Source organism: Geobacillus zalihae NBRC 101842 (genome assembly GCF_001544135.1).
Lineage (GTDB): Bacteria > Bacillota > Bacilli > Bacillales > Anoxybacillaceae > Geobacillus > Geobacillus zalihae.
In genome coordinates, this window is sequence record NZ_BCPV01000002.1 from 56,012 (window position 1) to 111,464 (window position 55,453).

Annotated in this window: 59 protein-coding genes, 1 other RNA gene and 3 pseudogenes (2 of these 63 cut by a window edge); 16 read left to right on the plus strand and 47 right to left on the minus strand. The window is 53.7% G+C overall.

Features of this window, described 5'->3' with window-relative positions; translation table 11 throughout:
- From GZ1_RS02005 to GZ1_RS02035, 7 genes are all read right to left on the minus strand, one after another.
- Positions 1 to 1,718, minus strand: partial view of an ABC transporter ATP-binding protein gene (locus GZ1_RS02005; RefSeq protein ID WP_060787784.1) — the 5' portion only. It extends 19 nt beyond the left edge of the window; the window shows 1,718 of its 1,737 coding nt (coding positions 1-1,718); the start codon lies at positions 1,716 to 1,718; its stop codon lies off the left edge, out of view.
- A 406-nt stretch (positions 1,719 to 2,124) separates the two neighbouring features.
- The gene (locus GZ1_RS02010) at positions 2,125 to 2,550 is read right to left on the minus strand and encodes an STAS domain-containing protein (RefSeq protein ID WP_011231124.1); all 426 of its coding nucleotides are present in this window, start codon (positions 2,548 to 2,550) and stop codon (positions 2,125 to 2,127) included.
- Between the two features lie 93 nt (positions 2,551 to 2,643).
- The gene (locus GZ1_RS02015; protein ID WP_011231123.1) at positions 2,644 to 3,066 is read right to left on the minus strand and encodes an ATP-binding protein; all 423 of its coding nucleotides are present in this window, start codon (positions 3,064 to 3,066) and stop codon (positions 2,644 to 2,646) included.
- A 15-nt stretch (positions 3,067 to 3,081) separates the two neighbouring features.
- A complete protein-coding gene (locus GZ1_RS02020; RefSeq protein ID WP_060787785.1) occupies positions 3,082 to 4,527 on the minus strand; it encodes a SpoIIE family protein phosphatase in 1,446 nt (481 codons plus the stop codon).
- Positions 4,528 to 4,755: 228 nt separating this feature from the next.
- Positions 4,756 to 5,859 carry a GerAB/ArcD/ProY family transporter gene (locus tag GZ1_RS02025; RefSeq protein ID WP_060787786.1) on the minus strand — a complete coding sequence of 368 codons (1,104 nt, stop codon included), beginning with the start codon at positions 5,857 to 5,859 and terminating at the stop codon, positions 4,756 to 4,758.
- A 55-nt stretch (positions 5,860 to 5,914) separates the two neighbouring features.
- Entirely contained in the window at positions 5,915 to 7,117 is a 1,203-nt protein-coding gene (locus GZ1_RS02030; protein ID WP_060787787.1) for a Ger(x)C family spore germination protein, read from the minus strand.
- A complete protein-coding gene (locus GZ1_RS02035; protein ID WP_060787788.1) occupies positions 7,114 to 8,739 on the minus strand; it encodes a spore germination protein in 1,626 nt (541 codons plus the stop codon). Before GZ1_RS02035 ends, GZ1_RS02030 begins: the two co-directional genes overlap by 4 nt.
- A 125-nt stretch (positions 8,740 to 8,864) precedes the next feature.
- On the opposite strand from GZ1_RS02035, the gene GZ1_RS02040 reads away from it, so the two are divergent.
- Positions 8,865 to 9,092 (plus strand): YczF family membrane protein, encoded by a 228-nt coding sequence (locus tag GZ1_RS02040; RefSeq protein WP_021322398.1) that lies wholly within the window; start codon positions 8,865 to 8,867, stop codon positions 9,090 to 9,092.
- 69 nt (positions 9,093 to 9,161) lie between these two features.
- On the opposite strand, the gene GZ1_RS02045 is transcribed toward GZ1_RS02040, so the two are convergent.
- The 4 genes from GZ1_RS02045 to GZ1_RS02060 all read right to left on the minus strand — a co-directional run bounded on the left by GZ1_RS02045 (position 9,162) and on the right by GZ1_RS02060 (position 12,515).
- Positions 9,162 to 10,868 (minus strand): ABC transporter permease, encoded by a 1,707-nt coding sequence (locus GZ1_RS02045; protein WP_060787789.1) that lies wholly within the window; start codon positions 10,866 to 10,868, stop codon positions 9,162 to 9,164.
- Complete coding sequence (locus tag GZ1_RS02050) at positions 10,843 to 11,742, minus strand: ABC transporter ATP-binding protein (protein WP_033005452.1); 900 nt, start codon at positions 11,740 to 11,742, stop codon at positions 10,843 to 10,845. The genes GZ1_RS02045 and GZ1_RS02050 overlap by 26 nt, the downstream gene beginning before the upstream one ends.
- The gene (locus GZ1_RS02055; protein ID WP_223810906.1) at positions 11,739 to 12,116 is read right to left on the minus strand and encodes a GntR family transcriptional regulator; all 378 of its coding nucleotides are present in this window, start codon (positions 12,114 to 12,116) and stop codon (positions 11,739 to 11,741) included. Before GZ1_RS02055 ends, GZ1_RS02050 begins: the two co-directional genes overlap by 4 nt.
- A 120-nt stretch (positions 12,117 to 12,236) precedes the next feature.
- Complete coding sequence (locus GZ1_RS02060; RefSeq protein ID WP_020754843.1) at positions 12,237 to 12,515, minus strand: YetF domain-containing protein; 279 nt, start codon at positions 12,513 to 12,515, stop codon at positions 12,237 to 12,239.
- A 169-nt stretch (positions 12,516 to 12,684) separates the two neighbouring features.
- Here GZ1_RS02060 and GZ1_RS02065 point away from each other — a divergent pair, with 169 nt between their 5' ends.
- From GZ1_RS02065 to GZ1_RS02085, 5 genes and pseudogenes are all read left to right on the plus strand, one after another.
- Positions 12,685 to 13,779, plus strand: a complete 1,095-nt coding sequence (locus tag GZ1_RS02065; RefSeq protein WP_060787790.1) for a GerAB/ArcD/ProY family transporter — start codon at positions 12,685 to 12,687, stop codon at positions 13,777 to 13,779.
- Complete coding sequence (locus GZ1_RS02070) at positions 13,776 to 15,308, plus strand: spore germination protein (protein ID WP_060787791.1); 1,533 nt, start codon at positions 13,776 to 13,778, stop codon at positions 15,306 to 15,308. Before GZ1_RS02065 ends, GZ1_RS02070 begins: the two co-directional genes overlap by 4 nt.
- Positions 15,305 to 16,453: a Ger(x)C family spore germination protein gene (locus tag GZ1_RS02075; protein WP_060787792.1), complete on the plus strand. Its 1,149-nt coding sequence runs from the start codon at positions 15,305 to 15,307 to the stop codon at positions 16,451 to 16,453. Before GZ1_RS02070 ends, GZ1_RS02075 begins: the two co-directional genes overlap by 4 nt.
- Positions 16,454 to 16,574: 121 nt before the next feature.
- Positions 16,575 to 16,711 (plus strand): annotated as a pseudogene (locus GZ1_RS19505) (MFS transporter); the annotation flags it as partial.
- Between the two features lie 148 nt (positions 16,712 to 16,859).
- Entirely contained in the window at positions 16,860 to 18,152 is a 1,293-nt protein-coding gene (locus tag GZ1_RS02085) for a sensor histidine kinase (RefSeq protein WP_060787793.1), read from the plus strand.
- Between the two features lie 56 nt (positions 18,153 to 18,208).
- On the opposite strand, the gene GZ1_RS02090 is transcribed toward GZ1_RS02085, so the two are convergent.
- The 15 genes from GZ1_RS02090 to GZ1_RS02155 form a co-directional block, all read right to left on the minus strand.
- The gene (locus tag GZ1_RS02090; protein ID WP_060787794.1) at positions 18,209 to 18,415 is read right to left on the minus strand and encodes a DUF6501 family protein; all 207 of its coding nucleotides are present in this window, start codon (positions 18,413 to 18,415) and stop codon (positions 18,209 to 18,211) included.
- 146 nt (positions 18,416 to 18,561) lie between these two features.
- Positions 18,562 to 18,756, minus strand: coding sequence for an NETI motif-containing protein (locus tag GZ1_RS02095; protein WP_033015194.1), 195 nt, complete (start codon positions 18,754 to 18,756; stop codon positions 18,562 to 18,564).
- 89 nt (positions 18,757 to 18,845) lie between these two features.
- Positions 18,846 to 18,995 (minus strand): DUF2639 domain-containing protein, encoded by a 150-nt coding sequence (locus tag GZ1_RS17930; RefSeq protein ID WP_079936670.1) that lies wholly within the window; start codon positions 18,993 to 18,995, stop codon positions 18,846 to 18,848.
- Between the two features lie 129 nt (positions 18,996 to 19,124).
- On the minus strand, positions 19,125 to 20,837 hold the full coding sequence (locus GZ1_RS02100) for a DHA2 family efflux MFS transporter permease subunit (protein WP_060787795.1): 1,713 nt from the start codon (positions 20,835 to 20,837) through the stop codon (positions 19,125 to 19,127).
- Positions 20,838 to 20,847: 10 nt separating this feature from the next.
- Positions 20,848 to 21,486: an HlyD family secretion protein gene (locus tag GZ1_RS02105; protein ID WP_033012202.1), complete on the minus strand. Its 639-nt coding sequence runs from the start codon at positions 21,484 to 21,486 to the stop codon at positions 20,848 to 20,850.
- A 3-nt stretch (positions 21,487 to 21,489) separates the two neighbouring features.
- Positions 21,490 to 21,930, minus strand: coding sequence for a MarR family winged helix-turn-helix transcriptional regulator (locus GZ1_RS02110; RefSeq protein ID WP_060787796.1), 441 nt, complete (start codon positions 21,928 to 21,930; stop codon positions 21,490 to 21,492).
- A gap of 200 nt (positions 21,931 to 22,130) precedes the next feature.
- A non-coding RNA gene (ssrS, locus tag GZ1_RS02115) (6S RNA) lies at positions 22,131 to 22,319 on the minus strand.
- A gap of 63 nt (positions 22,320 to 22,382) precedes the next feature.
- The gene (locus tag GZ1_RS02120; protein WP_060787797.1) at positions 22,383 to 23,936 is read right to left on the minus strand and encodes an acyl-CoA carboxylase subunit beta; all 1,554 of its coding nucleotides are present in this window, start codon (positions 23,934 to 23,936) and stop codon (positions 22,383 to 22,385) included.
- 169 nt (positions 23,937 to 24,105) lie between these two features.
- Positions 24,106 to 24,888: an enoyl-CoA hydratase gene (locus tag GZ1_RS02125; RefSeq protein ID WP_020755509.1), complete on the minus strand. Its 783-nt coding sequence runs from the start codon at positions 24,886 to 24,888 to the stop codon at positions 24,106 to 24,108.
- Between the two features lie 13 nt (positions 24,889 to 24,901).
- Entirely contained in the window at positions 24,902 to 25,801 is a 900-nt protein-coding gene (locus tag GZ1_RS02130) for a hydroxymethylglutaryl-CoA lyase (RefSeq protein WP_060787798.1), read from the minus strand.
- Between the two features lie 14 nt (positions 25,802 to 25,815).
- Positions 25,816 to 26,028 (minus strand): acetyl-CoA carboxylase biotin carboxyl carrier protein subunit, encoded by a 213-nt coding sequence (locus tag GZ1_RS02135; protein ID WP_060787799.1) that lies wholly within the window; start codon positions 26,026 to 26,028, stop codon positions 25,816 to 25,818.
- 22 nt (positions 26,029 to 26,050) lie between these two features.
- Positions 26,051 to 27,403: an acetyl-CoA carboxylase biotin carboxylase subunit gene (gene accC / locus GZ1_RS02140; RefSeq protein WP_020755510.1), complete on the minus strand. Its 1,353-nt coding sequence runs from the start codon at positions 27,401 to 27,403 to the stop codon at positions 26,051 to 26,053.
- 64 nt (positions 27,404 to 27,467) lie between these two features.
- On the minus strand, positions 27,468 to 29,102 hold the full coding sequence (locus tag GZ1_RS02145) for an AMP-binding protein (RefSeq protein ID WP_060787800.1): 1,635 nt from the start codon (positions 29,100 to 29,102) through the stop codon (positions 27,468 to 27,470).
- A gap of 59 nt (positions 29,103 to 29,161) precedes the next feature.
- Positions 29,162 to 30,304 (minus strand): acyl-CoA dehydrogenase, encoded by a 1,143-nt coding sequence (locus GZ1_RS02150; RefSeq protein ID WP_044743976.1) that lies wholly within the window; start codon positions 30,302 to 30,304, stop codon positions 29,162 to 29,164.
- 137 nt (positions 30,305 to 30,441) lie between these two features.
- A complete protein-coding gene (locus tag GZ1_RS02155) occupies positions 30,442 to 31,068 on the minus strand; it encodes a TetR/AcrR family transcriptional regulator (RefSeq protein WP_013145419.1) in 627 nt (208 codons plus the stop codon).
- A gap of 192 nt (positions 31,069 to 31,260) precedes the next feature.
- Here GZ1_RS02155 and GZ1_RS02160 point away from each other — a divergent pair, with 192 nt between their 5' ends.
- Both GZ1_RS02160 and GZ1_RS19510 read left to right on the plus strand, forming a co-directional pair.
- Positions 31,261 to 31,509, plus strand: a complete 249-nt coding sequence (locus GZ1_RS02160) for a hypothetical protein (RefSeq protein WP_013145420.1) — start codon at positions 31,261 to 31,263, stop codon at positions 31,507 to 31,509.
- Between the two features lie 6 nt (positions 31,510 to 31,515).
- Positions 31,516 to 31,650 (plus strand): hypothetical protein, encoded by a 135-nt coding sequence (locus GZ1_RS19510; protein WP_020755515.1) that lies wholly within the window; start codon positions 31,516 to 31,518, stop codon positions 31,648 to 31,650.
- A 49-nt stretch (positions 31,651 to 31,699) separates the two neighbouring features.
- Here GZ1_RS19510 and GZ1_RS02165 read toward each other — a convergent pair whose 3' ends face one another.
- Positions 31,700 to 32,488: a GNAT family N-acetyltransferase gene (locus GZ1_RS02165; protein ID WP_060787801.1), complete on the minus strand. Its 789-nt coding sequence runs from the start codon at positions 32,486 to 32,488 to the stop codon at positions 31,700 to 31,702.
- A gap of 373 nt (positions 32,489 to 32,861) precedes the next feature.
- Positions 32,862 to 34,070, minus strand: coding sequence for a threonine ammonia-lyase (ilvA, locus tag GZ1_RS02170; RefSeq protein WP_033006938.1), 1,209 nt, complete (start codon positions 34,068 to 34,070; stop codon positions 32,862 to 32,864).
- 412 nt (positions 34,071 to 34,482) lie between these two features.
- Between ilvA and GZ1_RS02175 the strand changes: the two genes are divergently transcribed.
- From GZ1_RS02175 to GZ1_RS02185, 3 genes are all read left to right on the plus strand, one after another.
- Entirely contained in the window at positions 34,483 to 35,652 is a 1,170-nt protein-coding gene (locus GZ1_RS02175) for an alanyl-tRNA editing protein (protein ID WP_020756909.1), read from the plus strand.
- 136 nt (positions 35,653 to 35,788) lie between these two features.
- Positions 35,789 to 37,051 (plus strand): two-component system sensor histidine kinase NtrB, encoded by a 1,263-nt coding sequence (locus GZ1_RS02180; RefSeq protein WP_020756910.1) that lies wholly within the window; start codon positions 35,789 to 35,791, stop codon positions 37,049 to 37,051.
- Between the two features lie 97 nt (positions 37,052 to 37,148).
- A complete protein-coding gene (locus tag GZ1_RS02185) occupies positions 37,149 to 38,516 on the plus strand; it encodes an MATE family efflux transporter (RefSeq protein WP_033006937.1) in 1,368 nt (455 codons plus the stop codon).
- A 98-nt stretch (positions 38,517 to 38,614) separates the two neighbouring features.
- Here the strand turns inward: GZ1_RS02185 and GZ1_RS02190 are convergent, their stop codons facing one another.
- The 7 genes from GZ1_RS02190 to GZ1_RS02205 form a co-directional block, all read right to left on the minus strand.
- Positions 38,615 to 39,508 carry a DUF1028 domain-containing protein gene (locus GZ1_RS02190; protein ID WP_060787802.1) on the minus strand — a complete coding sequence of 298 codons (894 nt, stop codon included), beginning with the start codon at positions 39,506 to 39,508 and terminating at the stop codon, positions 38,615 to 38,617.
- Positions 39,509 to 39,648: 140 nt separating this feature from the next.
- Positions 39,649 to 39,783, minus strand: coding sequence for a YjcZ family sporulation protein (locus GZ1_RS17935; protein WP_081212792.1), 135 nt, complete (start codon positions 39,781 to 39,783; stop codon positions 39,649 to 39,651).
- Between the two features lie 33 nt (positions 39,784 to 39,816).
- Entirely contained in the window at positions 39,817 to 39,915 is a 99-nt protein-coding gene (locus GZ1_RS17940) for a YjcZ family sporulation protein (protein ID WP_013145429.1), read from the minus strand.
- Positions 39,916 to 40,042: 127 nt separating this feature from the next.
- On the minus strand, positions 40,043 to 40,972 hold the full coding sequence (gene rarD, locus GZ1_RS02195) for an EamA family transporter RarD (RefSeq protein WP_060787803.1): 930 nt from the start codon (positions 40,970 to 40,972) through the stop codon (positions 40,043 to 40,045).
- Between the two features lie 187 nt (positions 40,973 to 41,159).
- Positions 41,160 to 41,264, minus strand: a complete 105-nt coding sequence (locus tag GZ1_RS17945; RefSeq protein WP_013145431.1) for a YjcZ family sporulation protein — start codon at positions 41,262 to 41,264, stop codon at positions 41,160 to 41,162.
- Between the two features lie 196 nt (positions 41,265 to 41,460).
- Positions 41,461 to 42,417 (minus strand): magnesium/cobalt transporter CorA, encoded by a 957-nt coding sequence (gene corA / locus GZ1_RS02200; RefSeq protein WP_013523676.1) that lies wholly within the window; start codon positions 42,415 to 42,417, stop codon positions 41,461 to 41,463.
- Between the two features lie 478 nt (positions 42,418 to 42,895).
- Positions 42,896 to 43,783 carry a cation diffusion facilitator family transporter gene (locus GZ1_RS02205; RefSeq protein ID WP_047753178.1) on the minus strand — a complete coding sequence of 296 codons (888 nt, stop codon included), beginning with the start codon at positions 43,781 to 43,783 and terminating at the stop codon, positions 42,896 to 42,898.
- A 167-nt stretch (positions 43,784 to 43,950) separates the two neighbouring features.
- Here GZ1_RS02205 and GZ1_RS02210 point away from each other — a divergent pair, with 167 nt between their 5' ends.
- On the plus strand, positions 43,951 to 44,649 hold the full coding sequence (locus tag GZ1_RS02210; RefSeq protein WP_060787804.1) for a class I SAM-dependent methyltransferase: 699 nt from the start codon (positions 43,951 to 43,953) through the stop codon (positions 44,647 to 44,649).
- A 38-nt stretch (positions 44,650 to 44,687) separates the two neighbouring features.
- Here GZ1_RS02210 and GZ1_RS02215 read toward each other — a convergent pair whose 3' ends face one another.
- From GZ1_RS02215 to GZ1_RS02225, 3 genes are all read right to left on the minus strand, one after another.
- Positions 44,688 to 45,509 carry a M15 family metallopeptidase gene (locus GZ1_RS02215; protein ID WP_033006791.1) on the minus strand — a complete coding sequence of 274 codons (822 nt, stop codon included), beginning with the start codon at positions 45,507 to 45,509 and terminating at the stop codon, positions 44,688 to 44,690.
- A gap of 49 nt (positions 45,510 to 45,558) precedes the next feature.
- The gene (gene deoD, locus GZ1_RS02220) at positions 45,559 to 46,269 is read right to left on the minus strand and encodes a purine-nucleoside phosphorylase (RefSeq protein ID WP_013145436.1); all 711 of its coding nucleotides are present in this window, start codon (positions 46,267 to 46,269) and stop codon (positions 45,559 to 45,561) included.
- 511 nt (positions 46,270 to 46,780) lie between these two features.
- Entirely contained in the window at positions 46,781 to 47,188 is a 408-nt protein-coding gene (locus GZ1_RS02225; protein WP_013145438.1) for a hypothetical protein, read from the minus strand.
- A 126-nt stretch (positions 47,189 to 47,314) separates the two neighbouring features.
- On the opposite strand from GZ1_RS02225, the gene yoyE reads away from it, so the two are divergent.
- Entirely contained in the window at positions 47,315 to 47,473 is a 159-nt protein-coding gene (yoyE, locus tag GZ1_RS19145; protein ID WP_008879283.1) for a protein YoyE, read from the plus strand.
- Between the two features lie 35 nt (positions 47,474 to 47,508).
- Here yoyE and GZ1_RS19150 read toward each other — a convergent pair whose 3' ends face one another.
- Together GZ1_RS19150 and GZ1_RS02230 are read right to left on the minus strand one after the other, a co-directional pair.
- On the minus strand, positions 47,509 to 47,673 hold the full coding sequence (locus GZ1_RS19150) for a hypothetical protein (RefSeq protein ID WP_015374739.1): 165 nt from the start codon (positions 47,671 to 47,673) through the stop codon (positions 47,509 to 47,511).
- A 105-nt stretch (positions 47,674 to 47,778) separates the two neighbouring features.
- The gene (locus GZ1_RS02230) at positions 47,779 to 48,096 is read right to left on the minus strand and encodes a YodL-like protein (RefSeq protein WP_015374738.1); all 318 of its coding nucleotides are present in this window, start codon (positions 48,094 to 48,096) and stop codon (positions 47,779 to 47,781) included.
- Between the two features lie 222 nt (positions 48,097 to 48,318).
- Here GZ1_RS02230 and GZ1_RS02235 point away from each other — a divergent pair, with 222 nt between their 5' ends.
- Positions 48,319 to 49,440: a DUF2515 domain-containing protein gene (locus GZ1_RS02235; protein ID WP_033006795.1), complete on the plus strand. Its 1,122-nt coding sequence runs from the start codon at positions 48,319 to 48,321 to the stop codon at positions 49,438 to 49,440.
- Between the two features lie 11 nt (positions 49,441 to 49,451).
- Here GZ1_RS02235 and GZ1_RS02240 read toward each other — a convergent pair whose 3' ends face one another.
- Complete coding sequence (locus tag GZ1_RS02240) at positions 49,452 to 49,631, minus strand: YozD family protein (RefSeq protein ID WP_011231069.1); 180 nt, start codon at positions 49,629 to 49,631, stop codon at positions 49,452 to 49,454.
- A 130-nt stretch (positions 49,632 to 49,761) separates the two neighbouring features.
- Here GZ1_RS02240 and GZ1_RS19515 point away from each other — a divergent pair, with 130 nt between their 5' ends.
- A complete protein-coding gene (locus tag GZ1_RS19515; protein ID WP_013145441.1) occupies positions 49,762 to 49,884 on the plus strand; it encodes a hypothetical protein in 123 nt (40 codons plus the stop codon).
- Here GZ1_RS19515 and yodN read toward each other — a convergent pair.
- From yodN to GZ1_RS02265, 5 genes and pseudogenes are all read right to left on the minus strand, one after another.
- A complete protein-coding gene (yodN, locus tag GZ1_RS02245) occupies positions 49,866 to 50,510 on the minus strand; it encodes a germination protein YodN (RefSeq protein WP_020756799.1) in 645 nt (214 codons plus the stop codon). The genes GZ1_RS19515 and yodN overlap by 19 nt on opposite strands.
- A gap of 132 nt (positions 50,511 to 50,642) precedes the next feature.
- Positions 50,643 to 50,861, minus strand: a complete 219-nt coding sequence (locus GZ1_RS02250) for a YozE family protein (RefSeq protein ID WP_011231067.1) — start codon at positions 50,859 to 50,861, stop codon at positions 50,643 to 50,645.
- 347 nt (positions 50,862 to 51,208) lie between these two features.
- Entirely contained in the window at positions 51,209 to 52,210 is a 1,002-nt protein-coding gene (bioB, locus tag GZ1_RS02255; RefSeq protein WP_015374736.1) for a biotin synthase BioB, read from the minus strand.
- Between the two features lie 157 nt (positions 52,211 to 52,367).
- Positions 52,368 to 53,303 (minus strand): annotated as a pseudogene (locus GZ1_RS02260) (NAD(P)/FAD-dependent oxidoreductase); the annotation flags it as partial.
- A 151-nt stretch (positions 53,304 to 53,454) separates the two neighbouring features.
- Positions 53,455 to 53,824 (minus strand): annotated as a pseudogene (locus GZ1_RS02265) (FAD-dependent oxidoreductase); the annotation flags it as partial.
- Between the two features lie 178 nt (positions 53,825 to 54,002).
- On the opposite strand from GZ1_RS02265, the gene GZ1_RS02270 reads away from it, so the two are divergent.
- Complete coding sequence (locus tag GZ1_RS02270) at positions 54,003 to 54,596, plus strand: DUF502 domain-containing protein (RefSeq protein WP_060787806.1); 594 nt, start codon at positions 54,003 to 54,005, stop codon at positions 54,594 to 54,596.
- 42 nt (positions 54,597 to 54,638) lie between these two features.
- On the opposite strand, the gene GZ1_RS02275 is transcribed toward GZ1_RS02270, so the two are convergent.
- Positions 54,639 to 55,453, minus strand: the 3' portion of a protein-coding gene (locus GZ1_RS02275; protein ID WP_060787807.1) for a magnesium transporter CorA family protein. Its footprint extends 124 nt past the window's final position; only the last 815 of its 939 coding nucleotides appear in the window; its start codon lies beyond the right edge, outside the window; its stop codon occupies positions 54,639 to 54,641.

Here is a 55,453-nt window from a genome sequence, read left to right on the forward strand (position 1 = left end):
ACCGATCCCTTCTTTCCTTCCTGCGTGGCGACGATGCGTCGATACAGGTCGCTCGTCGCCAGCAGTTGTTCATGACTTCCTTGTGCGATCAGGCGGCCGTCTTCCAAAAGCAAAATCGTATCCGCCGCCATCGCGGTGCTCACCTTTTGCGTCACCATCACCGTCGTGCATGCATACTTCCGCAACGCTGCGAGCAGCTTTGCTTCCGTCTCTGCATCGAGCGCGCTTGTGCTGTCATCCAAAAGCAAAACGCGCGGTTGCCCCACCAAGGCGCGGGCGATCGACAGCCGCTGCTTTTGCCCGCCTGATAAATTGACACCCTTTTGACCGATCCGTGCGTCGTATCCATCCGGAAACCGAGTGATGGTTTCATGAATTTGTGCATCGCGAGCCGCTTGCACAAGTTCTTCCATCGACGCAGTGATGTTGCCAAAGCGGAGATTGTCCGCGACCGTCCCTGAAAACAGCAGCACTTCCTGCGGGACAAAGCGCACCGCCGTCCGCAGCTGTTCGGCGGAAAACTCGCGCACATCGACGCCATCAATCAACACGCGCCCGCCGCTTGGTTCGTACAACCGGGGAATCAGCTGAAGAAGCGTCGATTTGCCGGCCCCTGTCGCTCCTAAAATGGCGGCTGTCTCATGCGGACGGATGACGAACGACACGTCCGAAAGCGCCTCGCGCGGACTCGACGGATAACGGAACGAAACGTGCTCAAACCGGATTTCCCCGCGCTGAACGGCCGGACCGCCGCCCGCATCCGCCCCGTGTCGCTCGCCCGGGGCTTCAAGAAGTTCAGCGAGGCGGGCGGCCGAGGCGCGCGCCCGTGAAAACGCCATCGTAATAAATGTAAACATCGACAACGCAGCCGTCGTCCTTGTGGCGTAATTGATGACAGCCACGACTTGCCCAGCGCTCGCCGTCCCGTCCTCGATATAGTGGCGGCCAAAAAGGAGAACGGCGACAATGGCGGTGTTCATCACGATCAGCAACACCGGCGTGATCGTCTCCACGAGGCGCAGCACACTCATTGTCCGTTCCATCAGTACATCGTTCGTGGCCGCAAATCGCTTTTCTTCGTATTTTTTTCTCATCCACGCTTTAATGAGTCGCATGCCGGCCAAATTTTCACGCATTACGCCGTTGACACGGTCAAGCGCTCGTTGGACGGCGGAAAAGGACGCCGCCGCCTTTTGTACAACCCACAATAAAAAAACAGCGGACAGAGGAACAGCCACCGCCAAAACGAGCGCCAAGCGCGCATGAACGACAAACGCCATCGCGACGCCGAAGACGACGAGAAGCGGTGCACGCAAGGCGATGCGCAAACTCATAAACAACATGTTTTGCACTTGGGTCACATCGTTCGTCATCCGGGTGACGAGCGAGGCCGGCGACAACTGCTCGATGCGCGCAAGCGAAAACGATTGGATTTTGGCAAACAGCGCCGTCCGCAGCGCAAATCCGTACTCCTGACCGACGTAGGCTGCGGCAAATGAGTTGGCGATGCCTGAGGCAAACGCCAACAGCGACGCCCCGAGCATCACGGCTCCCCACGTGAAAATGGCCGCAACATCCTGTTTCATGACACCATCGTCGATGATTTTCCCCATCAACAGCGGCTGCCAAAGCTCGATGATGAGCTCCGTCAACATAAACAACCAAGCCAACGCCATCCACTTCCCATATGGCCGCAAATAGATCAGCACCCGCCCCATGTCTGCGCCACTCTCCTCTCCATTCCGATCGCGGGGCCCAGCCGCCGTTCATCGTTGTGTATAATTTTATTCTAAACCCGAAATATTTATTTGACAATGAGAATGCATTTGCAGAAGCGGAGATGCTCCCGGCCAAGAGGAACAAAACCCCCGAACGAATGTCTCATCGCTCGGGGGCCATCGGCGGCAATAGGGGAACAACTGGTCTGTTCAGTCGTTTCGATCGAGATGCCCGACTGGCGGGTGACTGAACAACACCGCTTCCAGACCCATGCATGGGTCTGTGAAGCAGGGGGTTATTCAGTCTTCCATCACACCTTGCCTTCAGCAGTCGGAAAAATAGACGACACGCTTTTGGGCCAGCGAAATGTGAAACCTTCCAGTTGATTCGGCATGAGAGCCATGTCTATGACGAACGCTGACGCCATGCCGAATAAAGCGCCTCCTGGCTAATATGGTCGAAAGAGCTTGGCGGTGCAAGGGACAACAGCTGTTGTTCATCGCCAACGATCGGCAACAGCCGGTCGAGCTTGGCCATCAGCAAAATCTTTTCTATAGCGGCGTTATCCCGGACGACGATGGCCATGACGCGGCTTTCGCTGACGATTTGCTTAAAAAAGCGGACAAGGAGCGCTAATCCAGTACTGTCCAAAAATCGAAGGCCGCTCACGTCGACAACGACAAGGCGGCGCTTGACAGCAGCCACCGCCGTCGCCAGCTTTTGTTCCGCCGCGAGCTGCGTATCATAGGCGAGCCGTCCAGTTAGCTTGATGCATTCGTATGCGCGTTCTACAACCATTTCCAATTCAAACGACAACCGATGCTGTTTCATTGTATCCCCCTATCGTTGACCAGCCATGCCTTGCCCTCGGCCACCACCCGCATTCGTTCCGATCACATGGGTGCATCATGGCACCAAAGCCAGTTATGTTGCATTCCGACTCATTTTCATGACAAGCATCCGACGGCCGCCCTTTTGCTCAACCCACATAACGTCATCCATAATTTCTCGGATGAATAGCAACCCTCGTCCCGATTCGGCGAGCAATACATCAGAGAGCGTCATTTGATCAAGCTGCTCGATCACTTCCGCCGGAACGCCGCCGCCCTCGTCTTCAACCGCCACGGCCACATCAGCGCTTGTGACGAAAAAGGAGAGCGAAATCGTCCCCGCCTCCATCCCCGCCCGTTGAACAGCTTTAACGGCATTGACGACCGCTTCATGCACCGCCAACACAAACAATTCCGCATCACGGACAGCAAACAACGAAGCAGCCTGCTCCGCAAGGAGATGGCAAACCAAAACCGCTTCCTCGTCCGCCCGGCAGCGCACGATCCATTCACACACTACCAAGCGCCCCTCCTATCCATGAACCGTGATGGACAATAAGCAAATGTCGTCGGAAGGGCTGACGAGCGGCGGACCTTGGCTGATTAAACGCTCGAGGAAGCGTTTATCCGGCAAATGGCGGCACATTTGCGTACATAAGCGAATTTTTTCAATGCTTTGCAAAATCGACGGGTCGATCTCCTCTAAAATGCCGTCTGTATACAAAAGGAGGCGGGCCCGCTTGTCGTAATGAATCACCCCTTTTTCAAACGGCAAGGAAAACGGGCTGCCAATCGCCAAACCGCCTTTGTCCAACTCATGGACGCTTCCATCGTCAAACACGAGCAGCCCAGCCGGATGGCCGGCGTTCGTATATTCAATTTTTCGCTCTTTCGTGTCAATCACTAAATAAATCATGGAAAACAGGTGACGGATATCGTTGGTCTCATCCGGAAACAACGTTTGCACATGTTTTTCCAGCTCGCTCGCCACCGAGACCGGGTCGATGACGCGCACGATCAATCCGCGCAAAAGCGAGCGGAGCAGCATGCTCACCAAGGCTGACGAAATGCCGTGGCCCATCACGTCGATGACGATCACCCCGTAGCGGTACAGGTCGATTTGATAGCAAGCGTAAATATCGCCTGACAAATCATCGGATGGAATATAGACGGCATCCATCGTCACCGCCTCGTTTTGAATGAGCGGCGTCAGCAAGTTGTGCTGAATTTTTTTGGCCAGCTCGACTTGGCGCCGCCGCTCAGCCTCTTTTTGCTTTTGCTTCGTCTCATCTTCGACAAGGACGATATATCCGTCCGCCTGAAGCACGGGAATGACCGTATAGGCGACATTGGCGGACGTGCCGTCCCGGCGCTGCACCATCCCTTCGCCGCATCGCTGCTCTTTGGGAGGAAACGGAAGCCATGTTTGGCTGCCGCAACGAAAGAGCGACCATATCGGGCGGCCGACCGCCTCTTCTTTTCGGCGCCCAAACAGCCGCTCTGCACTAAGCCCCCAATCTTGCACGGTTCCGTCCGCCGCCACCGGAACAACAGCGAACGGGGCGGAATCGTAAATGACCTCAAGCAACTCAGACGGCGTCGGTCGATCAGCCGGAGGCATAGCGGTTTGTTCAACAAAATGCCAAACGAGCCATTCTCCCTCGCTGCCTGACAACCGATAGACGTTCATCCAGCTCATGTATGCTTTCCCGCTTTTCGCCACATGGCGCGCTTCTCCTTGCCAACATCCGTCCTTTTTTACCGCCTCGGCGATGCCGTCCAACAACGCGGCCGACCATTCGGCTGAAAACAGAACGCCGACCGGCCGCCCGACTAATTCGTTTTTGGTAAATCCGAGCCATCTTGGCGTCAGCTCGCTGACCGCAACAATCGAAAGTTGACGGTCGGTCATCACCATGCCGCTGCCCAACTGTTCCGCGTCTAGCTGATCGATCGCCTGTACATTCGCCTTCACCATCGTTCAACCCTTTTTCGTTATAATCAAAATCAATAGCCTTCAGCTGACACCGGCTTCCCGAAACCAAAACGCGCATCGGCGCCGGGTTGTTTCCACCCCGCCTTCGGGTTGCATGTTCAGCACCACTTTCCGCCCCATTGTTCCTCGTAGGAACAGGTTATTGTTGTATTCGTGTTTTTTTGCGGTTTTTCCTGCTTGCTGCCGCATAAATCTTCTAGTCCGTTTTTCTTATTTTGCCGATGATCCAAACCGCCGGCGAATCGCCGCAATCACAAGCAAGAGCACCGGAATGATGATTTGCAGCGGGATGTGCAGATAGAGCGTGACAATCTTTAATCCTTCATGAATATGTTCCCAGTAGTTGCTGGCCATCGCCACCGACCACAATAAGACAAGCGCCCCAAACGGATAAACAAGCCGCTGGTGGTTCGAAAACCCGAATACATGAGCCACCCCCACGACGCCGGCATAAAAAAAGATGGAGACTTTGAAAAACCCCCCGATCACTAGAGCGACCATAAAAAAGACATCAAGCCGCTCTAAAAAGTGAGCGACTTGAATGCGGCGGATCGTATCGAGCAACGGAAACGATGAACGTGACACCGCATCAGCTCCCAAGACGGCCGTATTAACGGCCATAATGATCGCCAGGTTGATCCCGGTCAACACCATCCCGGCAACGGCGGCCCGCCGCGCTTTTTCCGGACGATTCAAGTATGGAAACAGCATGGTAAACACGATCATTTCGCCAAACGGCACGTACAACGTTTCCGTGAACACCGTTTTCCACACCCGTTTCCACCCTTCCTCTAATACCGGTTGGAGCTGGGTGAGATCAACAACTCCGGAAGCGATAACTAAGATGAATCCAACAACCGCCAGTATTTGCAATAACGTATAAAGCAGTTCGCCGGTGCGCGCCAATACTTCGATGCCTTTATAGGCGCTGTACATGACCGTCATAGCCATAAGGACATTCAAAACAAACAGCGGCGTTTCCGGATAGGCAAACGTGAGCAACAGTTCGCCAAAGTCACGCAACACACGGGCGGCGATATAGAAAAAATAGGTAATATAGAGAACCGCCAACAACTTGCCGAGCGGCTTGCCGACGATATGTGTCACATAGGAAGTCAGCGGCTGATCGGGGTAATAATGAAACAAACGCTCGTAAACCAAAAACAGCAGCAGCCCAAGCGCCAGACCGAGCAAAATGGCGATCCACATATCTTGCTTGGCGCTGACGCCGAGTGGAATGACCATCGCACTGCCATGCTCAAACAACACAATCAGGACAAACAGCTGGCGCACATTGATTTTGCTATGTTCCATCTCGCTCCATCGCCCCTCACTCCACCGTATCCAAGTTTTTTTGAGCCGAAAACGCTTATTTGATGTATGGCGTATTCCGCAATCCCGTGCGTCGAATGGAAGCATCCACTTTTACTGTCACCCGAAGATGAGGGAAATAGCGGTCATCCCACTCTTTTTTGATTCTCTTCCATAAGAGGGGATCGGCGCGATGCACCGCCTCGCCAAAACCAAAAACATCGGTTTTTTCATGCTGGGCCGTTTCAATCGCCTGTTTCACTTCCCGTTCAATATCCCGGCCAATCGCCTTTTCCAATTGAAACAATAACCGGTAATCAGCCAAATTGATCGGGACGTACGTCTCACTGATATCCCCTTCTGTTTGAATGTGAACCAAAATCGAAGGCTGGCCGTTTTTCAATTTCACTTTTAACCCCGTTTTCACTCCCATCGTTCGATAAGCAATCGCTTCTTTTTTTCCTTTCCAGGGGATCGTAATATTCGTTTGTTTGATTCGATCCAACACCCAAAGCACGCCTCGTTCCGTTGAGCCGTTCACCCAGCGAACAAGACGGTCTTTTTTAAATAACGCCAGTCCATCCAAGCTGATGCGAGCATCTGGCACAGAGGATTGAACGTTTGTTTGCCGTTTGCCCTGCTGTGGGTTTCCTTCAATGACAACACCCGTCACGACTGTATTTCTTCCTGAAGATGTCAAACCACGAATCGCCCACCAGACATCAGTGTTGATTGTCTGCCCCCAGGACATCTCGGAAAACTCCAACGTCTTAATAATTTGATTGGCGGAAATTTTGTCAATCGGTGTTAATACGCTTAACACCTCTTTCGCTGAGTGGCCATGAGCAATAACCAGCCGCGCTGTCGTCCGAAACTGGTGGCTCCGTTCCATCGCATCGAATACGCCATTCAACCCTTGGCGCGCCACTTCCTCGCTGATGACCACCAAGTTGGTATGAGCGTAATACAGGATGCGCGACAGCTTTTTCGAGGCTTTCCGGCTTGCCTCGACCAACGTGTCTCCGGTCGACGTATAAATGGAGACGGGCACGCCGCCCGCTCCGCCTCCTCGTTGGAGCGCCCCCGCAACGTTGCCCGGGTTGACGACTTGAAACGAGGCCAAATATCTGCCGTCTTTTGTTTTATCGAGGCCGACGGCAATGACAACGGCCAAATCGGTTAACTCTTTTTTACTCCAACAGCCAGCCAGCAGCACCGCACAAACAAAAAAGGACACAAACATGGCGATAGGTCGTTTCATGATCCATCCTCCTTTTCCCGGCGTGTTGGTGCCGGAGGCTGCGGTTTCTGATCCCCCGATTGGCGAATGATATTTTTCTGGTTAATCAGGCGCGGCCGCTCGCGGTACATCCATGTCGGAATCCGAAACAGGGTATCGCCTACATTGGTTGAAATAAATGGAGCAAGCGGCGACATGTATGGCATGCCAAACGAGCGCAAGCTGCATAAATGGAGAATCATGACCAGCAGACCCATTATAATGCCATAAAACCCGAACATCGCCGCTAAAAACATCAACCCAAAGCGGATGAGGCGGGCTGAGATGGCGATGGCAAACGACGGCGTTGCAAAGCTGGCAATCGCGGTGAGCGAGACAACGATGACCATGGCCGATGAAACGAAGCCGGCATTGATCGCCACCTCACCGATGACAAGCGCCCCGACAATCGACACCGCTTGCCCGACTGCACGCGGCAGCCGAATCCCCGCTTCGCGCAAAATCTCAAATGTCACTTCCATGATCAATGCCTCGACAAAAGCGGGAAACGGCACAGCCTCACGCTGGGCGGCAATGGCGATGACGAGCTGGGTCGGAATCATTTCTTGATGAAACGTCGTCGCAGCAATATAAATAGAGGGCGCGACGAGCGAGAGAAAAAAAATCAACACGCGTAAAAAACGAAGAGCGGTCGCAATATCAAAACGGGCATAATAATCCTCCACCGCTTGAAAAAATTGGATAAACAAAGCCGGCACAATCAGGATAAACGGCGTCCCCTGAATCAAAATCGCAATCCGCCCCTCCAGCAAATTCGCCGCCACCACATCGGGACGCTCGGTATGATAGATCGTCGGAAACGTCGTAAACGTTTGATCTTCGATTAATTGTTCAATATAACCGGACTCAAGCACGCTGTCCGTATCAATGCGGCGCAGGCGCGCTCTCACTTCCTCGATAACCTCGTCATTGGCAATGCCTTTGATGTACATGATCGCGACATCCGTTTGCGTCACGGTGCCGATTTGCATCGTTTCCAGCCAAAGATTGGGATTTTTAATGCGGCGGCGGATCATCGCGGTGTTCGCGCGCAACGACTCCGTAAATCCCTCGCGCGGCCCGCGGACGGCGATTTGCGTTTGCGGCTCCTCGATTGCACGATATTGGCCGCCTTTCGTGCTGGCGCTGACAGCGGACGGCACCCCGTCCAACAAGATGATGGTCTCTCCGGAAAACAGCTCCAAAAACAGGTGTTCCCAATCGACGACATGCTTCACACCGCCCACCGCGGCCAACTTTTGTTCGATCCACGGAAACCATTCTTTTTCTGTTAATGACAGTGGAAATGACGCCTCCAGCAACGGCGTCAGCAAAAACTCGTACACATGTTTTTCGTCAACAAGGCCATCCACAAAGACGATGGCTGCTTTGATTTGCCTCTCTTGGCCCAGCGAAAACCGACGGATGACGACATCGCTGCTTTGTCCAGTCGTTTGGCGGATGATGTCAAGGTTGACGGCTAATTCAGCTGACATCGGCTCTTGCGGGACGTCCGCCGCCTCGCCGCTATGGTCCGGTCCTTCTTGTTTCACCCCGTCATTGATCTGCTTTTTTTGTCGGCCCATTCCCCATTGAAACAGCATGTTTTTCCTCCTCACTCCGCTTCCTTTTTATCCCTCATTATGGACACGAAATCGGGAGGACATACGCCCGTGCATCAGTTTTGAATCAATAGCAAAAACTAAAGAAAAACAGCAGGTGGAACACCATGAAACTAATTGTTGTTTGGCTGATGTTTGCCTTGCTCGCCATAGGAACGATGGTAAGCATGGATCAGTTGATGGGGATGACCTTGCATCAATCGTTGCATATCGTGCTGAACCCATTTCGAGTAATGAAGGCACCAGAACTGTTTATTTTCTCATTGTTCGTCCTTTCACTATTGCTCGATCTGTTGAACGTTTGGATGTGGAAACGAAAAAACAAAACGTCTTGACCAACAGCCGGGGGCAAAAAGAGGAAGGTGCCCCAAAAGCAACGGGACACCTTTTCTCTTCATCGGGCGTTACCTTTTCTGTATTTGCTCCCAATGATGCTGTTGTTGCAACCACTCGCGAACATGGGTGCTGTGTGAAGATAAGGGAACGGTAAACGAATCGCCGTCGCTTTGCAGCAATTCAATATCCCCCTGCCATGTGCTCCCCCCGCGGATGATGTCCTCCACCGGCTCATTCCACAAATCTTGTTTGAGCGCCTGGACAAACGACTCGATCTCCTTCGGATCGGCCAGCACGACCACCGGACGCCCCGTTTCGACATTGCGGATCGTCACTTGGCGGATCGGAGAATAGCTCGGGCGAAGGAGCAAATAATATTGCTGCTTATATTCGTTTGAACCCATGATGCGCTGAAAATACAGCATGTACGGTTCAATCGGCACTTCGTAGCGGCGGAGGAGACGCGTGCCGTCTTTGAGCACATACCCGATCACAATCGGCCGGACGTTGCCAAAACGTGACGGGAGCGGCTGATCGTGCACAAGCTGCGCATGAAGCGCCCTGACAGCTTTGATGTTGTCCTTCGTGCGCAAAAACTGATCGAATGCTTCAAACTCTCTTTCCATCAAGTTAGGATTTTGCCAATTCATCACCGACTGGCCGAAATAGACTTTCTCAATATCGGACAAATTCGGAACGTGTCTCACATATCCAACCGGATCAAGGCGCACAGTCAAAAATAAGACCGACATCACAGCGGCAAAGGCGATATACCCTTTCCATTTATGAAAAACACGCCATGTTTTCATCACGACCATTTGCGCAACGGCATACCCGATAAGCGAAAACGCAACATACCCAAAGATGATCCATCCCCACTGCCGTTGGACTTGTCCAAAGTAGAACCCGCCGGTCAAGCACATGCAAAACGCCACTCCATACACAAACAGTGGGCGAAGCACTGAAAAGGCGAGCGCCTGTCCGGCCGCTTCCGTCGGCCGCCGCTCGTACAACCAAATGGACACCCCGAAAAACAGAAGCGACAACAGCAGCAACAGTCCGGCTTCCCCCGCGCTCATCGCCTGATCCGTCAGCATCTTGTAACGAATCGGCAGCGCCCAATCCATCAGATTTCCCGATAAATAGTACCCATCGGGGAATCCATACAACCATAACGGCAAATTGCTAAACAGCAGCACCATGATGCCTGTCGGAAAAAAGAGAGCAATATTCGTTAACACAATATGAACGATCGATTGGCCGACGAGCACGCCGACCATGACACCTAGCGCAAAAATCATCGTCTCTACGACAAGCGTCTCGCCAAGCCATCGTCCCACATCCCCCGCTCCAATCGGCCACGGGAGATCAAGTCCGTACAGACATCCGATCGCAACCAAGGCGGTCAACACGAGCGGAACCGCCAAAAAGAGCCATCCAATAAGCATCTGCCCGGCAAGCAGTTCGGTGCGGCGGATGGGCAAGCTATGGATGAAATCAGCCGACCGTTTCTCATGCATATAGCGAACCACGCCGGCCGCCGCCAAAATCGGAACGAGCCAAGCGCACAGCGCTTCCATTCCATTGGCTATATCATACACACTGTACCATTGCGGAATATTGCCGACCTTTGGGTCATATTGAGAATACGCGAGCGCCATCGGCAGCACAATCGCCGCCAGCCATAGCAGCCAGTGAATGATGGCAATCCAGCCGATTTGACGAAGATTTTGCCCCCACATGGCGCGGTTAGCCGACCACTGTTTCACGGACATGAGCATCGCCCCCCATTTCATACATAAAAATTTCTTCAAGCGACAGCGGCAGCACATCAAGGATGAGAGGATGAAATGCGCGGACCGTCTCCTCTATGCGCCGCTTTTCCCCGCGGACAATAAGAAGAACGATGCTGCCGCGCTCCTCGCGATGCACGATGTCAAGCCGTTCGGCCAACTCGCTCGGAAACCCGCCGCGAAAGGCGGCTTGCAGCTTATGCATCCCCGCGCGCAGCTCGTTTAAATCACGCTCCATCCGTACGGTCCCTTGCGCCATCAATCCGACGATGTCGCATAAATCTTCGAGCTCGCGCAAATTGTGCGACGAGATGACAACGGTCATTTCCCGTTCTACTACTTCATCGATTAACAGCTGTTTCACATGGCGACGGACGAATACGTCGAGCCCATCAAGCGGCTCATCCATAATAAGCACGTCCGGCCGGACGGAAAAAGCAAGCCAAAACGCCGCCTGGCGCTGCATGCCTTTGGAAAACTGCTGAATCTTTTTGTTTGGATCAAGCGCAAAGACGGACTGCAATTCCAGAAACCGTCCGCGGCTGAACGAAGGGTACAGTTGCTCGTAAAAATCCGCCATTTGGCGAATCGTCGCGTGCGGAAAAAAGTAAACAAAGTCCGGCAAAAACAAAAGGCGTTGCTTGATGCGGACATTTTCCCACACATCCTCCCCGTCCACTGCAATCGTTCCGCGATCTTGGCGGAGAATGCCGGCCATCATCTTGAGCAGCGTCGTTTTTCCGGCGCCGTTCGGGCCGAGCAGCCCGTAAATCGCTCCTTTTGGCACCATCATGTTCGCGCCCTTGACGGCCGCAAACCGATCAAACGTTTTCGTCACGTCCACAAGTTGAATCACGATCCTCCCCCTCTTTCTTCCCCTTCTCGAATCCATTGCCATAACTGCTCATTCGTCACCCCTAAAAACCGCGCTTCCTTGACAAGGCGGACAAACTGCTCACGGACCGCGGCGACCGCCTCGATGTTTGGTTCTTTTGAACGCGGGGCGACGAAACTGCCTTTCCCTGGAATCGAATAAATCCAGCCGTCGCGCTCCAGTTCGCGGTACGCTTTTTGAATCGTATTTGGGTTGATCATCAGCTGTTTCGCCATCGTCCTGACCGATGGCAGCTGATCGTGCGGCTGCCATAGTTCGCGAACGATCATTTCTTTCATTTTGTCAATCAGCTGCTCGTAAATCGGCTGGCGGCTTCGCAAATCGAGCTCAAACATCTCCCCTCCTCCTCTCATTGTCACAACCGTACTATAACCAATAGTACACATAAAACAGAAGAAAGGCAAGAATTTTTTCCAAAATAAAGAAAGAATCCATTCCCGGATTCTTTCTTCATCTCATTCCGGCGCCGTTTGCCGCCGCGTTGACCGTTGCCGCTCGGCGGGCTGATACGTCTGAACAAACAGCCCATCTCCTTCGAGCCACTCGGCGATCAACACGTCTTTTGGCGAGGCAATTCCTTGTTTTTGCAGTTTGGCGGCCAGCCATTGCTCCGTTTTCCCAAGCTCCGCTAATTCGTCTGCCAACAGCTGGCCATCGCGGATCAGCGTCACCGGGACATACACCGGGTGGGGCGGCAGCTGGAAATCTTCACGCCGATCGTCAAATGAAGCCATTTCATGCTGCGCCCCCCTTGCATGCCGTTGATGTTCGCCCTTTCTTCCCTGTATTGTGCCCCCTGCCGCCTGAGAAGTTTCGCTGTTGGGTTGCCGTTTGCGCGGATAAATTCCCCTAGACTGGAAACACTATCGTTCTAGAGATTGCATGGAAAGAAAGGGATTCATGATGAACGGACAGCCGCTTAGCGCTCTGCAACTGTTATTTATGGTCATGCTGTCGGTCGGGCTGATGAATCATGTCATCATCATCCCCTTTATGCTTGAGGCCGCCCACCGCGATGCGTGGATCGCCGCCTTGGGAGCGTTGGCAGGTTTGCTCGTTTGGCTGCCGCTTCTTTATTTCATCGCCAAGCAGCTGAACGGGGAGCGGCTGTTTGACTGGCTGAAAAGCCGGTTTTCGAGCGCGGCTGCTTATGCGGTGGCCGGTGTCAGCAGCGCTTTTTTGCTTCTTCATAGTTTTGTCACGTTAAACGATACGGTCACGTTCACCACCACCTCTTATTTGACGGCGACGCCGAGATGGGCGCTGATTTTGGTCATCGTGGCCGTTTGTTTTTATAACTCGTACCAAGGCATCGACTCGATTGCCAACACTTCCATGATCATTTGCCCGTTCGTCATCGTGTTTGGTTTTTTCGTGATGCTCTCGACCACACCGCATAAAGATTATTCACTGCTCAAACCAATGCTTGAGCACGGCATGGAGCCTGTATGGCGCGCCATGATGTACGCGGGGGCCGGATATGCGGAAGTGATTGTTCTTTTGTTTCTTTCTCATCGCCTGCCTCGCCCGTTTTCATGGAAGGCGCTTGCCGCGATTGCCTTCTTCACCGCCGGGCTGAGCATCGGGCCGACGATTGGCGCCATCACCGAGTTTGGCCCCGAGCAGGCGACGCGCCTTCGCTATCCGGCATTTGAGCAATGGCGGATGGTCAGCTTAGGGACGTACATTGAACATGTCGACTTTATGTCGATCTACCAGTGGATATCAGGCGCCTTTATCCGCATCTCCTTGTCGATGGCGCTCATTGTAGAGCTGTTCCCGATCCGCCATCCGCAAACCCGCCGTTGGGTGCTCATTGTCCTTTACTTGGCGATCACATTGGCGGCGCTGGCGCCAGGCAGCGATGAACAGTTTTTGCATTTTGTCAAACATGGGGTGCTGCCGACATCGCTGCTGTTTAGTCTTGCGCTGTCCGTTGTGTTAAGTGGTTTCACTTTGTTGGCATATCGCAAAAAGAAAAGAGGGGTGGCAGGATGAAACGACCGATGCGAGCCGCCGAAGGCAAACGGTTGAAAGACGATTACACGGGGCTCGAGACCGTCATCATCTCCGAAGAGGCGTTGCGCACGATGTACGCCAAATGCCCGGATGTCATCATGACGGAAGCCGCGATTCCAACCTCTTTTGACGGCTCGGCGGCTGTCGTGCACTTGCTGTTTATCTATTGCGAGGAACTGTGCGATGCACAAATGCTGCAAAAAGCCGTCTATCCGATGTTCCGTGAACTGTGCGAACAGCATCCGTGCTTTACGGCTGCTGACATCGAGGCCCGCAAACCGGCGGCGCTTGAGTATATGGGAAAAGAAGTGCGGATCGATGATCTCAACTTCAGGCTGTTTAGCGGCGATTTGCTCATTTATTTCCATGAAGCCGATGTCTTGTACACGATGCCGCTCGCCAGCCCGCCCAGCCGCGATCCGGAAGAGCCGAACACGGAAGTATCGATTCGTGGACCCAAAGATGGATTTATTGAAGAAATCAGCAAAAATGTCGCCCTCATTCGCAAGCGGCTGCGCTCACACCGGCTCGTCTACGAACCGTTTGTCATCGGCACACGCAGTCAGACAAAAGTGGGGCTCCTCTATGTCGATGATATTGCCAATACAGAAATCATCGATGAGGTGAGAAGCCGTCTGCTCAGTTTGTACATCGACTCGGTGACAAGCACCAACCAAATTGAAGAGTGGTTGTCCGACACCCGTTTTTCTTTGTTCCCGATGTTCGGCTACACCGGGCGGCCCGATTTTGCCGTCAATTCGCTCCTCAACGGCCGTTTTATCATCTTGGTCGACGGGGCGCCGACCGCCTTGATCGGCCCGGGCAATTTAACGTTTTTGCTGAACACGTCGGAAGACAACAACACGTTTTTCTTGTTTGTCGTATTTCAGCGCCTGCTCCGGCTCGTCGGCACTTCGGTCGCCATTTATTTGCCGGGCGCCTGGGTCGCCTTGACGTCGTTCCATCCGGATCAGCTGCCGTTCACCTTGCTGGCGACGCTCATTTTGTCGCGCCAAGGAGTGCCGCTTCCGGTGCCGCTGGAGATGTTTGTGATGATGATTTTGTTTGAGGTGTTTAAGGAAGCCGGGATGCGGCTGCCAATCGCCATCGGGCAGACGCTGTCCGTCGTCGGCGGCTTAATCATCGGCCAGGCGGCGATCAACACCGGGCTCGCCGCCCCGGCCACACTCGTCATTGCCGCCATTTCCGTCATCTCGACATTCACGCTCGTCAATCAAAATATGGCCGGCAGTGTCACCTTGCTGCGCTTTATTGTCCTGACGGCCTCCACCGTTCTTGGCCTGTTTGGCTTCATTCTGTCGCTGTTTTTCATCTTGACTTATGCGGTCAACTTGCGCACCTGCGGCGTTCCGTATCTCACGCCGCTGGCGCCGCCATCAAAAGATATCGGGAAAGTCTTTATCCCGAGTACATGGAAGCAGTTCCGCACGCGCGACCGCATTGTGCACCCAAATGATCTCATTGCGAAAGAGAGGGAACAAAAATGAGGAAGCGGCTCTTTCCCGTCATCGCTTCCGTCATCTTGCTCAGCGGCTGTTGGGACACGCGCAACATCGATCATATTGTGTATATTCATGCCATTGGGGTGGATTATAAAGATGGCCAAGTGGTCGCCTACGTTCAGCTGGTTGGTTTCACCGCCCTCGCCAAAGTCGAGGCCGGAGGCGGCAAAGAGAAAGCGGCCGTTTCCATCGGCAAAGCCGCTGGCGAAACGTTTAATATCGCGACCGACAAAATCTACCCTTCCATTCAACAAAGGGTGTCATGGGGCCATGTAAAAAGCATTGTCTTTACCAAACGGGCCTTGCAAAAAGGCATCGTGGCCGATGTGATCGACGTGCTGAACCGTTACAATGAAATTCGCCATACGGCGTGGGTGTACGCGACCGATGAGCCGATTTCCGACTTATTTCAAGCAACACCGTTGCTCAATGCTTCCCCATATTATTCACTGTTGTCCAATCCTGAGGAAATCTTCCAGCAAAGTTCGTTTATCCGCCCGATCCGTCTCAGCCGATTGATTGCTGCGATGGATGAAAAAGCTGATGTAGCTAGACTCCCTTATTTAACAATTGAAGACAATCGTTGGGTGGAAAATAAGAAGCCAAAACAAATGTTGGCTATATCCGGCATTTGTTTTCTTCACGATTACCGCCTGCAAGGATGCGAGGGCCGTTCCGATTTGCAAGGGCTTCGTTGGTTGGAGCAGGACGTTCGGCGCACCCCGATTTATGTCAAGCAAAAAGAGAAAACCGTTGCCTCCCTAATCGTCCATAATCCAACAACGAAGTGGTCGGTCGACGTGAAGAACGGAAAGTATGCTTTTACTGTAAACGTCAAGGCGCAAGGAAATCTCCTCGAACTGCGTGAACCGCTCTCACGAAAACAACTGACCAAACTGGCGGAACAAACGGTGAAACAAGAAATCCACCGCTTATATAAACTTGGGAAAGAGCAACAGATCGATATATTGAATCTAGCGGAGCAACTGTATCGCCAGCGTCCGGATCTCTGGAAAAAACATCAGATCAACGGCCTCATCCCACTCCATAACAACACGCTATTCGTAAACGTCGAGCTCGTCATCAGTGCATCTGGAAAAGAAAAGCTGAATTACCGCGCTGGCGATTGAAAAGACAAAAATGAAGCGCCCTCTTGCCTGCGCTCACGCTGGGAAATGGGGCTTTCTCTGGTGGCAAGGATCAAGTATAATTTAGCCATATTAAGATCTATGGTTGGAACGGGGGAGAACGATGGGGGTTCATACGGAACGAACAAGCGCCGTCAGCATGACCGTCTACCCGATTTTGTTCGCATCAGCCTCGGCCACTTTTTGAACGATGCGATGCAGGCGGTCATCCCGGCGCTCTTTCCGATTTTGCGCTCGACGGCGGCTTCGTTTACGCTCGCTGCCGCTCCTTGGCGCCTTGGCGGTTTGGCTGCTGAAAGACCGGACATAGCCAATGCATATTTTTCTTTCAATCTCTTTCCGCTATAATGAAAGGTGATGATGTCTATTCAGTTAGGAGATTTTTCGTATGGCGGGTTTATACATTAACCAGCACGTCCTGAACAACTTATTTTATATTTTAGTCACGATCTTTGCCTTTTCGTTTATTTATGACCATAGTCGAGCGATCCGGCAGCGCCCGCTCTATGGCCAGGCGCTGCTTGGCGCTTGCTTGGCGTTGGCGGCCGTGTTGTGCATGAAATTTCCGATTTACATGGATCCGCTGTGCGTCCATGATTTCCGGCAAATTCCGTTTTTGCTTGGGACATTGTATGGCGGCGGCGCGGTCGGGGCGGTGCTGTTTGTTGTCTTGATGCTGGCACGCACCGTTTTGTACGGATTTCAGCCGCTCACGTTGATCGTTTACACCATCATGTTTGCCATAGCGGCAGCCGCCTCGCCGCTGTTTCGCAAGCTGCCGCGGCCGAGCAAGCTCGTTATGTCGCTTTGGCTGACGTTTTTGCTCGCGGTGCTGACGACATTTGTCGCCGTGATGATTGCTGATTTTCCGGTAACGAGGCCGTATATCGCGTATTTCATTATAATGCCGCCATTCGTCATGATGTTCGCTGTCTATTTGATGGAGACGCTTCATGAGGCGCAGCTCGCTCGGGCGGAGCTGATGAAGATGGAAAAAATGGAGATCGTCAGCCAGATGGCAGCGAGCATTTCCCATGAAATCCGCAACCCGTTGACGGTCGTCAAAGGGTTCATCCAGCTGATGCAAACGGGTCGGCTGCCGCGCGAAACCGAAGAGCGCTACATTCGCATCGCCTTAGAGGAACTCGAGCGGGCGGAAGCCATCATCCGCGACTATTTGACGTTTGCCAAACCGGCGCCAAAAGAGACTGAGCCGATTGATGTCGCCACCCAGCTTCAGAAAGTGCTGCAAATGATTACGCCAATGGCGCATATGCATTCGATCCATGTATCCTCTTCCCTCGAACATGGTGTCGTCATCGGAAACGTACAATATTTCCAACAGTGTTTTCTCAACTTGTTGAAAAACAGCATTGAGGCGATGCCGAACGGCGGCACGCTCCATGTTGCGGCCGAGAACCGGGGGGCATCAGTCGTCATCACCATTTCCGACAACGGCGTTGGCATGACGAAAGAACAAGTGCGCCGCTTCGGCGAACCATACTTCAGCACAAAAGAAAAAGGCACTGGGCTTGGTGCGATGGTCGCCGTCAAAATCATCGAACAAATGGGAGGAACGTGGACGATCGAAAGCGCCGTACAAAAAGGGACGACATTGACGATCACGCTGCCGGCAAGCCGGTTGCGGCCGCCGACGGCGGAACAAAGCGCCGCCGGCTGATCGAAAAAACGGATGCCCTGTTTCGGACATCCGTTTTTTCTTGGTGATTGGCGCGATCACTTGACTTCCTCAAAATAATCTTTGTAAAACCCGCCGACTTTTCCGCTGTTGTCAATGACAAAATAAAACTCGTCGGTTTCGTTTTTTACTTCATATACTTTGCCCGGCGTCAATACATTGCTGACCATGTATTTTTCCGCGTTCGTGTGAACGCACTTTACTTTTTTGATCATCGGCCGGGTCGCCCATGTGTGATGAATCATGGCGTCATCTCCTTCTCTTTATATTTTTCCCCTTCTTTATTGTAGCGACCCGGACAACCGGCTGCAACGTCCCATTCGCCATTTGCCGCTATGGCCGACGCCTCAAATCGTTGGCGGCGGCGGGCAACCGTGCTAACGACCTGTTGCTACGGCTCATCGCGCACCCCCTCAAATTCGATGATGCGCCCGCACGGCTCAACCATCGTTTCGCCGTTCGTTTCCACTTCGCGGAAAATTGGCTGCTCGATGCGGCGGATGGGGCGGTAGCCTTCCTGTTTCATTCGCGCTAAACAGGCGGCGATCGTTTCCCCTTCCGCTACCGTAAACCGTTTTTTCTTCATCGCTTCCGGCGCGTTTGTCAACCATCAGGCGCGCCTCCCTCCTTTCCCCTTTAGGTTGCCCAAAAAAGAAGCCGGATGTTTCATCCGGCCTAGCGCGTTTTCTGCACATATTTTCGGTACAGCCCATACAGCTCGGCTGCTTTGTATGTCTCAATTTTTTTCCGTCCGACCGGATGGCGGGCGATGCCTGCCTTTTTCAACTCGGCAACAAGCCATCCTTTCGAGCCAAAATGCGCCATGGCGCTCCCCCCCTCTTTTGTCATCCGCTTGTCTTTATGATGTATATGTGTGCAAAAAGGGAGCAAGAACATTGTTGTCCATATGGCATAAAACAAAAAAAGAAGCGGCTTCTGCGCCGCTTCCTTTGTTTACGCTGATGGCGATTTATGCTTTTTTCCCTTTAAGAAAAACGCCATCATTAACGCCAATACCGTCAAGCCGGTGGCGACGAAAAAGGCGTCGTTAATCCCTTCGACAGTCGATCTCTGCTGCACGAGCCCATACAGCAGCTGCACCACCGCTTCATCGCTCGGAATCGCCTGCTTCAGCTGGCCGACAAGGCTCATGAAAAACGGATTGTTTTCCGTCATCTCATTTCGGTACATGTCCGCATGGAATTTGGCCCGGTTGGACATGATCGTCACCAAGAACGCCGTTCCGAGCGAAGCGGCCACTTGGCGGATCGTATTGGACATCGCCGTGCCGTGGCTGTACAAATGGCGCGGCAAGGCGTTCAATCCTTCCGTCATAATCGGCATTCCGAGCATCGACATGCCGAACATGCGGAAAATATAAAGCCAAATTAACTGGCTGTACGGTGTATCCATCGTCAGCTTGCTGAATTCCCACGTCGTGACCGCGGTGATGATCAAGCCGACGATCGCCAGCGCCCGCGCGCCGATGCGGTCAAACACCCAGCCGGAAATCGGCGACATGATCGCCATGACAATCGCTCCCGGTAGCAACAGCAAACCGGCATCAAGCGGCGTAAAGCCGCGCAAGTTTTGCAAATACACCGGCAGCAACACCATCGCTGCAAACATCGCCATATTGATGACCGATCCGATGACGGTCGCCAACGTAAACACTGGGTAGCGGAACACACGGAAATTGAGCACCGGATGCTCCGAGCGGAGCGAACGCCATGTGAACATGATCAAGAACAAGACGCCGATGATAAGCGACACAACGACTTCCGTCTCGCCCCATCCTTTGCTGCCGGCTTCGCTGAAGCCATACAGAACGCCGCCAAACCCGATCGTGGAGTAGACCGCCCCTTGCACGTCCAGCACCGGATTGCCCTTGCGCGGCGTATGTTTCAGCCAGGCGGAGGCAAGCACAATGTCTACAATCGCGATCGGCAACACGACGTAAAACAACAGCCGCCATGTATAATGTTCGACAAGCCATCCGGATAACGTCGGCCCGATCGCCGGCGCGAACATCATGGCGATTCCGACCGTCCCCATGGCCACTCCGCGGCGTTCCGGCGGGAAAATCGACAGCATAATGACCATCATCAGCTGCATGATGATGCCCGCCCCGACCGCCTGCGTCAGCCGCCCTGCGAGCATGACGGCAAAGGTTGGAGCGATCGAGCAAACAAACGCGCCGATGGCGAAAAACGACATGCCAGACAAAAACAGCCGTTTCGCTGGAAACTTCGCGATTAAAAACGGGCTGATCGGGATGAGCACCCCGTTGACGAGCATATATCCTGTCACGAGCCATTGAATCGTCGACGTTTCCACGTTGAAATCTTGCATCATATGGGGCAAGGCGACGTTGATCAATGTTTGGTTCAAGATGGCGACAAACGCGCCCAGCATGACCGTCGCCACAACTTTTCCGCGGCTGCCGATATCCCCGAGGCCGCCTTGCCCGGCTGGAGCGGCCGGGCGCCCATCCGTTTCTGCCGCTGGCTCTGCTTTCGTTTCCGCTAACGGTTGAGCGTTGGCTTTCGCCGCTTCATCCGCCGCCTTCCCTGCAGCTGAAGCCGGTTTGCGGCGGCGCAGCGCGATGTTGACCGCCGCCAAAACCAAAACGGCAAACACAATATAACCAATGACAAATGTTGTCATGTCCCATCACCTACTTATGGATGCGGACGGTGACGTTCATGCCCGGCACAAGTCCGGCTCCGCTGTAATTGTCAATGGAAATCGTGACCGGAATCACTTGGGTCACTTTCGTGTAGTTGCCGGTCGCATTGGAGCTCGGCAGCAGGCTGAACGTATTCGCTGTCGCATTGCCAATCTTTTCGACTTTGCCGCTGAATTTGCGGTCCGGATACGCATCGACATAAATATCGACGTCTTGCCCGACTTTCACGTCTTCAATATCGGTCTCTTCAATGTTCGCCGTCACCCACAAATCGTTCAAATCAAACCCACGGGCAAGCGGCGTCCCCGCGGCGACAAACGAGTCTTTGACCGCGTTTTGCTGCACGATCGTCATCCGATGAGGCACTGTCACCGGCACCGTCGTTTTGCCGTCAAACACCTCACCGATTTCTTCCCCGGCTGAGAACGTTTTTCCCGTGTCGCCCCGCCAGGATGTCAGTTTTCCGGACAGCGGCGCCGCAACCGAGATGACCTGGCCGTCGATGCGGGCGTTGTCTGTTTTAATGTAATTCGTCGCTTCGTTCACATAGTAGTAAGCGGCAAAGCCGCCGCCGACAAGCAAAATGAGCACAATGATGTTCAGCGCCACCAATCGTTTCACGTTCACTGTCTATTCCTCCCCGAGTAAAATCGCTTTAATTTTTTCATGAAGATGCAAAAACTGTTCAATCTCCTCTGGAGAGACGAGTTCTTGAATGCGGCGAAGCCGCCGGCGCAGCACCGACTGCTCGCCAAACGCTTCCGACACTGTCTCTTTTCCTTTTTCCGTCAAACTCAAAATGACCGCGCGCCGATCTTGCTTCGACGGCTCGCGGACAACAAGGCCGGCGCCGACGAGCCGATCGACCGTGCCGCTGACGTTGCTGTTGCTTAAATTTAATTTTTCCGCCAAGTCATTCAGGCGAATATGTTCTGTTTTCAACAGCGTATACAAGACGATCAGCTGCACCTCCGTCACTCCGACGCGAGCCGCGTCCTCGCGGATGAGGCGGTAAAGCGCCTTTTGCGTCCGGAAGACGGCGTACATGATGTCCCGGCTGATTCCTTCCATTCATCCCCCCTCCTTGCTTCATCTTTCTTGTTGGAATAGTTTCAATGCGAATTATTTCTGCGCGAAATATGATTATAACATGAAAACGAGGAAAATCAACTATATTGTTTCATTGTCTTGGCAAAAACATACGCAACAAAAAGAGTCCGACTGGATGTTTGGCATCCAATTGGACTCTTTTGCCCGCTTCTCATTCATGAATCCGCGCCGCGGTTGCCGTTGGCTGAATGCAGTTTCTCAACCACGCTCCACCAGGTGGGTGTTCGCAGAAGCGTTCCTGCCGTCCTCCATCACGAATATTGAGGCATGACATTCCCGCTTCAATGTAGAACTCCCTTTTGATTGCCATCGGTTGAAACTTCATTCTACAACGCACAACGCAGCAACGGATTGGTGATTATTATGATACATGATCGGCCGTCCCTTGGCAAGAGGGACAGCCATCCATTTTTTCAAACTGGATACACCCCATGCTTCCGCTCAGAAAAGACGATATACTTGGACATATACGCGTCAAATCGGCGGATGAGCTCGTTGCGCAAATCGTTCGGCGCGACAATTCCGTCAACGACCAATTCGGAAGCGAGCCGATAAATATCGATGTCGCGCCGGTATTCCTCGCGTTTTTGTTCGACAAACGCCGCACGCTCTTCCGGCGGCAGCTCGGCGATTTTGTTCGCATAAACGGCGTTGACGGCCGCCTCCGGCCCCATGACGGCGATTTGCGCGTTCGGAAGCGCGAGGCAGCAGTCCGGTTCAAACGCCGGGCCGGCCATGGCATACAACCCGGCGCCGTACGCTTTGCGGACGATGACCGAGATCTTCGGTACGGTGGCTTCCGACATGGCGGCGATCATTTTCGCTCCATGGCGGATGATGCCGGCCCGCTCGACCTTCGTGCCGATCATAAAGCCAGGGACGTCGGCCAAAAACAGAAGCGGGATATGGAACGCGTCGCAAAGCGTGATGAATTTCGCCGCTTTATCAGCCGAATCGTGGAACAAGACACCGCCTTTGACGCGCGGCTGGTTGGCGATGATGCCGATCGGCTGGCCGTTAAGGCGCGCCAGTCCCGTAATGATTTCCGGCGCAAACAGTTTTTTGATTTCGCAAAACGATCCTTCGTCAATGATTCGCTCAATCAAATCATACATGTTGAACGGCGCATTTTGGTTTTCCGGCAAAATGTCTTCGATCGTTTTGTCGAACGATTTCGGCGGCTTCGCCTCGACCACCGGCGGTTTTTCGCCGTAATGGGACGGAAAATATGACAAATAACGGCGCGCATAGGCAATCGCTTCTTCTTCGGTTTTCACGAGCACGTCGCCGCAGCCGGAGACGGTGCAATGCATGCGAGCGCCGCCCATCTCTTCGAGCGTGACTTTTTCCCCAATCACCATTTCCGCCATGCGCGGCGAGCCCAAGTACATCGAGGCGTTGCCCTCGACCATGATGACGATGTCGCAAAACGCCGGAATATAAGCGCCGCCGGCTGCTGACGGGCCAAACAACAGGCACACTTGCGGCACTTTGCCGGACAGCTTCACCTCATTGTAAAAAATGCGCCCTGCCCCGCGCCGGCCGGGAAACATTTCGAGTTGGTCCGTAATGCGTGCGCCGGCCGAGTCCACCAAATAAATGATCGGGCAGCGCAGTTTTTCCGCTGTCTCTTGAATGCGGATGATTTTTTCGACCGTGCGCGCTCCCCATGAGCCGGCTTTGACCGTCGAATCGTTCGCCATCACGCAGACGGTGCGGCCGTTGATTTTGCCGATCCCGGTCACCACCCCGTCAGCCGGCAGGCCATCCGCCAAACAGTTGGCAAACAAGCCGTCTTCCACTTCCAAGCCATCGTCAAGCAGCAAATTCAGCCGCTCGCGAACAAACAATTTCCCTTGGGCCGCATTTTTTTCATGATATTTTGGCGCCCCGCCTTTCTTGATTTCCGCCGCTCTTTTCTCCAGCTCCGCTGCGAGCGTGTCTTGTTGATTGGCTGTTTCCTTCATCTCTTTGTTTCCCCTCCTTGTTTTGATGGATCTTGCTGTTCCATCCCGCGTGTTCGGCCGGGAGCACGGTTGGGGCCGTTTTTGGCTGTCGTGCCAATGTCGGTGCAGAACAAGCGCTCCGTGCGGCTTTTTCCTTATCCAAACAGCCTCATCCTGCCCAAGCGCAGGCTTACTCCCCTTTGTACACAGGCTTCCGCTTTTCTTTAAACGCCTGCAGACCTTCCAGACGGTCTTTCGTCGGAATGGTCGCCTCATAGGCGAGCTGCTCAATCGCGAGGCCCGTCTCCAAATCAACGTTGAATACGCTTTGGATCGCCCGTTTCGCCTGACGGACGGCTATCGGCGCATTGTCAGCGATTTGCTGCGCCAATTCAAGCGCCCGATCCATGAGCTCGGCGCGCGGCACGGCGTATTCGACAAGGCCGATTCGCTCGGCTTCCTGCGCTGTAATCCGTTTGGCGGCAAAAATCAACTCTTTCGCTTTGCCGAGACCGACAAGGCGCGGCAGCCGCTGCGTCCCCCCCGCTCCCGGAATGATGCCGAGCGACGTTTCCGTCAGCCCGAGCTGGATATCGTCGGCGGCAAACCGGATGTCGCAGGCGAGCGCCAGCTCAAGCCCCCCGCCAAAGGCCGAGCCGTTTAACGCGGCAATGACCGGCTGCGGCACTTTCTCGACCTCGTTGATCGTTTTGCTGATTAAAGCGACGGCCTGACGGACTTCGGTTTCGTTCATCCCTGCCCGCTCTTTCAAATCGGCTCCGGCGCAAAACACTTTGTCTCCGGCCCCGGTCAACATGACGACGCGCACGTCTTTTTGAAATTTGATTTCTTGCAAAAGCGCACCAAGCTCCAACAAAAGCGCTCTAGAAAGCGCGTTGGCTGCTTCCGGGCGGTTTAATGTCACAATGGCGATGCCGTTTTCTTGTGTTTCAAACGATACAAGTGCGCTCACGTTTTCTCCCCCCTTATGATCCAACCGTTTGCAAATACCGGCTCGAAAGCGGGCGGCCGATTTTGTCGCGGATAAACAACGCCGCTTTCGTCAGCTGCTCGACATCGATGCCGGTTTCAATCCCCATGCCGTGAAGCATATATACTACATCATCAGTGGCGACGTTTCCCGACGCTCCGGGAGCGTACGGACAGCCGCCAAGGCCGCCAAGCGAGCTGTCAAACGTCGTAATGCCCATCTCCATCGACACCAAAATGTTGGCAAGCGCCGTTCCTCTTGTATCATGGAAATGCATGGCAATCCGTCCGGCCGGAAAGCGGCGAAGCACCTCAGCAAGCACGTCCTCCACTTGCTTGGGCGTCGCGACGCCGATCGTATCGCCAAGCGACAGTTCGTCAACCCCCATCGCCAACAACCGATCCGCCACCATCAGCACTTGATCGACGGCAACTGCCCCTTCATACGGGCAGCCAAAGACGGTGGAAACGTAGCCGCGCACCGTTTTGCCTGCTTGTTTTGCCGTTTGCACGACCGCTTCCAGCACCGGAAATGTGGCAGCGATCGTTTTGTTAATATTTTTTTGGTTGTGCGTTTCGCTCGCTGACATGAAGACGCCCACTTCATCGACCCCGGCGCCAAGCGCCCGCTCAAGCCCCTTTTCGTTGGGGACGAGCGCCGCATACGTGACGCCGGCTTTTCGGCGAATGCCCGTTGCCACTTCAACGGCGTCCGCAAGTTGCGGAATCCATTTCGGATGGACGAAGGAAGTCACCTCAATGTACGACAGCCCCGTTTCTGACAATAGGTTGATCCAAGCGATTTTATCGGCGGTCGCGATCGGCGTTGCTTCGTTTTGCAGGCCGTCGCGCGGGCCGACTTCTTTGATCGTCACCTTCGCCGGCCATCGGCTCATGCTCTGCTCCCCCTTTATTCAATCTCGACAAGCACGTCGCCTTCGTTCACGAAATCTCCTTCCTGCACGTGGATGTGCTTCACGACGCCGGACGCCTCAGCCGCAATCGGAATCTCCATTTTCATCGATTCTAAAATGATGACATCTTGGCCTTCTTCTACATGATCCCCGACAGCCACCAACAATTTCCATATACTTCCAGCCATTGTTGCCGTTACTTGGGTCATCGTGTCTTCCTCCGTTTCTGCTTCATTTTGCTTTTGCTGGCTTCCAATGCTTCGAAAGGAAATCGGTCGTCGTATCCCCCGCTTGAAACGCCGGATGGGACAGCACGGCCTCAAGCAGCGGAATGTTCGTTTTAATCCCTTCCACGCGATAGTGTCGAAGCGCTTCGAGCAAGCGTTCAATCGCCGTTTGCCGATCCGGTCCTTTGGCGATTAGTTTGGCGATCATCGGATCATAAAACGGCGTAACCGCGGCGCCGCTTTGAACCGCCGTTTCATGACGAATCCATTCGCCTTGTGGGGCGGAAAACGCCGTAATGCGGCCGGGCGACGGGTAAAACGTGTTCGGGTCTTCGGCATAAATGCGCACTTCAATGGCGTGTCCATCGCGGCGGATGTCTTCCTGCTGATAACGAAGCGGCTCGCCGGCGGCGATGCGCAGCTGCTCTTCGACAATGTCGATGCCGGTGATTTCTTCCGTCACCGGATGTTCAACTTGCAGGCGTGTGTTCATCTCCAGAAAATAAAAGTTTTTTTGCTCATCGACAAGAAACTCGATCGTGCCGGCGTTCGCATAGCCGATATGGCGCGCGGCCCGCACGGCTGCTTCGCCCATTTTCCGCCGTGTTTCCTCATCCAAAAACGGCGACGGCGCCTCTTCGACCACCTTTTGATGGCGGCGCTGGATCGAACACTCGCGCTCCCACAAGTAGACGCAGTTGCCGTAGGAATCAGCGAGCAGCTGAATTTCAATATGGCGCGGGCGATCGATATATTTTTCGATATACATCGTCCCGTCGCCGAAAAACGAAGCCGCCCGTTTTTGGCTTCCTTCAAACGCCTGGCGCAGCTCGGCTTCGTCGCGGGCGATATGCATGCCGATGCCGCCGCCGCCGGCTGACGCCTTCAGCATGACTGGATACCCAATCGAAGCCGCCGCTTTGGCCGCTTCATCGGCGCTATCAAGCGCAAAGGAGACGCCTGGGACGATCGGCACGCCGGCTTGTTCCATCGTCCGCCGCGCTTCGATTTTGCTGCCCATCGCCGCGATGACGTCCGCCTTCGGACCGATGAAGACGATTCCTTCTTCCTCGCAGCGGCGGGCAAACGCTGGATTTTCCGACAACAGCCCGTAGCCGGGATGGATCGCCTCCGCTTTCGCCGTTTTGGCAACCTCTATGATTTTTTCGATATTTAAATAGCTTTCCGCGACGCGCGGCTTGCCGATCAAATACGCCTCATCCGCGAGCGAGACGTGGAGCGAATCCGCATCCGCTTCGGAATAGACGGCGACGGTCCGGATGCCGAGCTTTTGGCACGTGCGGATGATGCGGACGGCGATTTCGCCGCGGTTGGCAATCAATACTTTCGAAAACATCGTCTCACCCTTTCACGAAAACTGAGAATGCCGCCGGGCGGACGAAACCGCCCGGCACGGCGGTTTACGTCGTCAAGCCGAGGCGCTGTTTCGCCATTTCCCGCAGTTTAAATTTTTGGATTTTCCCGGACGCCGTCATCGGGTACGAATCAGTAAACTCAATGTAGCGCGGGATTTTATGACGGGAAATGTGGCCGCGGCAAAACTCGCGAATCTCCTCAGCCGTCGCCGTTTCGCCGTCTTTTAAGATGATCCACGCCATCACTTCTTCCCCGTATACTTCATCCGGCACGCCAACGACTTGGACGTCCAAAATTTTCGGATGTTTGTATAAAAACTCTTCGATTTCACGCGGATAAATGTTTTCGCCGCCGCGGATGATCATATCTTTCAGACGGCCGGTGATGCGGAAGTAACCGTTTTCATCCATCACCGCCAAGTCGCCGGTATGGAGCCAGCCGTCTTGGTCGATCGCTTCATTTGTCGCTTCCGGGTTGTTGTAATACCCTTTCATGACATGATAGCCGCGCGTGCACAGCTCCCCTTGCACACCCCGCGGCACTTCCTTGTTCGTGCCCGGCTCAACGATTTTCACTTCCACGCCCGGCAAGGCACGGCCAACCGTTTCGACACGCAGCTCAAGCGGATCGTCGGTGCGCGTTTGCGTGATGACTGGGGACGCTTCCGTCTGCCCGTAGGCGATCGTAATGTCTTTCATCCCCATTTTCTCGATGACCGCCTTCATCACTTCGACCGGGCAAGGAGAACCGGCCATAATGCCCGTGCGCAGCGACGACAAATCGTATTTGGCAAAATCCGGGTCGTTGAGCTCGGCGATGAACATCGTCGGCACGCCGTGAAGCGCCGTGCACCGCTCCGCTTCCACCGTCTCGAGAACCCGCTTCGGATGGAACTCCACAACCGGCACCATCGTCGCCCCGACCGTCACGCATGCAAGCGTGCTCATGACGCAGCCGAAGCAATGGAAAAACGGCACCGGAATGCACAATCGATCGCCTTCGCCAAGTCCCATGCATTGCGCCACTTGGTGGGCGTTGTTGACGATGTTGTAATGCGTCAACATCACCCCTTTCGGGAATCCAGTCGTCCCGGACGTGTATTGCATGTTGATCACATCGTGCGGGTCGAGGCTCTCCATCCGTTCATCGAGTTCTTCTTCCGATACGTCGTGCGCCATCGCCAAGATGTCGTTCCATGTAAACATGCCCGGGTGCCGTTTGTCGCCAAGAAAGATCACGTTTTTCAACTTCGGCAGCCGTTTCGATTGCAGCTGTCCGGGCGCCGATGTGCGCAGCTCGGGAACGATTTCATATAAAATATCGATATACGACGAGTCGCGATATTGCTCAATCAAAAAGAGCGTCGTCGAGTCGGACTGCCGAAGCAAATACTCAAGCTCCGCCGCGCGGTAGTTCGTATTGACCGTCACGAGGACAGCTCCCATTTTGCCGGTCGCAAACTGGCAGGCGATCCATTCCGGGACGTTCGTCGCCCAAATGGCGACATGCTCCCCTTTTTTGATGCCAAGCCGCATCAACCCGCGCGCAACGAGGCGGCAATAGTCGTTAAACTGCCGATACGTCAGACGCAAGCCGCGGTCGGCATACACGACCGCCTCGCGATCCGCATATTGCCTGGCTCGCTCTTCCAACAATTTCCCCACAGTCACCGTCAACATCGGCCGTTTCCTCCCCTTTGTCCGAATTCATTGTTATGGATATGCAGGCATTTCCGCTTTTAGCATCCCAGTTGGCGGGCGATGACGAGCCGTTGGATTTCTGATGTGCCTTCGCCGATTTCCATGAGCTTGACGTCGCGCAAGTGGCGTTCGACTCCGTACTCTTTCATATAGCCGTAGCCGCCATGGATTTGGATCGCCTGGTTGCAGACGCGAAACCCCATTTCCGAGGCGAACAGCTTGGCGAACGATGCTTCTTTTGTAAACGGTTTCCCTTGATCCTTCAGCCAGGCTGCTTTGTACACCATGTTGCGGGCAAGCTCAATTTCCATCGCCATATCAGCCAGTTTAAATTGAATGGCTTGAAACTTGGAAATCGACTGACCGAACTGGACGCGCTCTTTTGCGTATTGAAGCGCTTTCTCAAACGCCGCTTGCGCAATGCCGACCGCCAGCGCGGCGATCGAGATGCGCCCGCCATCAAGCGTGTACAAAAACTGTTTAAACCCTTTTTGCGGGTCGCCTAAGACGTTTTCTTTCGGCACGCGGACGTTCTCAAAGACAAGCTCGCACGTATTGGACGCGCGCACGCCCATTTTGTCGTAATTCGAACGAATCGTAAATCCTGGGGAGTCCGTTGGCACGATGAGAGCGGTGATGATGTTTTTGCCGCGCGCATCTTTGCCCGTCACAGCTGTGACAATGACTTGCCGCGCGTATTGGGCGTTTGTGATCCAACATTTTTCGCCGTTGATGACATACTCATCGCCGTCCAGCACCGCGGTCGTGCGCGTGCCGCCGGCGTCCGATCCGGCGTTCGGCTCCGTGAGCCCAAAAGCGCCAAGCGTCTCGCCTTTCGCCATCGGCACAAGCCATTTTTGCTTCTGTTCTTCCGTCCCGAAGTAGTAAATCGGGCTCGCTCCGAGCGACACAGCGGCCGCATAGCTCAACCCGGTGCCGCCGCAGGCGCGGCCGATTTCCTCAACGGCGATGGCGTACGAAATCGTATCGCCCCCAGCGCCGCCGTACTCTTCCGGAAACGGCAGGCCCAACAACCCCAACTCGCCCATTTTGCGAAAGACATCGAGCGGAAAATGCGCTTCTTCATCCCATTTCGCCGCGTATGGGGCAATTTCCTTCTCAGCAAAGTCGCGAACCATTTCTTTAATCATTTGTTGTTCTTTCGTCAATGAAAAATCCATGTTCTCCCTCTCCCCCATAGAAAATGTTCTATCATTTGAACCGACTAGTCGGTTTCAGTAAGGAAACGAGTGTAAACGGTTTTGATTTTTTGAAGCGTTTCCGAAACCGACTAGTTGGTCTGTATACGATCAACAACTTATTCGGCGGCCGGCCGCAACAAAAACCGCGCCGCCGCTGGGTTTTCTGGTGTGCGGAGCACCGCATGCAAAATGAAATCGGCAAAATATGCCGCGATTTCCTCAATGGACAGCGGACCATCCGGATTGTACCATTTGTATGTCCAATTGACCATGCCGATAATGGACATGCCAGTAATCTCCACCGACAGCTCCGGACGAAATTCCCCGGCTTCAATCCCCTCACGAATGACCCGAAAAATGATTTGCTTGAACTCTTCTCGCTTTTCATTGATCGGTTCAGCGTATTCCGGTTTTAAGTACGTGCTTTCCTGGTAAAACACGGTGATGTGTGGTTTATACAAATGAAACACTTTGACAAACGACTGCACGATGGCGTACAAGCGCTCGGTCGGCGTAGGAAAGCCCTCATACGCCTCCTGCGCTTTTGTCAGCGCATACGTGATAAAGACATCATGGATATGGTACAAGAGCTCGTCTTTTGATTTAAAATTATGGTAAAAACCGCCTTTGGATGTGTCGCTTTCGGCAACGATGCGGTCGACCGTCACGCCGTGGTAGCCGTATTTCTCAAACAAATGAAGAGCGGTGTCGATAATGCGGTCTCTGAGCGGTTTGTCAGCCATAGAAAATCCCCTTTGCCATTTATAATACACTATTTTCTGAAAAAGTGAAATATTTTTTGTTTTGCCTTTACCATACCCGAACTGCACCATGATTGTCAACCATTGCTTCTCATGACCAACACGGTCGTACAGGGCCTGCTGATACATAATGGCCGCCATGTTTTCAAATGATAAAGATGGAGGTGGCTTCGATTGGAACCGATGCTATGCCCAAACTGCAAAACGAACCGGACGCGGTTTCATCTCATTGAGCAGCACCCGCGTGCGGTCAAGCTCGATCCGCACACCGGCGACATCGAGCACGAATACACAAACGAAGCGCTCGAACCGTTCCATCTCCCATACCGCGGCCCGAGCTACCGCGTCCAATGCGGCGTCTGCGGGCTGATCGAAGATGCGGACATGTTCATTCAGCGCGCTAAATCGTCTCCATTGAGGTGATTCGATATGGCGAACAAAAAACAAACACCTTCTTCCATCGCTGACCAAAAACAGCTCGTCAACGACAAGGCAAAAGCGATGCGGGAGCACGGCGGCGAGCACATTCGCCGCGGCACGCCCAACGGCGCAGACGGACAATAACCGCCAGCCTGCTTTTGTACACAAGCAAGCTGGCGGGACTTCCGCCCTTCTAACGGTACATCGCCCACAATCCGATATCGCGAAAACCAAGGCGATGGTAAATGCGGCCGGCGTCTGGATTGTCATAAAACAAGCACGGCATCTTCCCTTCAGCGAGCAAATCGCAAACGAGCTTCGCCACGATGGTGCTGGCATACCCTTTCCCTCGATGCTCCTGATCCGTGCAGACGCCGACGATCATCGCCGACAATGAGTTTTCCGCTGATGTCGATGCCGCGGCCACCATTCGGCCGTCTTGTTCAATGTAGTACGTTCTAGCTGAATTGGTTTCCATCCCTTTCACCAGCATATCGCGGGACGACGGCCTCGTTTCAAATTCGGCAATGCGGCGCCGCAAGTCGAGAATCCGGTCGACATCGGCCAATTCGGCTTTTTTGACGGCGAACGCCCCCATTTCTTGACGGGCGTATTCATCCGTCCGACACTCGCAAAAGTAAAGCGTTCGCTTCTCCCCAAGCGGCAGCCGCTCTTCGAACTGCCTGGCAATGTCCGCCTTGCCGGACAGCTGGATGGACGATGATTGGGCTGTCTCGCGGATGAGACGAGCAAAGCCATCGGCATCAAAATCGCCAGGCGCGTACGGAATGTAGGAATCGTAATAACGGAGCAGCACCGCCTTCAGCGAGCCGGCATCGTCAAACTGCCCCCAAACGTCTTGGAAATCGGCGTCATAGCCAAACGACTCAATATCGCCGATGATAAATAAATTGAACGACGGATCTTGCCGCAAAAACGAAAATACTTGTTGATCGTCTTCGGCCGTTAACCGGCGAATCATAGAATTCCCCCGCTTTTCGAATGATATTTTTTCCATTATACTATGAATCATCCCTGTTGCCAATGGCATTTGTGGCGTCAAACCGAGAGGACTGCCGATGCCCCTAAGTCTGCATCGGCCAACTGCAAAGAAAGGAGGAAGCCCGCTCTCAAAAAAGCGAGGCGACGATGCCGATGAAGTTTATTGACGATCTGTACGAATACTATAAAGATCGACTGACTGCACTTCTGGGGAGTTGCAAGCCCCCACTTCAAGCGTTCGCGAAGTGGGGGTAGTTGACTTGGCAGCCCTGTGAACATGATTTCGAAGACGGCTTTTCCACTGTTTGCTTAACAGACAGTGGCGAAACACAAACCGTTTTCCCATCGCGCGCTCATCGGTAAAACTGTACATCATAGCCTTCTTTCAACAGCACTTGGTAAATTTGCTGAATATGGTCTTCGTTTTTTGTCTCGAGCGAAAAGTGAATTTCCGCCTGACCTGGCAGCACTTTGGCGCCGATGCGCTGATGGTGAATCGACATCACGTTTGCCTCAAGCTCCGCAATAATGCGCAGCAGCTTGTTCAACTGGCCCGGCTTGTCGGAGATGACCGTTGTAAACGTCACAAACCGGCCCGCTTCGACAAGCCCCCGCTCAATGATGCGGGAAATGAGCGTCACATCGACGTTGCCGCCGCTTAAAATGGCGGCGACTTTTTTGCCGCGAAACGGCAGCTTTTGATACAACAATGCCGCCAACGGACAAGCTGCCGCCCCTTCGATTAACAGCTTGTTCCGCTCGAGCACATACAGCATCGTCCGTGAAATTTCCGCCTCTTCCACGCACACAACGCCATCGACGTATTGCTCAATGTATTGGTACGTAATATTGCCCGGCTTTTTCACGGCAATCCCATCGGCGATCGTATTCGATGCGGCAATGGAGACGGGCTGTTTATGGCGTATGGCCGCCGTCATGCCGGGGCAAGCCGATGACTCAACGCCGTACACTTCAACCGATGGCTTCAGCTGTTTTAACGTAAACGCCACCCCCGCAAGCAACCCGCCGCCGCCGACCGGACAAAGAACGCCATCGACGTCGGGAAGCTGCTCGATCAGCTCTAAGCCGATCGTCCCTTGGCCGGCCATCACCGCCAAGTCGTCAAACGGATGAACAAATGTCATCCCCCGTTCACGTTGCAACTCTAATGCATATTCCAAAGACTCGTCAAACACATCGCCGTACAGCACGACTTCCGCCCCGTAGCTTTTCGTCGCTTCAATTTTGCTGAGCGGCGCCCCTTTCGGCATGACAATCGTGCAAGGAATGCCGAGCATGCCGCTTGCGTAGGCGACCCCTTGGGCGTGGTTGCCGGCCGAGGCGGCGATGACGCCGCGCGCCCTTTCTTCTTCCGTGAGCGACATAATTTTATTGAATGAGCCTCTCACCTTAAACGAACCTGTTTTTTGCAAATTTTCCAGTTTCATATACACGTCATTGCCGGACAGCCGGCTGAACGTCTGCGAATGCTCAAGCGGCGTTTGGTGGACGATGCCTTTCATTTTCGCTCGCGCTTGTTCAATGTCTGTTAACGTCAACATCATCAAACCACCCTTTCCGATCGGGCGACCGGTTCTTGTTCACCCCGCTTTATTATATACAAAACATTTCATCACCGACAAATGTTGCTTTTCTTTAGTTGGTTTTGGATTATTTTTAGCATATAGTTTTGTTGCATAAAATCATGTTCAACAAACATCGCTGCAACCCGCTTCCTTTGTCAAACCGTTTGAACGTTGGACTTGTCCCAAAACATCAGAGTGTTTCTAGGGGAAGAGCTGTCTACGGTCTGTTCTTTTTCTTTTGTGAATATTGTTTATTTAGAACATTGTTCTATAGATTTGGCCAATTGCCAACGGGAAAAAGCGGCCAAAAAGATCGGCGATAGGCAAACGCGAGGGAATTTGCTAATATGAAAGAAAAGCATTCGGAAGACGAAAGGATGAAACGGTTGTGACGAAAAAGTTGTACTATACGGCGCCGGATGTTGACGTGTGGACGACAACGGTGACAAGCGTCCGCCAAGACGGCGAAACATACATTGTCACCTTGGCGGAAACAGCGTTTTACCCGGAAGGCGGTGGCCAACCGTCTGACGCCGGCACGATCGCCGGCTTGCCGGTGCTCGATGTGTTTGACGAAAACGGGGAAGTGTATCACCGCCTTCCTGCCCACCCGGGAATGGGCGCCGTTTCATGCGTCCTTGATAGGAAACGGCGCCGCGATCATACACAACAGCATAGCGGCCAACATTTATTATCCGCTGTACTCGTTGAACAGCTCGGCGCCGAAACAGTCGGTTTTCACCTTGGGCGCGAGGTCGTCACAATCGACATCACGGCGGGTGCGCTGACGGAAGCAGACATGCTGGCAGTGGAAAACCGGGCCAACGAACTCATTTACGCGAATCTCCCGGTCGAGACGTATTGGGTGACGCCGGAAGAAGCAGAACGGATGCCGTTTCGCAAGCGTCCCGATGTCCAAGGTTCTGTCCGTGTTGTCGAGATGAAAGGGATCGATTTGTCGGCGTGCTGCGGCACCCATGTGAAACGCACGGGCGAAATCGGCGTGATCAAATTGCTGAAAGCAGAGCGCCATCGCGGCATGACGCGTCTTTCCTTTCTTTGCGGCGGCCGGGCGCTTGCCGACTACCAGCAAACCCACCGCGTCGTGCAGGCGGCAGCAGGTCGGTTCGGGACAAGCCGCGATCAGCTGCTCGACGTGATCGCAAAATGGGAACAAGAGAAAAAAGAATGGGAAAAACGGCTGCGCCAATACGAGGCAATCGTCTTTGCCGTCGAAGCCGAACGGGCCGCCGCCGAATCAGGACGTGCAGTGATTGGCCGTTACGACCAATATGGGGCAAAAGAACTGCAAATGATCGCCCGTCTGATCGCCGACCGTTATGGCAAAACCGCGCTTCTCGCCTCCACCTCCGATTGGCGCGCCGTGATCGCCAAAGCACCGTCTTCCTTGCTCCATGCAGGGAACTGGCTGAAAGAACAAGCCGCCCTGTTTGGCGGCAAAGGGGGCGGCAACGAGCGGCAGGGGCAAGCTGCTTTTCCGTCCCTTGAGGCGCTTAGCCAGTTCCTTTCCCGCGTGGAAACGGCAGGCATCGATTGACGGCTCCTGCCCGCACCGCCCGGTTGCTTCGATTCGTTTCGTCCTCCCGTCGGATCGATGCGATGTCCGCCATAGCCGACGGAGGGCGGTTTTTGTAAAATGAAAAACGAAATGTGCAGCTAAGGAGTTTGAAGAGATGAACGATCGACTCGTACAATCGCAAATCGAAGAGCTCGAACGAAAGCTGCGCGCTTATGAGCGGCTCATCGAAACGCTTCCGTTTCCGTTCACCTTTGCCGATTACGAAAGTGGAATCGCCATCGAAAAAAAGCGCGGCGACGTCCGGCCGCACCTTCGCACCATTCCACCGTCCCTTGAAAAGGAAGCCAAATGGCAGTGGGATATTGACTTGTATCACGACGTACCGTTTGAAAAAGTGGAAGCCTTTTTGACGCCGTTGCTCGATCTCGTGCCGCACCATATCGTTTTTGTCGACGACAAAGGGATCATCACGCTTTGCAATTTGCAGGCGGCCATTGACACGGGCGTCGAGCGCGACGCCATCATCGGCAAACATATTCGCGAGCTGCTGAAGCTGCCTGACGAGCTGATCGCAACGCTCGAATCGCTTGAAAAAGGCGAGCCGCTTTACAATTACGAAGTGCTCGACCGATTTTACGGCATCGTCAACACCCGTTTTATTTACAACGATGACGGATCGATCAAACGAGTCATCAGTATGTTTCAGTCGCTCAATATGATGAAAGAAACAGAAAAGCTGGCGGTCGCTGGCCGCATCGCCGCCGGCATCGCCCATGAAATCCGCAATCCGCTGACGACGGTGCGCGGATATTTGCAACTATTGAAAAGCGACTTGCCGGATCGCATCGCCTCGCTCGTTGAGCGGCTTTTAATTCCTGAGCTCGACCGGGCGAACGACATTATCACGGATTTTTTGAATATCGCCAAGCCGGCGGACGTCAAAATGGAGACGTTCAACTTGCACCGCTTTTTGCGCGACGATGTCGGCGTCCTATTGCAAAGCGAAGCGCTATTGCATAACGTCGACGTCCATTTTGACCTTGATGACCAGCTTGACGACTACGAAATGAACGGCGACCGCAGCCAGCTTTTGCAAGTGTTTTTAAACTTATTTCGCAACGCCGTGGAAGCAAAAGTGGCGAAAACGATGAAGGTGTCGATCTGCAGCCGAAAAATCAACCATCTCGTTCAGCTTCGCTTCTGCGACGATGGGCCCGGCATTCCGCCGTCGGTCATCGACCATGTTTTCGATCCGTTTTTTTCAACGAAGGAAACGGGAACTGGGCTCGGCCTGTCATTATCGAAAAAAATCGTCGAACTGCATCGCGGGACGATGAAAGTGCAAAGCGACGCGCACGGCACATGTTTTTTGATCGAATTCCCGCTTTGCAGCCAACCGCCGTTTCTTTCGTCATAAATCGCTTCCGAAGAGGGGGGTCATCCCAGCTTCGGAAGTGGAGAGATTGATGATTTAGAACAATGTGTCACTTTATTACGGAAAAGGAGGAGCCATTATGGCAACGACCGCTCCGCCCAACGGCAAATGGCGGCGCCTGTTCGCCTTGTTTCTTCCCATTTTTGTTTCGCAAACCGGTCAATATGCCATGAACTTTGTCGATGTCGCCATGTCCGGTCATGCGAGCGCCGAAGATCTTGCCGGCGTCGCGATCGGCTCCAGCTTATGGGTGCCGGTGTGGACCGGCGCCGGCGGCATTTTGCTCGCCTTGTCCCCGATCGTCTCGCATCATCTCGGCGCCGGACGCCATGACTCAATCGCCCGCGCCGTCGCCCAGGCGCTCTACTTGGCTGTCGCGCTTGCTGCCGCCATTGTCCTGATCGGCGCCGCTTCTGTGCCGTTTATCTTGAAACAGATGTCTTTGGATGAAAACGTTCGGCATATCGCCTTTCATTATTTGCGCGCCTTGTCGTTTGGGATCATCCCTCTGTTTCTTTATTCTGTGCTCCGCTATTTCATCGATGCGCTTGGGCAAACGAAAGTGACGATGTGGATTACGCTCACCGCCTTGCCGGTCAATATGCTGTTCAACTGGTTGTTGATTTACGGGCATGGCGGATTTCCGCGCCTTGGCGGCATCGGCACTGGTTACGCGACGGCGATCACGTATGCGTACTGCTTCGCGGCCGCTGCCTTTGCCGCTTTGAAATTTCGCCGCTTGGCTCCCTATCGTGTACTCGTCCGTTTCTACCGTCCGTCATGGGCCGCATGGAAAGAGTTGCTGAAAACCGGGGTGCCGATCGGGTCGGCCATCTTTTTTGAAACGAGCATTTTCGCTGCGGTGACGCTGCTTGTCGGCCGGTTTGGCGCGGAAACGGTCGCCGCGCATCAAAGCGCCCTCAACTTCGCTTCACTGTTGTATATGATTCCGCTCAGCTTATCGATGGCGCTGACGATCGCCGTGGGCGTTGAAGCCGGGGCCAACCGTTATGAAGCCGCCAAACAATATTGCTTGATCGGCATCACCCTCGCCTTGGCCGTCGCCGCCGCCGCTGCATTGTTTCTTTCCGTCTTCCGCGGCGATGTTGCTCGACTGTATACAAACGATCCGACAGTGGCGGCGTTGACGGAGAAGTTTTTGCTCTATGCGATCTTCTTTCAAGTTTCCGATGCCATCGCCGCTCCCATCCAAGGAGCGCTGCGGGGCTATAAAGAGGTAAGCGCCGTTTTTTGGTCCGCTCTTCTCGCCTATTGGGGCGTTGGGCTTCCGCTTGGCTGCGCGCTCGCTCTACTGACTGCCGCCGGGGCGTTCGGCTATTGGATCGGCCTGATCGCCGGATTGGCAACGGGCGCGCTGTTTCTCAGCTTTCGCCTGCGGGCCGTTTGGCGCAGACATGACAGCGGGCGTGCGCCATGCGCCTTTTAAGAGGGAGCGGTCGATAAACAAGGATGTCCCGCTCAGTTCTAGGGACATCCTTTTTGTTTCAGCATGATGGATCATGCAGTCGACAAGGCCGGTTTCCCTTAGCCGACCTCCTTAGGCGACGGCTGCTGCTTCATATACTGTAATACATCGAGGTCGATTTTTCCTTTCTCCACTTGGCGCTCCTCAAAATTTTCTGTATGTATATACACGGTCAGCGCCTCATGAAGCGCCTCGAGATCCGCCGAGCGCTCTTTCGATAAATAACCGAGACGGACCAAGTGGGCGGCCACCTCTTCCTTTACCGTTCCTTCAATCGCTGCCACTTTTTCGGGACGCGGTTTCTCAAAGTAAAGCTGGCGCAACTGATACAAGCGAATAAGCTCCTCGATCGGCCGCGGGTGATCATCGACGCGCAAATCGATATAGCGGTCATTGTAGCCGCCATATCCCCCTCCTTCTTTCACGACAAGCAAGGCGGCCGACTGTTGCCCGCGGCGGTCGCCCCCCGCTGCCTGACCAGCTTGAAGCGCCTTTAGCAATCGCTCGGCGAGCGGACCTTTTGTCTGCTCAAACGCCCTTCCCATTGCCAGCACCGTTTCCTCGCCTGCTAAAATATTGCCTTGAGCCGCATAGTTCGGCCCGGTGATGCCCCCGGCCCACGGGTAACATTTTTTCCCGGTGAACGTCGCCGCCCGTCCTTTCGCATCCACGATGCCGACTTGGCGCAAATCGCGCTCACTGTCATCGGCAACGAGCAACTCAAGCGCTTCTTGCGCCGATTTCCCTTTTGCCATCCATTCGAGGCCGCGCGGTCCGTACGACGTGTTGGCGTACGATTGCGTCGCCACCGCTCCGACGCCCGCTTTCGCCCACGGAACAACCGCACCAACGCCTAAAAATTTCGATTGAACAGCGATGCCAAGCTCCCCGGTCGCCGGATCGAACGCGACGATCGAAAACGTCGCGACAACATCTTTCGGAATGCGTTTCATTTTCTTACCCTCCACGCTACTTCCATTTTTTTATTCTCCTTATATTTCTCCTCTTCCCTCCCATCTTCCTCCCTCTTTCAAAAAATAGCGGGGGAAACAGCCGTTGCCCGGCCGTCTCCCCCCGCATGCCCATCATCCGCCTAGCACCATGTTGCCCCGACGATAATGAGCAAAATAAACAAAACGACAATCAGCACGAAGCCGTAGCCGTAGCCGCCATAACCCGGGTAGCCGAAGCCAAAGCCGCCCCAGCCGCCATAAAAGCCGCATGTCATATTCGTCACCTCCTTGCTAGCAAGTAGGGTTCGTTAGTACACCCAACCACCGACACATGCACATCCGACAATAATCAACAAGATGAACAGAACGACGATCAACGCGAATCCGCCGCCGTAAGCTGCACCCATTTGCCAGCACCTCCTTCGTTTTTGTACTAGTAGACTATTCAGAAGCCGAGGAAATGGTTAGATGTTTCAGCAAAAATGGGTATTTGCCGCAGAAATGGAAAAAAAGCGGCCCGTCCTCGGACCGCTGCTACGCCTCGAGCGAGCTTCGCTTCCATTTTTTCCGCCCTGACGCCTGCTTGATTTGAACAGCAGAAAACAAAATAAGCGCCGCCCAGATGCAGCTAAACGCATAAAAATGCGCTTTCGTAAACGGCTCGCCGAACAAAAAGACGCCAAGGAGAAGGCTGATCGTCGGCGAAATGTATTGCAAAAAACCAAGTGTTGTCATCGACACACGCTTCGCCCCTTTGGCGAAATACAAAAGCGGCACGGCCGTCGCTGGCCCGGCTCCAGCCAACAGCGCCCATTGCCACCATTCGGCCGTCTTGACGAGGGCTGGCGTTTCGTTGTACACCCATAATAAGTAAACGGCTGAAAGCGGCATGACGGCCATTGTTTCAAGCGTCAAGCCAATGGACGAGTCAACGCTGGCCAGTTTTTTCACTAAGCCGTAAAACCCGAACGTCAATGCGAGCGATATGGCGACCCACGGAAACGCGCCATATTCCGCCGTCATCGCCGCCACGCCGGCGGCGGCCAGAAGAACAGCGGTCCACTGCCCTACGCTCAGCCGCTCGCGCAGTACGATCGTCCCAAGCGCCACACTGACAAGCGGGTTGATATAATAGCCGAGGCTCGTTTCAACAACATGATGATGATTCACCGCCCATATGTAGACAAACCAGTTGGCGCTGATGAGCACGGCAGCAGCGGCGATCCCCCATGCCTTAGCCGGCCGACGGCGCATCGCCCGAAGCTCCCGGCGGAAGGCGTCAGGCTGCCCAGTCGCTGCCAAAAGGATGGCCATAAACACGAACGACCAAACGATGCGGTGCGCCAAAATCTCAAGCGCCGGGCGCGCCTCTAGCAGCTTCCAGTAAAGCGGCAATACTCCCCACAGCAAGTACGAAGCAGCGGTATACAAGATGCCTTGCTTTTCTTCGCTCCAATGCCCCACGTCGTCTTCTCCTTTTCCATGATTATTTCTGTTCCATTATACCGCCGCCGCTTCACTTTATCCATCAAAACACTCACCCGCATCGCTCGACGCGGTTGCCCAATGGAGAAGGGGCGCAGCTGAATATGAGCACCCGCCCCCCCTTCGCGGCCCGTTTGACCGCCGCCCTTTCTTATTTTTTCGCTCATCAAGCGACACAGGCACAGCCAACAATAATCAGTAAAATGAACAGGACGATGACGACCGTATAACCGCTGTTGACAAAACCGCTCACGGCGGGCACCTCCTTCATCGGTTCACAGGGCCATCATATGCGCCCGCCCGCCCAAACGGCCAGGCGAATGCCCAAATTTCTAGAAGATTGGTGAAAAACGCGTTTTCTTTAAAAAGATGGGGCAGCGAACGAACGGAAGAGTTGTTGATCCATTGGCGAAAGCTCCTTGCTGGAGCGTTTTCTCCGTTACATCACCGACCTTCCAGAAAAACGCCTATTTTTCTTTCGTCCCTGTCTCTCCCCACCAGCCTTTTCGCTTAAAATAGAGGGCGATGAGCATCGCAACAGTTGCCATGAGCAACAAGGCAAACGGGTAGCCGTATCTCCATTTCAGCTCTGGCATAAACGCAAAATTCATGCCGTATACACCGGCGATAAACGTCATCGGCAAAAATATGACGCTCACCAATGTCAATGTCTTCATAATGACATTCATATGATCTGATTTGAGCGACAGTTGCAAATCGAAAATGGCGGACAATGATTCCTTAAACGCGTCGAGCGCGGCGGGCACGCGCGAGAATCGCGACGCCACTTCCTCGATATACGGATTCGTCTCTTGGTTGATATACGGCAAATCAGCGTGGCGGATCATTTTGATCGCTTCTTCCTGCGCCTCGGCGATTTGGCGCAGCTCATGAAGATGTGTTTTCATCCGATAAATCTCGCGCCCGATTTCGTTGGCAAACGGGGTCGCAAACACTTGCCGTTCAAGCGTCTGAATGCGGTCAGCGATCTGATCGATGACTTGCAAAAAACGGATGGCGGCCAAGTCTAAAAAGTGATACAGCACGTACCCAGGATACAGCGCCTGACCGCGATGATTCAACAAACGTTCTTTCACGTGATCAACAAGCGGATCGTTTTCATCCATATAGCTGATCATATATTGGCTGCCGGCCAGCAAACGAACGTTCACTGTCCGGCCAGACGGACGAACGATAAACAGCGATAAGAAGAAACATCCTTCGTATTCGTCAAACGTGGGAATATCTGTCCCATTCATCAGCCGCTGTTGGGCGAGAGGGTGAATGGACAGCGAAGAAAGAAGCTGCTCCAAATCCGGCTTGGCGGCGGCGGTGAAATGAAGCCAACACGACTGGCTGCCTGCCGGCGCATGGCGTTTGTACGTTCCGTCAACCGTCAAACGAAAGTTATGCTCGATCGCCATAGACTGACGTCCTTTCCATGCAAACGATTTTAATTGTATTGTTTGCTGTTTGACGCAAAACTACTCCCCTCCCGCCGCCAAAAACAAGCCAGTGGCAACGGTTTGGCCGCATCCGCTCGCTGTTGGCGACAAGCAACTTCTCCCGGCTGCATCCCGCCTGCAAAGCGTCACATCCCGACAAGTCATTCGCTGTCTATATAGATGCAACGAAAAAGTTTAACATATCCTTGATGGAAAAGTCACTTGTCCATTTTTCGACTGTCGAAGGCAAGCCACAGGCTTGCCTCCGTCACGCCAAGGCGTGACGGAAGACCGAACAACCACCCGCTTCACAGACCCATACATGGGTCTTTAAGCGGCGTTGTTCGGTCGCCCGACAGTCGATCAAATGCTCGGTAAAAGCTACAAATGTTAAAGCTTCAAATTGCATCTATATAGGCGCCTCGCCGCGTCGGCCCGCCAATGCGCCCGAAGCCAGTCAGCGCACCGCTTCCGGTTCCACATGGACGTGCGTCGCCCGAATGTTATGCCGGTTTCGCATCAAACGCTCGACTTCATCAGCGATTTCATGGCTTTTTGCCACCGTCAAATGCGAGTCAACGCGGATCGTCACTTCCAGCACAATGTCGTTGCCTAACATGCGCGCTTTAATGTCAGCGACATCGCGCACGCCGCTCACCGCTGCAATTTCGTCTTTATAAACGGCGAGCTGCTGTTCATCAAAACCGTCGGTGAGCGTATGCGCCGTCTCCATAAACACCTCCCACGCCGTCCTGCCAATCATCGCCCCGATCACAAGCGCCGCCAGCGGATCAAGCCATGGCCACCCAAGCCGCGCGCCGGCGATGCCAATGGCGGCGCCAATGCTCACCAGCGCATCCGATAAATTGTCTTTCGCCACGGCCGCCAGCGCCATGCTGTTCGTCCGCCGCGCCAGCCGACGATTGATGGCATAAACGCCAATCATAACGGCCGCCGAGGCGAGCGCAACCACAGCCGCTAAAACATCAGGAGCCGCTGCCTTTTCTTTGCCGAACAGCGAGCGGACGCCGCTTGTGATCACGTCAATGCCAATGGACATCATCAAAAAAGCAGCCAACAGCGAGGAGATGTTTTCCGCCCGCGAATGTCCGTACGGGTGGTTGCAATCACGTGGTTTTTTCGCGATTTTCATGCCAATATAGACTGCCGAGGAAGCGATAATATCACTCAAATTATTCCAACCGTCCGCTTCCACCGCATCCGAGCCGAACACCCCCCCAGCCAACAGCTTGCCGGCCGAAAGGAGAAGATAGACGAAAATGCTCAGCAATGCGCCCGCCTCGGCTCCTTGTTTTCGATCCACTTTCTTCACCAACCTAGCCATCTCATTTTTGCACGTATCAGTGTACCAGCTTGAAGCCGGTTGGGTCTACAGCAAGAAAATTTCCTCTTTTCATAAGAATAGGGACAAGCAAATTTTTTTGTCTAAAGGCAAAATCGAGCGCATTTGCGTATGATAAACCAAGTCGAAACAAAAAAGGAGAGGAACAGATGTCTGCATATTTAGACTGGTTGGCGGACATGGGGATCGATGGCGCTCACCCAGGCGGTTTTGAGTTAACAAAACAAATCTTACGTAAACTTAAGATCGACCGTTCAACATCCGTGCTTGACGTCGGCTGCGGCACCGGACAGACGGCGGCTTATATCGCCGAACAGTACGGGGCCAACGTCACCGCCATCGACATCCACCCGACGATGATCGCCAAGGCGAAACAGCGTTTTGCCGCCAAGGCGGTCTCGGTCCGTTTGCATCGCGCCTCGGTCGAAGCGCTCCCGTTTCCCGCCGGGACGTTTGACCTCGCGCTTTCTGAATCGGTGCTTGCTTTCGTTTCATTGCCAAACGCGCTCGCCGAAATCCGCCGCGTGCTCAAAAACGATGGCCTATTCGTCGGCATTGAAGCGTGTCATGAGCGGCTGACCGCCGCCGAGCAAAAGCAAATCGCCGCCTTTTACGGCTTCCATCAGCTCATGACATCAGCGGAGTGGAAAGAAGTGCTCGAACAAAGCGGCTTTGGCTGCCGCCAGTTTTCCTACGCGGCTGCAGCCGAAGCGCCAAGCCTTGGGGCACCCATCGTCATCGCCCTTCCGCCGACACCGGAGATGGCGAGCATATGGCAGATGCACCAACAGTTGACAGCTCAATTCGGCGACCGTCTTGGCTATTGCGTCTTTTGCTGCGAACCATAGCTGGCAAGAAAAACGGCGTCCTCGACGAGGCGCCGTTTTCACACTTTTTTCACTACTTTGAAATATTCTTCAAGCGTCAAGCCGCGCTTTTTGATCACCGCGGCCGCCTTCCGCCCGACATAGCGGAGATGCCACGGCTCATACTTGTAGCCGGTCACCGCTTCCTTTCCTTTCGGGTAGCGGATGATGAATCCGTACTCGTGCGCATGGGCGGCTACCCATTGCCCTTCTTTTGTCGCCCCGAACGATTCGGTCAGCTGACAGCCGGCCGAGCGGCTGCTGATATCGACCGCCAGCCCTGTCTGATGCTCGCTCTGACCTGGATGAGCGACCGCTTGAACCGCTTTTTCCCTCCCCTTTTGCCGCACTTCTTCAGCAAAAATCACCTGCTGCCGCTCGTATGAACGATAAGCGGACACGGCCACCAGCTCAATGCCATCGCGGCGTGCGGCGGCAAACATCTCCTCAAGCGCCGCGGCCGCTTCGGCCCGCATATGCCGCTTTTCCGCGTTCGGGTCAGCACACAAAAACGGCACGCGCGGCACGACCAAGTCCGCCGGCTTATAGCCAGGCGGGAGCGACTGTTCTTTATTGACGAGCACCAAAATGTTGTCAGGGTTTTGAATCACTTTTTGTCCGTTTTGCACCTCGACGATGTTCCAATATTTCGCCTCAAGCTGCAAATCGGGATCGACGGGGCTCTCGCTCGTTTTCCCCTGTTGTTGATGATCGCTTGGGTGCACCGCGCTTTCCGGCGGCTGGCCGGACGGGCCGGCCGCACCGTTGCTGCCGCTCTCCCCTGTTTGGCAGCCGGCGAGCAGCAGGCACACCAACATCGCCGCTTGCCATCGCTGGTTCATGTTCCTTCTCCTTTTCTGTTTTCCCAGGCCCAAGCGCCCGGCAGCCCAATCACGCGCCATTGCGGATCGCCGCTTCAAGCGCCACTTCAATCATCTCGTTAAACGTCATTTGCCGCTCCTCAGCCGTCGTTTCTTCTCCGGTGAGAATATGGTCGCTGACCGTCAGCACCGACAGCGCCCGGCAGCCGAATTTCGCCGCCAGCGTATAGAGCGCCGCCGTTTCCATCTCGACAGCCAATACACCGTAGCGCGCCCACGTTTCCCAATTCGGTTCATCATTGTAAAACATGTCGGCGGTGAACACATTGCCGACTTTTAGCGCCAGCCCTTTTTCCACCCCTACTTCATACGCCGTCCGCAGCAGATGGAAATCGGCGGTTGGCGCATAATCGCGGCCGCGGAAAATGAGCCGGTTCATGTTGGAATCGGTCGACGCGCTCATCGCCAAAATGACGTCGCGGACGCGCACATCCGGCTGAATCGCTCCGCACGTTCCGACGCGGATGAGCGTCTTTACGCCGTAGCTTTGGATCAGTTCGTTCACATAAATCGAAATGGACGGCACGCCCATGCCGGTCCCTTGCACGGAAATGCGCTCCCCTTTATACGTCCCGGTAAATCCGAGCATGCCGCGCACTTCGTTGTAGCATACCGCTCCTTCCAGAAACGTTTCGGCAATGTATTTGGCGCGCAGCGGATCACCCGGCAGCAAAATGCGCTCCGCGATCTCCCCTGCCTTCGCTCCGATATGTACGCTCAATGGGATTCCTCCTTTGGTTTGAACGATTGTTGTCGGGCCATGCCCTCGTCTATCATATCATATGTTTGCGGAAAATGGCAGTCTTCCTTCGAGTAGCCGAGGCGGCGAACGGGCATACTATGTGTGCCTGCCCGAGGAGAAAGGAGGAAAAGACCGATGAAAAAGAAACTCGAACAAGCGGTGGAATACGCCAACAAAACCAATCCATCGTCCAAATCAAACAATCAGCCGTCCACATCGAAAAAGGAAAAGACCAAATTCTAACATCATTCCGAAAGAAGTCTCCCACTTCGAAACGTGAAGGTGCACGAGCACCCGTCCATGTGGGAGATGAATGTTGGCCGGCAATCGCCGTCGGATCGAATCACATGTTGTTCAAACGGGCACCTTCGAAACGAAGGGAAGCGGAAAGGGTCCTTGTGCATTGTCGTTTGGCACATACGCAAATCGCTGAAAGCTCCCCCTGTGCACTCGCGGAGGTGGGTGAGACATTTGCGGGGGAGCCGCTCTCTTACGATGTTTTGGATCGGCGATAATCGCCCCGATGGCGGCGCGCCAAATACCGCTCATTGATATACAGCACCTTTTTGTCTTTGCTGCGCGTATATTTTTTCTCGCGCTCGCGCCGCCTGGCGACAAGCCAACAGGAAAACAAATACAGTGGAAAGACGAGCTGCATCGCGCCGGCAAAGACATACCAAAAACCGTTGATATCGGCCAAATCGCGCAAGTACACGTCGATGCCGCTGAGCCGATAGTACATGTCAGCAACGATGGCAGCGATGATGACGACGTTGACCGCATGGAGAAGGGGCACGCTTCTCCAGCGGAACAAGAGTCGCTCAACTTGCCCTTTGACCCAAAGCAATGCCGCAATCGAGACAACGCACACAAGCAGCGACAGCGCCAGTGCGGCCATCGTTTCGCCCCCTTCCCTCTTTTCTCCTGCGCCCGCCGCATGATGCCGCCTGCAAACATTTTCCGTCGATGAACCGCCGTCAGACCGCATACACTAACGACGACGACGGTTCAAGGAGGGAAAACGATGGGCAAAAAACACCGCAACCGCATTAACGGGCAGAAAAAGAACAACCATATTCCAAAAGAAGCATTGATTGCTGAAGATGAGGCGCATGCCAAAGAATATTCCGCCGCCGGCGGCCGGAAAAACGGTCCGGGCCATCACGACAATCCAGAATCGTGACAAACCGCAGAAACCCTTGTGCGATACAAGGGTTTCTATCGCGGTTCCGACGGCTCGGATTCGTCCCAAGCAAGCGTGACGACTTTTGTATATTCCCCGCGTTCAATTTCCTCTTTTGTCGCTCTTTCATTCAGCTCCTCATCGTCGTCGATGCCCGGGGCCACCATCGGCATGTCGCGCCGCCGTTCGTCATGTTCCATCAAGTCCGCCCCCTTTCCTTTCTTATCCGTTCCCGAAACAAGGGGGCTTTATTCATATTATATCATCTCTAGCTCTTGCTGGCGACTATATTTTCGAATATTCCGTCAACAGATGAGCTGACGTTCCACTTGTTTCCATCCGTCTGGACAAAGGCGATAGTACGTCTGTCCTTTCCGCCCTTCATCGATCAGCACAACGTCCCCAGTCCGCATAAATCGAGCTTGACAGTTTTTCGGCATCAGATCGGCGACATTCAACATCCGATACAACACCGCCAGCACTTCATCATGTCCGGCCGCCGTCACCGTCATGCGGCACACTTGCCGGTAGCCTTTCGTTTCCCCAAAGCGCGGTGTTTGAAAAACGACCGCCTCATATGCACGTTTTGTCATCCACATCCGTTTCCCCCATAAACGAACCATTGTTTTCCTCTCCCTTCTCCCAATAAATCGGCCCTCCGCGTCCCATACTATGGTTGATGTCGAATTCGATCGCGAATCGTCTTCGGAGCCGAGAAAAACGTGTATTGTACTTATTTGGTGATTTGGCGTGTCGATTCCTTCAGCAAACGAGCACTCCTTTTGTCGAAACGATCGCGGTCTTCTGGCAAAAGTCCACAAATGATGCAAAGGAGAGACAGCCTGATGCCGACTCGCCCGTTCGCTTGGCTGCGCCATCCGCTTCAGTATGCCTACCGCTCCTTTTTGTACCGCCATCCGGTCCGCCTCGCCGATGACGGCCTGCTTCGCCGGATGGCCGCCCGCACAACTGTCCCGACTGACGGACCGCTCAGCGCGGAAGAAAAGAGCATTGTTGCCGCCATTCGTCGGAAAACGGCGGAACATAACCGCAACAATGTGACGCGCACCGCCGCCTACTTAGCGTTTTTTGAGCGCCATCGGGAAATTCATTGGGCGTTTTTAGCCCATCTCGTCTCGCGCAACGGCGGTTGGAACATGACGGATTTGCGCGGCGGCCTTCTTCCGTTTTTGCTGCCGGAACAAATCATTGCACCCCTTTTTTTGTTTTTGGAGCGCGCCAATGCCCTCATTTTTCATGATGCCTATCCGCAGCTTCTGCTGTACGAAGAAAGCAAACGGAGGGAGACGCCGCTGTTTCATTTGTTGCCGGCGCTAGCGGTGTCTTCGTTTATGAAGCCGATGTGGGAACATTTTTGGGAAACGGGGAATGCCGCGCTTCTTACGGTTGCTCTGATCATCAACGAGCAGCAGTACATCCAGCTTCGCGTCATCGAACATCCGTTTTTCCGCACCCGCGTGCTGTCAAGCTGGCCGTTTATTGTCGAGCAATGGCTCGGGTTCAACGATGTGCTCATCCCATATGCCAAAGGCCGCCGCGTAGCGCTTGCCGGAACGACCGTGCGCGATTTCGCCGACGTCCACCACCGCATCCATATAGGCAAAACGCTGTACAGTCTGCTGCTGTTTGACGCCCGGCTGTTTCGCGGCGCCTGCCGCTTTGCCCGCTGCGTCCCCCACAGCGGCTCACGCGCCGACTTCTGGCCGCAATCGTTCGCTGAAACGCCTGATGGGCGCCGCTTTTACAGCCCCCGCCTTGAGGAAGCTTGGCCGGATCTTGCGCACCCGTTCCACGATCATCGCGATTGGTTCACCGATGAGGCGATCATGCAGACGCTTGAAACGCTCCCGCTTCCGGCCTCGGGCGACATGACCAGCCGCTACGAGCGGCATTTGGCCATGATGAAAACAGCCGCCATCGCGGCGGCCAAATCAACTTCATCATAAAACGACGAGGACTACTCCCCATCGATGTCAATCTCTTCATCGATGATGCATTTTTCAAGCAAATAGTCAAACGTAATATCCGCGAGCTCCTCAAGCTCCTCTTGCGTTGGCACAAAGCCGCGGCGGATGAGTTCTTGGTAAAAAAACTCAGCGATTTCTTCCGTATCGATAATCACTTCAATTTCCTTCACCGCATCTCGCCCCCTTTGTAATGTTGTATGTCGCCGCCTTCCGTTTTATGTCAAAAATCATGTTGTACTATTTTTTCAGTCTCCCCCATACATATGTACCAACAAAACAAAAAACACGGAGGCGGACAAAATGGACAAATTCACTGCGATCGATAAAATGATGGAAACAGTTGTCAATGGATTGGGCGCGATCGTCATTTTCGCCGGCATTCCTTATTTTCTTTTTATTCTTTATCAATTTCTATCCTGGTGATCGGCGATTGTCCGCAAACGTTTTACAACTGTTTCCATCATCCGTTGGTACTGTTCATCGCCGAACCATTCATATAACGCTTTATAATCGTTGTACATGTCAAGGAGCTCGTCGACCGACGGCCCTTTCTCTCCGTTGTCGGCCGGCGGCAATAGAAGCGACGCTTTCACCGGCGCGGCGATGACAATATCTTGCACGAGCGTAATAGACGTCTCCTCTCCGTCGGCAAGCGGAATGATGTCTTCCAGATGGACTTCAATCTCCCAACCATCCATCAGCCGTTTCAATTCGTAAATCGTCTCTTCCCATCCTTCCCCGTAGTAGCGGTAAATTTCTGTCCGCACCCCAACAATTTTGAACAAATGGCCGCCATAATCGCGGACGCGGACAATTTCGCCAAGAAAAAACGGCAACTCAATTTCAATCTCTTCCGCGATCCATAAATCACCCGCAAACTCAGACAATAAAATGAGCGCTTGCTCGGCAAACAAGCTATGGCCATGGTTGATTTCGTATAAAAACACACCGTCAATCTGCTGAATATCGGTGATCGTTCCGACCGTTCCGTACAATGTATTGACGACGATGTCGCCGACGGAAAATTTCGGGCGTTTCGGCGCGCTCATTGGCCTCTCCCCCCTTTTGGAACAAATGGTTAGTATAGTATATGCATGCCAAGAAGGGTGGACACCTGCAACCGCGCGGAAAAAAGCTATTTGAAAGCGCTCCCAATTTATGAAATGGGAACGCTCCCTTAGTTATGCTTCATGCAAAAATTGCTCCCATAGCTCATCAAACACAACCATACTTTCCAAATAGTCACCGTTAAGCTCCAAATAGCCGCTCAGTTCTTCATAGTCCGTCGACCCTTTTGGAAAGCTGTGGTCTTCATACGCTCCGTTCGCAAACCGGACGACCGGATCTTCCTGGTGTCCATGGCGGAAGCGCAGCAAGTAACGGTAGAATGACTTTGCCATGTCCCCCATCCTCTTCCTTTCCTTTTGTTGCTATTATAATGAGCTTTTGGCTGTTTGTGAAGCCTTTTTTTCGCCGCTTGTATTCCCATCGTACGCGTCGGGTTGGCTTTTCATGCCAAAAAAGCGCGTCAAACGGCGCAATAGGGGTTCAATCCGCTTTTCTCGTCAGAGCATAGGCAGGCCAAGTCCACCGTCTTATCATGCGCTCCGCTTCTCGCCAAGGCTTGCGATGCGCCATCGTGGCGTCCCATCTGAAACCGCATGGCGCCTCCCATGCCTCCCGCTTCGCTAGGTCTTGTCCTCGGTGAGCGCACATACAAAAAGCCGCCATCTTCCGGCGGCATCGTTCATGATACGACTCCGGCTTGCGGAGCCGGGGCAAATTCGATTTCAAACCCAAGATCCCCAAGCATTTGATAATCGGCTGACTTTTCTTGCCCGGCGGTCGTCAAATAGTCGCCGACAAAAATCGAGTTGGCGGCATACAGGCCAAGCGGCTGAAGTGAGCGCAAATTCACTTCTCGCCCGCCGGCGATGCGGATTTCTTTGGTTGGATTCATATAGCGAAAAAGGGCCAGCACCTTCAAACAGTAACGCGGGTTTAATTCGTTCGTGCCAGCCAGCGGCGTGCCGTCGATCGCATGCAAAAAGTTGACTGGAATGGAATCGGCGTCAAGCGCCCGCAAACTGCGCGCCATATCGACGACATCCTGCTTCGTTTCTTTCATGCCGATGATGACGCCGGAACAAGGCGAAAGACCAGCTTCTTTCACCGTTTCCACCGTCCGCACCCGGTCGTCGTATGTATGGGACGTCGTAATGTTCGGATGGTGCTGTTTTGACGTGTTAATGTTATGATTGTAGCGATCGACTCCCGCCTCTTTCAGCCGCGCCGCCTGCTCCGGCTTTAAGATCCCAAGGCAGGCGCACACTTTCAGCCCGAACCGCTCTTTAATTTCCTTGACCGCAGACACAACGGTGTCGATCTCTTTATCGCTCGGCCCGCGGCCGCTGGCGACGATGCAGTACGTCCCAATGCGCAAACGGTGTGCTTCTTCCGCGCCGCGCAACAACGTCTCTTTGTCGACCATTTTATATGTTTTCACCGGCGCCGTCGATACGGCGGACTGCGAACAGTAGCCGCAGTTTTCCGGACAGAGGCCGGATTTGGCGTTGATGATCATGTTCAGCTTCACTTTGTTTCCATAATAGGCGGAGCGAATCCGGTACGCCCCTTGCAGCAAAAGGAGCAACTCCTCATCCGGACAATCCAATATCGCCAATGCTTCCTCATCGGTCAGCTCGTGGCCTCCCAACACTTGCTCGGCCAACACCAGCCAGTTTGCCATCTCTCCTCTCCCCTTTCCATATCATTACATTTATCGTAACGGACCAGCCGCATATTTGTCAACTATATTTTCATTTCAGTTTACTTTTTAATCCGTCCCCAGGCAGACAGCAAAAAAACAGGCCCCCGTTTGAAGGGGCCTGCCCTCGGTTCCTCACCTAATGCGTCAATTTCTCGACGATATCGCGGGCGATCCAGACGCCGCAGGCGCTCGCCTGCGCAAGGCCGCGCGTAATGCCGGCGCCGTCGCCGCCGACATACAACCCGGCGATTTCGGTTTCAAAGCGGTCGTTCAGTTTCGGACGTGCCGAATAAAACTTCGCTTCCACCCCATAAAAGAGCGTATGCTCAGAGGCAAGCCCCGGAGTAACATGGTTGAGCGCTTCCGTCATTTCGATCAAGCTTTTCATCGTGTTGTACGGCAAAACGAGGCCTAAATCGCCCGGCACCGCTTCTTTTAGCGTCGGTTCGATGAACCCTTCTTTGATTCGCTTTTCCGTCGATCGCCGTCCTTTTAAAATGTCGCCGTATTTTTGCACGATGATGCCGCCGTTCGACAAGGCGTTCGCCAGCCGGGAAATTTCATGGGCGTATTCGTTCGGCTTGTCAAACGGATCGGAAAACTTATGTGAAACAAGAAGGGCAAAGTTCGTGTTGTTGCTGCCGAGCTTTGGATCTTTGTACGCATGGCCGTTGGCGAGCATGATGCCGGAATGGTTTTCGACGACGACATGTCCGGACGGGTTGCTGCAAAACGTGCGCACTTGCGTCCCAACCGACGTGTTGAAAATGAATTTCCCTTCATACAGATGTTCGTTAATTTCTTGCATGACGATGTTCGATGTTTCCACGCGCACTCCGATGTTAACCTGATTGTTGATCATCCGCAAACGGCGCTTGCGCAAGATTTTGCTCAGCCAAACCGAGCCATCGCGCCCCGGAGCGATGACGACTTTTTCCGCTGTCAACGTTTCGCCGTTTTTCAGCACAACGCCTTTCACTCGATGGCCGCTCTCCGTCCGCTCGGTCACGATATCATCCACTTCCGTTGTAAAGCGCATCGCAATCCGCTCGCGCAAATATTCAAAAATGCTTTGACTCTTCACCACAACATGTACTTGACAAGCAATACGGTTTCCTGCACAAAGATGTGCAAAAATCACTGATTTGTTGATTTTCCCTCACAAGCGTAAATAGGGTATGTTCAGAAAAAATCAAGTACAACTTTTGGTGAAGAGCCAATGATTTTCAAAATTTCCAAATTTTGCTCTGTACCCAAATGGCGGACGTACGCGCGCAATAGCTTCAGCCCGGCCGCATAGGCGCGCCGCTCGATCTCTTTCACTTTATCCGTCATCGGGTCGGTGATCGATGTCGTCGCTCCGTGCTTCAAGTTGATCTCATCGACATAGCGGATGAGCTCAAGTACGGTCGAAGCCGGCAAATAGTCGGTCATCCAGCCGCCGAATTCGCTCGTGATATTGAATTTGCCGTCCGAATACGCCCCCGCTCCGCCGAATCCATTCGTGATCGAACAGGCCGGCACGCAGCCGGCATAGTCTTTTTTGCCGGCCGGCCCGGCGCCGACCACGATCACATCGTAATGATTGTTCATGATCCATCCCCCATTTCCCATGTTCCATTCGAAAGTATACGGAACATTTGGCAGTTCGTCAAGAAAAATACGAACTTTCTTGCCGAATATAACGAAAAACGTTCGATATAATAGAGAGTTGTATAAAGCCAAAAAAATTGGTATGGTGGTAGAGAATGAATAGCGGGGAGGGAAAGGGATGCGTTTTTTCGTGAAACATTTTCTAAACGGCATGCTGACGATCGTGCCAATTTTACTCGCCGTCTATGTGTGCTACAAAGTGTTCACCGTTTTGGATGGGCTGCTTGGCCAATACGTCCGTCCGTATTTGGATGGCCGCTACATTCCCGGCCTAGGCCTATTGGCGACTGTCGCGCTGATTACCGTCTGCGGTTGGCTGTCGACGCAATACGTAAGCGGCCGCCTCATTCGACTGATCGACCGGTTGCTTGAAAGCATTCCCTTGATGAAAACGGTTTATTCCGTCACCAAAGATACAATCGCTTCCTTCGTCGGGGAAAAACGATCGTTTTCGCAAGTTGTGCTCGTTACAATGCCAGAAAGCGGCTGGAAATGCCTCGGCTTCATGTCGATGGAAGATGTCGGCGCTTGGCACGATCCTCTCGCCGACTACGTCGCCGTCTATATCCCGCAGGCGTTTCAAGTCGCCGGGTTCACCCTGCTCGTCCCGAAAGAGCAAGTGGAAGTCGTCGACATCTCGCCGGAAGAGGCGATGAAATTCATCCTCTCCGGCGGTGTGGCCGTCCGAAAGCAAAAGCGGCTGCCCCAATGACAGGGCAGCCGTTCGCATGGCCATCCAAAACGCGCGTGGCCGTCAAAAGTATCGCTTTTTCCAAAAGATGTACGCCGTCACCGCTGACAGTGAACCGGCGAGCGCCATCGCGATCAAAAAGGCGTACGGAGAGTGTTGGTACGGAATCGGTACGTTCATGCCGTAGAAACTCGCCACCATCGTCGGCAGCGAAATGACGATCGTAATAGCCGTCAAAAACTTCATCACAATGTTTAAGTTGTTTGAGATGACCGAAGCGAACGCGTCCATCATGCCGCTTAAAATGCTGCTGTATACTTCGGCCATTTCAATCGCCTGCTTGTTTTCAATAATGACGTCCTGCAGCAAATCCTGGTCATCTTCGTACATGCGCAAATAATTGAGGCGCATGAGCCGCTCCATGACGATGTTGTTCGCCTTCAGCGACGTCATGAAATACACTAAGCTTTTTTCCATGCTGAGAAGCGAAAACAGCTCCTTGTTTTTCATCGATTGGTGCAATTCTTTTTCGATTTCGCTCGTCCGCCGATTGATTTGCTTCAAGTAGCGCAAATAATACGTTGAAATCATGTACAGCATTTGCAACGCAAACCGCGTCTTCATAAACGTGTAAAAGTTTTTGATTTTGTTTTTGGAGAATTCTTCGAAAATCGGATTCTCCTGCAAGCAAACCGTAATAAAACACGTGTTCGTAATGATCATGCCGATCGGAATCGTCTCGTAAATCGGGCCGTCCACTTCATCATGGGCGACAATCGGAATGTCGACGATAATGAGCACATGGTTGTCTTCCTTTTCGACGCGCGACCGCTCCTCGTCATCCAACGCGTCTTTGATCGAATCGATCGGAATGTCCA

Excerpts from the sequence above, each read along its gene's own strand:
- GZ1_RS02010 (WP_011231124.1), bottom strand. The coding sequence starts at position 2,550 with ATGAAACAGCATCGGTTGTCGTTTGAATTGGAAATGGTTGTAGAACGC.
- GZ1_RS02020 (WP_060787785.1), bottom strand. The coding sequence starts at position 4,527 with ATGGTGAAGGCGAATGTACAGGCGATCGATCAGCTAGACGCGGAACAG.
- GZ1_RS02025 (WP_060787786.1), bottom strand. The coding sequence starts at position 5,859 with ATGGAACATAGCAAAATCAATGTGCGCCAGCTGTTTGTCCTGATTGTG.
- GZ1_RS02030 (WP_060787787.1), bottom strand. The coding sequence starts at position 7,117 with ATGAAACGACCTATCGCCATGTTTGTGTCCTTTTTTGTTTGTGCGGTG.
- GZ1_RS02035 (WP_060787788.1), bottom strand. The coding sequence starts at position 8,739 with ATGCTGTTTCAATGGGGAATGGGCCGACAAAAAAAGCAGATCAATGAC.
- GZ1_RS02040 (WP_021322398.1), top strand. The coding sequence starts at position 8,865 with ATGAAACTAATTGTTGTTTGGCTGATGTTTGCCTTGCTCGCCATAGGA.
- GZ1_RS02045 (WP_060787789.1), bottom strand. The coding sequence starts at position 10,868 with ATGTCCGTGAAACAGTGGTCGGCTAACCGCGCCATGTGGGGGCAAAAT.
- GZ1_RS02055 (WP_223810906.1), bottom strand. The coding sequence starts at position 12,116 with ATGTTTGAGCTCGATTTGCGAAGCCGCCAGCCGATTTACGAGCAGCTG.
- GZ1_RS02060 (WP_020754843.1), bottom strand. The coding sequence starts at position 12,515 with ATGGCTTCATTTGACGATCGGCGTGAAGATTTCCAGCTGCCGCCCCAC.
- GZ1_RS02065 (WP_060787790.1), top strand. The coding sequence starts at position 12,685 with ATGAACGGACAGCCGCTTAGCGCTCTGCAACTGTTATTTATGGTCATG.
- GZ1_RS02070 (WP_060787791.1), top strand. The coding sequence starts at position 13,776 with ATGAAACGACCGATGCGAGCCGCCGAAGGCAAACGGTTGAAAGACGAT.
- GZ1_RS02075 (WP_060787792.1), top strand. The coding sequence starts at position 15,305 with ATGAGGAAGCGGCTCTTTCCCGTCATCGCTTCCGTCATCTTGCTCAGC.
- GZ1_RS02085 (WP_060787793.1), top strand. The coding sequence starts at position 16,860 with ATGGCGGGTTTATACATTAACCAGCACGTCCTGAACAACTTATTTTAT.
- GZ1_RS02090 (WP_060787794.1), bottom strand. The coding sequence starts at position 18,415 with ATGATTCATCACACATGGGCGACCCGGCCGATGATCAAAAAAGTAAAG.
- GZ1_RS02095 (WP_033015194.1), bottom strand. The coding sequence starts at position 18,756 with ATGAAGAAAAAACGGTTTACGGTAGCGGAAGGGGAAACGATCGCCGCC.
- GZ1_RS17930 (WP_079936670.1), bottom strand. The coding sequence starts at position 18,995 with ATGGCGCATTTTGGCTCGAAAGGATGGCTTGTTGCCGAGTTGAAAAAG.
- GZ1_RS02100 (WP_060787795.1), bottom strand. The coding sequence starts at position 20,837 with ATGACAACATTTGTCATTGGTTATATTGTGTTTGCCGTTTTGGTTTTG.
- GZ1_RS02110 (WP_060787796.1), bottom strand. The coding sequence starts at position 21,930 with ATGGAAGGAATCAGCCGGGACATCATGTACGCCGTCTTCCGGACGCAA.
- GZ1_RS02120 (WP_060787797.1), bottom strand. The coding sequence starts at position 23,936 with ATGAAGGAAACAGCCAATCAACAAGACACGCTCGCAGCGGAGCTGGAG.
- GZ1_RS02130 (WP_060787798.1), bottom strand. The coding sequence starts at position 25,801 with ATGAGCCGATGGCCGGCGAAGGTGACGATCAAAGAAGTCGGCCCGCGC.
- GZ1_RS02135 (WP_060787799.1), bottom strand. The coding sequence starts at position 26,028 with ATGACCCAAGTAACGGCAACAATGGCTGGAAGTATATGGAAATTGTTG.
- accC (WP_020755510.1), bottom strand. The coding sequence starts at position 27,403 with ATGTTTTCGAAAGTATTGATTGCCAACCGCGGCGAAATCGCCGTCCGC.
- GZ1_RS02145 (WP_060787800.1), bottom strand. The coding sequence starts at position 29,102 with ATGTTGACGGTGACTGTGGGGAAATTGTTGGAAGAGCGAGCCAGGCAA.
- GZ1_RS02150 (WP_044743976.1), bottom strand. The coding sequence starts at position 30,304 with ATGGATTTTTCATTGACGAAAGAACAACAAATGATTAAAGAAATGGTT.
- GZ1_RS02155 (WP_013145419.1), bottom strand. The coding sequence starts at position 31,068 with ATGGCTGACAAACCGCTCAGAGACCGCATTATCGACACCGCTCTTCAT.
- GZ1_RS19510 (WP_020755515.1), top strand. The coding sequence starts at position 31,516 with ATGGCGAACAAAAAACAAACACCTTCTTCCATCGCTGACCAAAAACAG.
- GZ1_RS02165 (WP_060787801.1), bottom strand. The coding sequence starts at position 32,488 with ATGATTCGCCGGTTAACGGCCGAAGACGATCAACAAGTATTTTCGTTT.
- ilvA (WP_033006938.1), bottom strand. The coding sequence starts at position 34,070 with ATGTTGACGTTAACAGACATTGAACAAGCGCGAGCGAAAATGAAAGGC.
- GZ1_RS02180 (WP_020756910.1), top strand. The coding sequence starts at position 35,789 with ATGAACGATCGACTCGTACAATCGCAAATCGAAGAGCTCGAACGAAAG.
- GZ1_RS02185 (WP_033006937.1), top strand. The coding sequence starts at position 37,149 with ATGGCAACGACCGCTCCGCCCAACGGCAAATGGCGGCGCCTGTTCGCC.
- GZ1_RS02190 (WP_060787802.1), bottom strand. The coding sequence starts at position 39,508 with ATGAAACGCATTCCGAAAGATGTTGTCGCGACGTTTTCGATCGTCGCG.
- GZ1_RS17935 (WP_081212792.1), bottom strand. The coding sequence starts at position 39,783 with ATGACATGCGGCTTTTATGGCGGCTGGGGCGGCTTTGGCTTCGGCTAC.
- GZ1_RS17940 (WP_013145429.1), bottom strand. The coding sequence starts at position 39,915 with ATGGGTGCAGCTTACGGCGGCGGATTCGCGTTGATCGTCGTTCTGTTC.
- GZ1_RS17945 (WP_013145431.1), bottom strand. The coding sequence starts at position 41,264 with ATGAAGGAGGTGCCCGCCGTGAGCGGTTTTGTCAACAGCGGTTATACG.
- corA (WP_013523676.1), bottom strand. The coding sequence starts at position 42,417 with ATGGCGATCGAGCATAACTTTCGTTTGACGGTTGACGGAACGTACAAA.
- GZ1_RS02205 (WP_047753178.1), bottom strand. The coding sequence starts at position 43,783 with ATGGCTAGGTTGGTGAAGAAAGTGGATCGAAAACAAGGAGCCGAGGCG.
- GZ1_RS02210 (WP_060787804.1), top strand. The coding sequence starts at position 43,951 with ATGTCTGCATATTTAGACTGGTTGGCGGACATGGGGATCGATGGCGCT.
- GZ1_RS02215 (WP_033006791.1), bottom strand. The coding sequence starts at position 45,509 with ATGAACCAGCGATGGCAAGCGGCGATGTTGGTGTGCCTGCTGCTCGCC.
- GZ1_RS02225 (WP_013145438.1), bottom strand. The coding sequence starts at position 47,188 with ATGGCCGCACTGGCGCTGTCGCTGCTTGTGTGCGTTGTCTCGATTGCG.
- yoyE (WP_008879283.1), top strand. The coding sequence starts at position 47,315 with ATGGGCAAAAAACACCGCAACCGCATTAACGGGCAGAAAAAGAACAAC.
- GZ1_RS19150 (WP_015374739.1), bottom strand. The coding sequence starts at position 47,673 with ATGGAACATGACGAACGGCGGCGCGACATGCCGATGGTGGCCCCGGGC.
- GZ1_RS02230 (WP_015374738.1), bottom strand. The coding sequence starts at position 48,096 with ATGGTTCGTTTATGGGGGAAACGGATGTGGATGACAAAACGTGCATAT.
- GZ1_RS02235 (WP_033006795.1), top strand. The coding sequence starts at position 48,319 with ATGCCGACTCGCCCGTTCGCTTGGCTGCGCCATCCGCTTCAGTATGCC.
- GZ1_RS19515 (WP_013145441.1), top strand. The coding sequence starts at position 49,762 with ATGGACAAATTCACTGCGATCGATAAAATGATGGAAACAGTTGTCAAT.
- yodN (WP_020756799.1), bottom strand. The coding sequence starts at position 50,510 with ATGAGCGCGCCGAAACGCCCGAAATTTTCCGTCGGCGACATCGTCGTC.
- GZ1_RS02250 (WP_011231067.1), bottom strand. The coding sequence starts at position 50,861 with ATGGCAAAGTCATTCTACCGTTACTTGCTGCGCTTCCGCCATGGACAC.
- bioB (WP_015374736.1), bottom strand. The coding sequence starts at position 52,210 with ATGGCAAACTGGCTGGTGTTGGCCGAGCAAGTGTTGGGAGGCCACGAG.
- GZ1_RS02270 (WP_060787806.1), top strand. The coding sequence starts at position 54,003 with ATGCGTTTTTTCGTGAAACATTTTCTAAACGGCATGCTGACGATCGTG.